Genomic DNA, 57671 nt, shown 5'->3' with positions numbered 1-57671 from the left:
GATATTCTGAGCACGGACCACGTAATATTCAATACATTATTTGCTGCCGGGTTTTTCGTGAATCAACGTAATATGTCAATAATTAATTCCATGCCAGTGCGTGTTATTGCCATTGTGGGATGTGATGGTTCAGGTAAATCGACCCTCACGGCAAGCCTGGTGAATGAACTGGCAGCAATAATGCCAACAGAACACATTTATCTTGGGCAGTCTTCCGGACGAATTGGCGAATGGATTTCACAGTTCCCTATAATTGGCGCCCCTTTTGGGCGTTATCTGCGGGGTAAGGCAGCTCATGTACATGAAAAGCCCTCAACACCGCCTGGCAATATTACCGCGCTGGTTATCTATTTGCTTTCCTGCTGGCGGGCGTACAAGTTTCGCAAAATGTTGAGAAAAAGCCAGCATGGCTTTTTGTTGATTACCGACCGCTACCCGCAGGTTGAAGTTCCTGGCTTTCGTTTTGATGGTCCACAACTGGCTAAAACTAAAGGCGGTAATGGCTGGGTAAAAATGTTAAGGCAGCGCGAGCTGAAGCTGTACCAATGGATGGCGTCTTATTTGCCCGTATTGTTGATTCGTCTTGGCATTGATGAACAAACCGCGTTTTCGCGTAAACCTGACCATCAACTGGCGGCGTTACAGGAAAAAATCGCCGTTACGCCGCAACTGACTTTCAACGGCACCAGGATCCTTGAACTGGATGGTCGGCAACCAGCCGACGAAATCCTGCAAGCGTCACTACGTGCAATTCACGCCGCACTTTCCTGATCACTAAAATGGATAGGGGATGATTTAAAGAATGGATGCACTACAAACGCAAGCTGTTAACAGCACTACCGCGCCGCAGCCCAGCTACATTCCGGGGCTAATTGCGGTGGTCGGGTGCGATGGCACCGGCAAATCCACGCTGACCACCGATCTGGTGAAATCATTGCAACAGCACTGGCAAACCGAGCGGCGCTATCTGGGGCTACTGTCCGGTGAAGACGGCGACAAAATCAAACGATTACCGTTGGTTGGTGTCTGGCTGGAGCGGCGACTGGCGGCAAAATCCTCGAAAACCCAAAGCATGAAAACTCGCTCTCCGGCGCTCTGGGCTGCGGTGATTATGTACTGCTTCTCGCTGCGAAGAATGGCGAACCTTCGTAAGGTTCAGCGACTGGCGCAAAGCGGCGTACTGGTGGTCAGCGATCGCTTTCCGCAGGCGGAAATTTCCGGTTTTTATTATGACGGGCCGGGGATTGGCGTCGAACGCGCGACCGGGAAAATCAACCAATTTCTGGCGCAGCGCGAGCGACAGTTATACCAACAAATGGCGCAGTACCGTCCTGAATTAATCATTCGTTTGGGGATTGATATTGATACTGCCATCTCCCGCAAGCCTGACCATGACTATGCCGAGTTGCAGGACAAAATCGGCGTCATGTCGAAGATTGGCTATAACGGCACAAAAATTTTAGAGATTGATTCCAGAGCGCCCTACAGCGAAGTGCTGGAACAGGCACAGAAAGCGGTTTCTCTGGTTGCCATCGTTTCTGACCGCCGAAGCTTGACTTAAGGCAGACGGGATATTTTTCATTTTTCAACGATAAGGTCTGGCTGAATTGGCAGGTTTTAACATCAAACATTGGTTTGCAGATGGAGCCTTTCGCACCATTATTCGTAACAGCGCCTGGTTAGGTTCCAGCAATGCCGTGAGTGCCTTGCTGGGCTTACTGGCGCTTTCGTGCGCCGGTAAAGGAATGACTCCAGCGATGTTTGGCGTACTTGTCGTCATACAGTCTTATGCCAAGTCGATTAGTGATTTTATTAAGTTTCAGACATGGCAGTTGGTGGTGCAGTACGGAACGCCAGCATTAACCAACAATAATCCTCAGCAATTCCGTAATGTTGTCTCATTTTCCTTCTCGCTGGATATCGTCAGCGGCGCGGTGGCGATTGTCGGCGGCATTGCCTTACTGCCATTCCTTTCCCATTCATTAGGTCTGGATGACCAAAGCTTTTGGCTGACGGCGCTCTATTGCACACTTATTCCTTCAATGGCTTCCTCCACGCCGACCGGCATTTTGCGTGCGGTTGATCGCTTCGACTTAATTGCTGTACAGCAGGCGACGAAACCTTTTCTGCGTGCGGCGGGCAGCGTCATCGCCTGGTATTTTAACTTTGGCTTTGCCGGATTTGTTATCGCCTGGTACGCATCGAATCTGGTTGGCGGCACCATGTACTGGTGGTTTGCCGCGCGCGAATTACGCCGCAGAAATATCCATAACGCGTTCAAATTGAATCTGTTTGAGTCTGCCCGACACATCAAAGGCGCATGGAGTTTTGTCTGGTCAACCAACATTGCCCATTCCATTTGGTCGGCGCGTAATTCATGTAGCACGGTACTGGTGGGGATCGTATTAGGGCCAGCTGCTGCCGGGTTATTTAAAATCGCCATGACATTCTTCGATGCTGCCGGGACGCCCGCCAGTTTGTTGGGTAAGAGTTTTTACCCTGAAGTCATGCGCTTAGATCCACGAACTACCAGACCGTGGCTCCTGGGTGTGAAGTCTGGATTACTGGCTGGTGGGATTGGCATTCTGGTGGCGCTGGCCGTGTTAATCGTTGGCAAGCCACTTATTTCACTGGTGTTTGGTGTTAAGTATCTCGAAGCGTATGACCTGATCCAGGTGATGCTCGGAGCCATTGTTATTTCGATGCTGGGCTTCCCACAGGAGTCATTATTGCTAATGGCAGGGAAACAGCGTGCTTTTCTCGTGGCGCAAACCATCGCCTCTATCGGCTACATCGTGTTGCTGTTCATGTTCTGCCATCTGTTTGGCGTGCTGGGGGCAGCATTTGCTTACTTCGGTGGGCAATGTCTTGATGTGGTGCTCTCGTTAATTCCGACATTAAAGGCGTTCTTTCAACGCCATTTATTGGCCTATAACGCAGTGGGAGAAAAATCCCAATGATGAAAAAATATTTTCCACTTGAGGTCAGTGAGCGTTTATTTATCGCGGTCGAAGAAGATGATGTTGTTGACGCTCAAGTTAGCTTACCACCAACGATCGCACTGCGTTGTTCATCGGAAATTATTCATGATAATTATGCATTATGCCTGAGATTCTGGTTGGACGGAGTCAATCGCAAGGCGTTACTCCACCTGACCCTGAAGCAGGCTAAAGGTGACCCTCTTACCGACGAAGAACGCAAACTGTATAAATACATGCGAGCGCGCTACAAGCATCTGCGTTTTGCGCAACGGCTGTATTTAAAGAAGCATCAGGCTGGTTTTTTATTTGGCAAAACGACCGTTTTTCTGGGGCGTTTTCAGGATGGTTTTCGTAACGGTAAGAAAAATATTGTGTCGTATTACGGCAACCTGTTACGTATTTATTTAAGCTCTCCTGTCTGGTGGCTGGTGAACTATTCATTACGCCATAGCCAGCTAGAAAGCGTTAATGGTTTTATCGCTTATCGGCAGAAGCAAATGCGCATCCTGAAAGAAATTATTGCCAGGCCGCAGCTAACCGGCAGGGAATTTCATGATGTGCGAAAAATCATCAGTCAGCAGGTTTCTTATTACGACACTCTAAGATCGCTTGATCCCGAAAATACAGAGGCGTTGCAGATTTCCCGCTTCCTGGCGGCCATTAATGGCCTGATGGGGGATAAGCACGACGACATGGTGGCGGATGATTTGGACAATCGCCAATCGTATGATGCGCCAGTGGCACTCGACAGCGATATTCGTCAGCGCTTAGAACTGCTGATTTCGCGTTTTCCGCTATAACCGGAGTAATGATGTCCTCTCGTCTGATTACTGCGCTGATATTTTCACTCTTCTCGTTCGGCGCTACTGCGCACAATTTCGTCATCGGAAAACCGGTCACACCTGTTTATATTCAGGACGGTGGCGAATTGCTGCTCAAAAATGACGAAATTTACTATCAAAAGTGGAACAGCACGCAGCTGAAGGGAAAAGTCCGCATTATTCAGTATATCGCCGGACGAAAGTCAGCGAAGAAGAAGAACTCTCTGTTAATCAAAGCAGTAGAAACAGCAAACTTTCCTCAGGATCGTTTTCAGCCCACCACCATTGTGAACACCGATGATGCCATCTTCGGCACCGGCTATTTTGTGACAGGTAAAATTGAAAAAAATAAACGTCGTTATCCGTGGGCGCAATTCGTAATCGACGGCAGCGGTCTGGGGCGCGTTGCCTGGCAACTGCCGGAACAGAGTTCAACCATTCTGGTGCTGAATAAATACGGGCAAATTCAGTGGGCAAAGGACGGCAGCCTGACGCCAGAAGAGGTTGATCAGGTCATTGCGTTGGCGCAGAAGCTGATCAATGAATAAAAAACTCAAAGGATTGAGGGCGTTAGTGAGATGAAGCTGGTTGAACACTACATCATGCGTGGTACGCGCCGTCTGGTGCTGATTATCGTTGGTTTTTTGATCTTTATCTTCGCCAGTTACTCTGCACAGCGTTACCTGACCGAAGCAGCCAATGGGACTTTAGCGCTTGATGTAGTACTTAATGTTGTTTTCTACAAAGTGCTGATAGCGCTTGAAATGTTACTTCCAGTGGGCCTGTATGTGTCGGTTGGTGTGACACTTGGGCAGATGTATACCGACTCGGAAATTACCGCTATCTCTGCGGCGGGCGCCAGTCCCGCACGTTTGTATAAAGCCGTTCTGTATCTGGCAATTCCATTAAGTATTTTTGTCACGCTGTTGTCGATGTATGGTCGGCCCTGGGCTTATGCGCAGATTTATCAACTGGAACAACAGTCGCAGTCGGAGCTGGATGTTCGCCAGTTGCGGGCAAAGAAATTTAACACTAACGATAACGGACGAATGATCATTTCGCAGACGGTTGATCAGGATAATAATCGCCTGACTGACGCGCTGATTTATACTTCTACTGCCAATCGAACCCGTGTTTTCCGCGCCCGTTCGGTTGATGTGGTTGACCCATCACCCGAGAAACCGACCGTTATGTTGCACAACGGGACCGCCTATCTTCTTGATCATCAGGGTCGTGACGACAACGAACAGATCTACCGTAATCTGCAATTACATCTTAATCCACTGGATCAAAGTGCCAACGTCAAACGTAAAGCGAAATCGGTCGCGGAACTGGCGCGCTCTGTATTTCCTGCCGATCATGCCGAACTGCAATGGCGACAAAGCCGTGGCCTGACAGCGTTGTTGATGGCTCTGCTGGCCATCTCTTTAAGTCGGGTAAAACCGCGGCAAGGGCGATTTTCAACGTTACTGCCACTGACGTTGCTGTTTGTTGCCATTTTTTATGGCGGTGACGTCTGCCGTACGCTGGTGGCTAACGGCACGATTCCCCTCATTCCTGGTTTGTGGTTAGTGCCCGGACTCATGCTAATGGGCCTGTTGATGCTGGTCGCACGCGACTTCTCCTTGCTGCAGAAATTTTCCCGATGAATGTTTTCAGTCGCTATTTAATCCGCCATCTCTTCCTCGGTTTTGCTGCCGCTGCCGGGCTACTGCTGCCGCTTTTTACCACCTTCAACTTGATTAACGAACTGGATGATGTCAGTCCGGGTGGTTATCTCTGGACTCAGGCGGTGCTGGTGGTACTGATGACCTTACCGCGCACACTGGTCGAACTTTCGCCGTTTATCGCGTTATTGGGTGGGATTGTTGGTCTCGGGCAGTTATCGAAAAATAGTGAACTTACCGCCATTCGCAGCACGGGGTTTTCTATCTTCCGTATTGCACTGGTGGCGCTGGTCGCCGGGATACTGTGGACTGTTTCGTTAGGCGCGATTGATGAGTGGGTGGCGTCGCCATTGCAGCAACAGGCGCTGCAAATCAAATCTACCGCGATAGCGTTGGGGGATGACGATGACATTACCGGCAATATGCTGTGGGCCAGGCGCGGTAATGAATTTGTGACGGTGAAATCGCTGAACGAACAGGGCCAGCCGGTAGGCATAGAGATATTTCACTATCGCGACGATCTCTCGCTCGAATCTTACATTTATGCACGCAGTGCCACCATTGAAGACGACAAAACGTGGATCCTGCACGGCGTGAATCATAAAAAATGGCTGAATGGCAAAGAAACGCAGGAAACATTAGATAATCTTGCCTGGCAATCGGCCTTCACCAGTATGAATCTTGAAGAGTTATCGATGCCGGGGAATACTTTTTCTGTCCGTCAGCTCAATCATTACATCCATTATTTGCAGGAAACCGGACAACCCAGCAGCGAATACCGCCTTGCACTGTGGGAGAAGCTGGGGCAACCCATTTTAACTCTGGCGATGATTTTACTGGCTGTGCCCTTTACCTTTAGCGCCCCGCGCTCACCAGGGATGGGCAGCCGCCTTGCTGTAGGCGTCATCGTTGGCTTGCTTACCTGGATTAGCTATCAAATCATGGTCAATCTGGGATTGCTATTTGCGTTGAGTGCGCCCGCTACCGCACTCGGTTTACCAGTAGCGTTTGTGCTGGTGGCGTTAATGCTGGTGTATTGGTACGACAGGCAACATTAATAATCCCGCCGTGGGGTAACACCACGGCGGCCAATATTACTGCTTCAGGGTCGCAAATGCCTGAATGATGGCATCGATTTGTTCACAACTGTGGGCAGCGTTTACGCTACAGCGCAACAGCGTAATACCCGCAGGCGCGGCAGGTGGCAGGATAAGATTCACATACACGCCCAGCGAAATAAGCTCACGCCAGATGCGTAAACCTTCCTCTTTCGAACCGATTATTACCGGCACTACCGGACTAATATGTGAGCTTAACTCGTAACCCAGTTTTTGCAGCCCGTCATACAGATGGTTGGCATTATCCATCAGTTTTTGCCGCAGCTCTGGTTGTGTGGCAATAGTTCTTAACGACGAGCGCACGGTTGCAATGCAGGAAGGAGAAGGGGAGGCGGTAAAAATATACGGACGGCTGCCGTAGCGCAGCACTTCCATCGCTTCCGAACCCACGGCAAAACCACCAATAGAAGCCAGGCTTTTACTGAAGGTGCCAACGATAATATCCACATCATCTTCAACGCCAACGGCTTCAACCAGTCCGCGCCCCGTTGCGCCTAACACGCCAAATGAATGCGCTTCATCGACAATCAAATAACCGCCGAGACGACGTTTGATATCAACGATTTCCGCCAGCGGTGCGACGTCACCGAGCATACTGTAGATGCCCTCAACGATGATAATCGCCTCTTTTGCTCGTTCACCGAGGCGCACCATGCGACGTTCCAGATCTTTAGCATCGTTATGGCGGAAACGAATGATCTCCGCGCCGCCGAGAGAACAGGCGTCATAAATACTGGCGTGGCTGTCGGCATCCAACAACACCACGGCGTTATGGTCGGCAAGTGCGCTGATGACACCTAAATTAGCGGTATAACCGGTTGAAAAAACGATAGCGGTAGGGCGATTGAAAAACTCGGCGATCTCTTTCTCTAACGCCAGATGCGGCGCATAACTACCATTAGCCATACGTGAACCGGTGGTGCCGGTGCCTTGCGTCGCTAACGCTGCCTGACCATCGGCGATGGCATCATGATTGAAGGTTAAACCGAGATAATTATTGGTCCCGGCCAGAATCACTTTTTTATCGCCAATGCGCCCTTCGGTGGCGGAGTACACTTCATCAATACAGGTGCCAAACGGCGTTAACCCGTTATCGCTAAATTGCAGTCGCTCGCCCGCAAGACGCGCATATTTATCGTATAGCCCCATTATTTATTCTCCAGCCATGGAAGTAGTGTTTCCATTAATTGCACAGGGGTTTTGACATCCAGCAGAATATTAATAGGAATGGAAATATCAAATCTGTCTTCCAGCATCATTAAGAGATCCATCACTTTAATCGACTCCAGGCCGAGATCGTTGACGAGATCGCTGTCAGGCTTAATTTCCACACCGTTTTCGACCAAATCCTGTAAACAGGAAAGGATGTAATCCATTACTATTTCACGATTTACCATAGAAACGTTAACACACCTTTAAACAAGACAATCAAAATAGCCCGTTGCGTAATGCGTGTTCCAGGCTAATCCCGGGAAACCAATTAATATCTTCAGAAATACGGTTATTACTTGCCGACCAGTCGGCGTGGGTTAATTCACGAATTTTCGAGCGGGTCAGCATAGGTTCTTTACCTGCCAGGCGACTCAACGCGGTACTGACATCTGCAAGGCAGGTGAGCAACGGCAGAGGAATGCCGACCATCCGTACAGCTCCTTGACGGGCGGCGGCGGCCAGTTGTTGCACGCGCTGCCAGTCATAGCCACCGGCGACACCATCACATAATTCATACGTTTGCGCCTGTACGGAATCGGCGCTTAACCACTGACCCACGGCTTGCGCAAAATCGGTGACGTGCAGGAAAGAGAGCTGCGTCTCTGGTGCGCCCAGCCGTGGCAGCAGGCCGCGCAGCATCCAGTCAAACAGTGGTTTTAACTCTTTATCGCCGGGGCCATAGACTGCTGTTGGGCGAAAAATGCCCAGCGTAATTTCGTCCGCCATTGCTGCTAGTCGTTGTTCGGCGACGTGTTTGGATTTCGCGTACCAGGAGAGTTCGGGATGGCGCGCCGCCAGCGAAGAGATAAAAAGAAAACGTTGGCAAAAGCCACTCTCTTTTGCCGCCTGCATCAGGCGCAGACTGCCGTCAACGTTACAGCGAGTAAAGACATCCTCTTTGTGTCCGCGTACTTGCCCGGCGCAATGGACCACAGCACCGGCACCAGCAACCAACTCGCTAAGTGAATGCGTATCTTCCAGCGAACCGCGTACCCAGATGAGATTATCGCTGACGTGAGCGCGGGAAGTACGCGTCAATGCGCGGACGTGAAAGCCGCGGGCGAGCAGGTTATCGACAATATATTTACCGATAAACCCGGTAGCGCCCGTTACCGCGACAGTTTGATTCATGCGAGAGATTCCTGCACATGGAAACTGGCGGCAACGGCCTTCTGATAACGTTTTTTGGCTTCTGCGCGGGCGGGCTTGCCGGAAGATGTGCGAGGAATGCTGTGGGGCGGTAACAGGTCGATAGCCGCGGTTACGCCAAATTCGCTTTGTATCCGCGCCGCCAGCGAGTGGATAAGCTGCGTGCGGCGCTCTGCGTCGCTGATCCGACACTGGATCTGCAAAATGATTTTTTCCTGGGCGGTAACAAACGCAATGGCATCGCCAGAGTGAATTTCTGGCTCCTGTTCCGCAATGTATTCAATATCCTGCGGCCAGATATTACGCCCACGAATAATAATCAGGTCTTTAATGCGCCCGGTGACATACAGATAACCGTCCAGCAGATAGCCGAGATCGCCGGTATCTAACCAGCCCGTCGCGGTAATTTCGTCTTGTGAAGCCTGATCGCCAAAGTAACCGCTCATCAGGCTGGGGCCGGAGATGCAAATATGGCCCACCACACGTTCCGCTACTGGTATACCTGCTTCATTACGGATTTCAATGCCATGTTCCGGCAACGCCTTACCACAGCTGACGAAAGTTGATACGGCACGTGTTTCAACACCTGGCGTCACGGCTTTGCCCTGGTATTCGAGGATATCGCGATCCACTTCGTTGACCACAACTCCGGAGGCTTCATCTGAGAAACTGACAGCCAGCGCGTTTTCTGCCAGTCCGTAGCAGGGCATAAACGTTTTATCGTCAAAGTTAACCTGACGGAAACATTCAGCAAATTGATGGAGTTGTTCTGCGGAGATGGGTTCAGCGCCAATACCCGCGACGCGCCAGCAGGAGAGATCCAGTTCAGCGAGATCTTTTTCATTCACGCGGCGCTGGCACAATTCATAGCCAAACGGCGGCGCAACGGAAACAGTGCCACGATTTTTACTGATCAATTTAAGCCATTGCAGTGGGCGCATGGCGAAATCCTGGGTGCGCAAATAATCCACCGAAAGCTGCGTGGCTACAGGTGTCAGGAGAAAACCGACCAGCCCCATATCATGGTAGAAAGGCAGCCAGGAGACGCAGCGGTCGCCAGGGCGTAATTTAATGCCATCGTGGCTGATGGCGCGTAGATTGGCCATCACTTCGCGGTGAGTGATGATAACGCCACGGGGAAAACGGGTGCTGCCGGAGGTGTACTGCAAATAGGCGATATCGTCCGGAATTGGACGCTGGAGCGCAACATCGGCTTCCGGCAATGCCTTAAACCAGGCGTGGCTTAAAACATGTAATTCGGGGTTGTCATGTGTCGCGGCATTGACCAGCGGCAACCATTCATCGCCAGTGATTATCGCGGCTGGTTGGCAGCTAGCCAGTAAACCTTGCAGTTTGGTGCTCCAGGAATCCCTCTGACCGACGCCCATTGGAATCGCCAATGGTACGGCAACTAATCCAGCATACTGGCAGGCAAAAAATGCCTCGACAAACCCGCTACTGGTTTCGGCAATCAGCGCCACGCGATCGCCTTTTTTCAGGTTCAGCGATAGCAGCCGCCTGGCTCCTGTTTCCGCGCGCACTTTTAAAGTGTGATATTCCAGTTCATCTTCAAGCTGGCTACGCCTGTCATAAAAATTCATTCCGGCGTTACTCAGAGCGGCATAGTCCAAAGCATCAACCAGCGTTGGAAAATCGGCATAGCGCATAGGCAAAGAATGCGTAAAGATTTTATTGGACATATACACCACAAGAAAATTGGATATCAAAAATAAAATGACAATAATGCGGTGGATTATATATGCATAAAAGATAAATGAGATAGTATTTTCATCGTTGTGATATTGAACATTGATTAAGATAATAAGTTCTGCTCTGTTATTTTTTATTGTGAATAATATTTAATTTATGAATGTATTAAGGTGATGCCTTGTCGGGTCGCTTAAGTCTATAAGAGACATTATTGACTGTTTAACGCAGTCACTGGTTTTATCAACATCATTAATAAATATTGTTTTGTCTTCGTTTGTATTCATTGGGTGGATTATTAAGGTGCCGTTCGTTGTGGTTACTGCCTGTTTTTCACCGTTAATTATTTGTTGTCCACGTAAATATGGAATGCGATCTGCTGATGATTAAAATTGAAAAAGTAATAAATAAAAACGACTTAAAAGCATTTATCGCTTTTCCGTCGTCACTTTATCTCGATGATCCAAACTGGATCCCTCCTTTATGCATTGAACGCAGTGAGCATTTGTCACAAAAGAATCCGGGAACGGACCATATCATCTGGCAGGCATGGGTGGTGAAAAAAGAGGGGCAGGTAGTAGGGCGCATTACCGCGCAAATCGATACCTTGCACCGCGAGCGTTACGGCGAGGATACCGGTCATTTCGGCATGATTGACGCCATTGATGATTTGCAGGTTTTTAAAGCTTTATTTGGCGCAGCGGAAGCATGGCTGAAGTCACAAGGTGCACGCAACATCACCGGGCCTTTTAGCCTGAATATCAATCAGGAAAGCGGATTACTGATTGAAGGTTTTGACACACCACCCAGTGCGATGATGCCGCACGGTAAACCGTGGTATGCCGCGCATATTGAACAACTGGGTTATCACAAAGGTATTGATTTACTGGCGTGGTGGATGCAGCGAACCGATCTCACTTTCTCTCCGGCGCTAAAAAAACTGATGGATCAGGTGCGCAAAAAGGTGACCATTCGCTGCATCAATCGTCAGCGGTTTGCCGAAGAGATGCAGATCCTGCGTGAGATTTTCAACTCCGGCTGGCAGCACAACTGGGGATTTGTGCCGTTTACCGAACATGAATTTGCGACCATGGGCGATCAACTTAAGTATCTGGTGCCGGACGATATGATCTACATCGCCGAGATTGATTCTGCACCCTGCGCGTTTATTGTCGGCTTACCGAACATCAACGAGGCGATTGCCGATCTGAACGGATCGCTCTTTCCCTTCGGCTGGGCAAAATTGCTGTGGCGCTTGAAAGTCAGCGGTGTGCGGACCGCGCGAGTGCCGCTAATGGGGGTTCGCGACGAGTATCAGTTCAGCCGCATCGGCCCGGTGATTGCTCTGTTATTGATTGAAGCCTTACATGATCCGTTTGCTCGCCGGAAGATCGATGCGCTGGAAATGTCATGGATCCTCGAAACCAATACAGGCATGAATAACATGCTGGAACGCATTGGGGCGGAGCCGTACAAGCGTTACCGCTTGTATGAAAAGCAGATTTGACTCCAGCTAACTCTGGTTCATTTCCAGCGGCACCGCCGAACGAATCAAATGGTGGCCTTCCAGTTCGATATCGTGGAGATTCTTTTTCACGGTCATAACATGATCGCGGGCGGCGCGCTGGGCGACATGCGGGAGTCGCTGCAACACCGCGTTATAGATCCGCGCATGCTGGCGATCGATCTGCTTTTTTTGCTGTGGTCGATGGTAGAGATTATTCACGCTGGCAAACACCGAATTAAACATTAGATCGGTCAATGATTGCAGCGTAAACACCAGCACCTGATTGTGGGAAGCCTGACAAATGGCGAGATGGAAAGCGTGATCCAGCTGTGCATGTTCGATCAGCGAAAGCTCTTTGTTGTGCTCACTGGCAGCGAGCATTTTTTCATAACAGCGGGTTATCAAAACAAAATCAGCCTGGGTTCCCAGCGTAGCCGCCAACCTTGCCGATTCGCCCTCCAGCAATGCGCGAACGTCAAGCAGATCGTACAGCGTTCGCGGCTGCGTGCTGAACAGATGAATTAGCGGGCTGGTGTCCTGGACCCGATTAAGCCGCGCGACCCGAGAATCGCGACCCTGCGCTGTTTCAATAATCCCGCGCCCGCGCAGCACGGTCAGTCCTTCACGCAGTGCGGAACGCGAGAAGCCGAGCTTTTCGCACAGCCGACGCTCCGAGGGAAGCGGCTGACCGACCTTCAGTACGCCGTCGATAATTAACCGTTCGATACTCTCAGCAACTACTTCGCAAATAGGGCGACGTTCATCTTTCATTCCCGGACCTCGTGCACAGGTAGGACCAATTTTTCTGTTCTTAACTCGCGAAACACGTACATCACGTAAGTGATTATGTTACATCAATTTAACATTGGCTTAACCAACGCGAAGTCACAGAGATGGAAAAAAAATGGTCTGACCGGTAGCTAAAGAGATAGACGAAAACGAAAACCCCGCTTAATAACTGTTCACAGAAGCAGCGCGCAAAAATCAGCTGCCACACAACACAACAAAGCGAACCCTACTCATGAGCATCTTGTACGAAGAGCGTCTTGATGGCGCTTTACCCGATGTCGACCGCACATCGGTACTGATGGCACTGCGTGAGCATGTCCCTGGACTGGAGATCCTGCATACCGATGAGGAGATCACTCCTTACGAATGTGACGGGTTGAGCGCGTATCGCACGCGTCCATTACTGGTTGTTCTGCCTAAGCAGATGGAACAGGTGACGGCGATTCTGGCCGTTTGCCACCGCCTGCGTGTGCCGGTGGTGACCCGTGGCGCAGGCACCGGGCTTTCTGGCGGCGCGCTGCCGCTGGAAAAAGGTGTGTTGTTGGTGATGGCGCGCTTTAAAGAGATCCTCGACATTAACCCCGTCGGGCGCCGTGCGCGCGTGCAGCCGGGCGTGCGTAACCTGGCGATCTCCCAGGCCGTAGCACCGCATAATCTCTATTATGCACCGGACCCTTCCTCGCAAATCGCCTGTTCGATTGGCGGCAACGTGGCGGAAAACGCGGGGGGCGTCCACTGCCTGAAATATGGTCTGACCGTACATAACCTGCTGAAAATTGAAGTGCAAACGCTGGACGGCGAGGCGCTGACGCTGGGATCGGACGCGCTGGATTCGCCTGGTTTTGACCTGCTGGCGCTGTTCACCGGATCGGAAGGTATGCTCGGCGTGACCACCGAAGTGACGGTAAAACTGCTGCCGAAGCCGCCCGTGGCACGGGTTCTGTTAGCAAGCTTTGACTCGGTAGAAAAAGCCGGACTTGCGGTTGGTGACATCATCGCCAATGGCATTATCCCCGGCGGGCTGGAGATGATGGATAACCTGTCGATCCGCGCGGCAGAAGATTTTATTCATGCCGGTTATCCCATCGACGCCGAAGCGATTTTGTTATGCGAGCTGGACGGCGTGGAGTCTGACGTACAGGAAGACTGCGAGCGAGTTAACGACATCTTACTGAAAGCGGGCGCGACTGACGTCCGTCTGGCACAGGATGAAGCAGAGCGCGTACGTTTCTGGGCTGGCCGCAAGAACGCTTTTCCGGCGGTGGGGCGCATCTCTCCCGATTACTACTGCATGGACGGCACCATCCCACGCCGCGCGCTGCCTGGCGTACTGGAAGGCATTGCCCGTTTATCGCAGCAATATGATTTGCGCGTCGCCAACGTCTTTCATGCCGGAGACGGCAACATGCACCCGTTAATCCTTTTCGATGCCAACGAACCCGGTGAATTTGCCCGCGCGGAAGAGCTGGGCGGGAAGATCCTCGAACTCTGCGTTGAAGTGGGCGGCAGCATCAGTGGGGAACATGGCATCGGGCGCGAAAAAATCAATCAAATGTGCGCCCAGTTCAACAGCGATGAAATCACGACCTTCCATGCAGTCAAGGCGGCGTTTGATCCCGATGGTTTGCTGAACCCAGGAAAAAACATCCCCACGCTACACCGCTGTGCTGAATTTGGTGCCATGCACGTGCATCACGGTCATTTACCTTTCCCTGAACTGGAGCGTTTCTGATGCTACGCGAGTGTGATTACAGCCAGGCGCTGCTGGAGCAGGTGAATCAGGCGATTAGTAATAAAACGCCGCTGGTGATTCAGGGAAGCAATAGCAAAGCCTTTTTAGGCCGTCCTGTCACCGGGCAAACGCTGGATGTGCGTTGTCATCGCGGCATTGTTAATTACGACCCGACCGAGCTGGTGATTACCGCGCGTGCCGGAACGCCGCTGGTGGCGATTGAAGCGGCGCTGGAAAGCGCGGGGCAAATGCTCCCCTGCGAGCCGCCGCATTATGGTGAAGAAGCTACCTGGGGCGGGATGGTCGCCTGCGGGCTGGCGGGGCCGCGTCGCCCGTGGAGCGGTTCGGTCCGCGATTTTGTCCTCGGCACGCGCATCATTACCGGCACAGGAAAACATCTGCGTTTTGGCGGCGAAGTGATGAAAAACGTTGCCGGATACGATCTCTCGCGATTAATGGCCGGAGGCTACGGTTGTCTTGGCGTGCTCACTGAAATCTCAATGAAAGTGTTACCGCGACCGCGCGCCACCCTGAGCCTGCGTCGGGAAATCAGCCTGCAAGAAGCCATGAGTGAAATCGCCCAGTGGCAACTTCAGCCGCTACCCATTAGTGGCTTATGTTACTTCGACAACGCGTTGTGGATCCGCCTTGAAGGCGGTGAAGGATCGGTGAAAGCGGCGCGTGAACTGCTGGGGGGCGAAGAGGTTGCGGGTCAGTTCTGGCAGCAATTGCGTGAACAACAACTGCCGTTCTTCTCGTTACCAGGTACCTTATGGCGCATTTCATTACCCAGCGATGCGCCAATGATGGATTTACCCGGCGAACAACTGATCGACTGGGGCGGCGCGTTACGCTGGCTGAAATCGACAGCCGATGACAATCAAATCCATCGCATCGCCCGCAACGCTGGCGGTCATGCGACCCGCTTTAGTGCCGGAGATGGCGGCTTTGCCCCGCTACCGGCTCCTTTATTCCGCTATCACCAGCAGCTTAAACAGCAGCTCGATCCTTGCGGCGTGTTTAACCCCGGTCGCATGTACGCGGAACTTTAAGGAGCAGGCTATGCAAACCCGGTTAACCGAAGAGATGCGGCAGAACGCGCGAGCGCAGGAAGCCGACAGCATCCTGCGCGCCTGTGTTCACTGCGGATTTTGTACCGCAACCTGCCCAACCTATCAGCTTCTGGGCGATGAACTGGACGGGCCGCGCGGGCGCATCTATCTGATTAAACAGGTGCTGGAAGGCAACGAAGTTACGCTTAAAACACAGAAGCATCTCGATCGCTGTCTCACTTGCCGCAATTGTGAAACCACCTGTCCTTCTGGTGTGCGCTATCACAATTTGCTGGACATCGGGCGTGATATTGTCGAGCAGAAAGTGAAACGCCCACTGCCGGAGCGAATGCTGCGCGAAGGGCTGCGTCAGGTGGTGCCGCGTCCGGCGGTCTTTCGCGCATTGACGCAGGTAGGGCTGGTGCTGCGACCGTTTTTGCCAGAACAGATAAGAGCAAAATTACCCGCTGAAACGGTGAAAGCCAAACCGCGTCCACCGCTGCGCCATAAGCGCCGGGTTTTAATGCTGGAAGGTTGCGCCCAGCCTACACTTTCGCCCAACACTAACGCGGCAACCGCGCGGGTGCTGGATCGTCTGGGGATCAGCGTCATGCCAGCTAACGAAGCAGGCTGTTGTGGCGCGGTGGACTATCATCTTAATGCGCAAGAGAAAGGGTTAGCGCGGGCGCGAAATAACATTGATGCCTGGTGGCCCGCGCTTGAAGCAGGTGCCGAGGCAATTTTGCAAACCGCCAGCGGCTGCGGCGCGTTCGTTAAAGAGTATGGGCAGATGCTGAAAAACGATGCGTTGTATGCCGATAAAGCGCGTCAGGTCAGTGAGCTGGCGGTCGATTTAGTCGAACTTCTGCGCGAGGAACCGCTGGAAAAACTGGCAATTCGCGGCGATAAAAAACTGGCCTTCCACTGCCCGTGTACCCTGCAACATGCGCAAAAGCTCAATGGCGAAGTGGAAAAAGTGTTACTTCGTCTTGGATTTACCTTAACCGATGTTCCCGGCAGCCATCTGTGCTGCGGGTCGGCGGGAACATATGCGTTAACGCATCCCGATCTGGCGCGCCAGCTGCGGGATAACAAAATGAATGCGCTGGAAAGCGGCAAACCGGAAATGATCGTCACCGCCAACATTGGTTGCCAGACGCATCTGGCGAGCGCCGGTCGAACCTCTGTGCGTCACTGGATTGAAATTGTAGAACAAGCCCTTGAAAAGGAATAACAAAATGAAAACTAAAGTCATTCTTAGCCAGCAAATGGCGAGTGCAATTATTGCCGCAGGTCAGGAAGAGGCGCAGAAAAATAACTGGTCTGTTTCCATTGCTGTTGCCGATGACGGCGGTCATCTGCTGGCGTTAAGTCGCATGGACGATTGCGCGCCGATTGCGGCTTACATCTCCCAGGAGAAAGCGCGTACTGCCGCGCTGGGGCGTCGCGAAACTAAGGGCTATGAAGAGATGGTGAACAACGGACGTACCGCGTTCGTGACTGCGCCGTTACTGACGTCGCTGGAAGGTGGCGTACCGGTTGTTGTTGATGGACAAATTATTGGTGCCGTGGGCGTTTCTGGTTTAACCGGAGCACAGGATGCGCAGGTCGCGAAAGCGGCAGCAGCGGTGTTGGCGAAATAAGCGAAAACGAGGAGATAAACAATGAGTCAAACCATAACCCAGGGCCGTTTACGCATTGACGCCAATTTTAAACGTTTTGTGGATGAAGAAGTTTTACCGGGAACAGGGCTGGACGCTGCGGTGTTCTGGCGCAATTTTGATGAGATCGTTCACGATCTGGCGCCAGAAAATCGTCAATTACTGGCAGAGCGCGATCGCATTCAGGCGGCGCTGGACGAATGGCATCGCAGCAATCCGGGGCCGGTAAAAGACAAAGCGGCTTATAAATCTTTCCTGCGGGAATTGGGCTATCTCGTGCCGCAGCCTGACCACGTTACGGTGGAAACCACGGGCATCGATAGCGAAATCACCAGTCAGGCGGGGCCACAGCTGGTGGTTCCGGCGATGAACGCCCGCTACGCGCTGAACGCGGCAAACGCTCGCTGGGGCTCACTGTACGATGCGTTATACGGCAGCGACATCATCCCACAGGAAGGGGCGATGGTCAGCGGCTACGATCCGCAGCGCGGTGAGCAGGTTATCGCCTGGGTTCGGCGTTTCCTTGATGAATCTCTACCGCTGGAAAACGGCAGCTATCAGGATGTGGTGGCGTTTAAGGTGGTCGACAAACAATTACGTATCCAGTTGAAAAATGGTAAAGAAACCACGTTACGTACTCCGGCACAGTTTGTCGGTTACCGTGGTAATACCGCTGCGCCGACCTGCATTTTGCTGAAAAATAACGGCCTGCATATTGAGCTGCAAATCGATGCCAACGGGCGAATTGGCAAAGACGATCCGGCGCACATCAACGACGTTATCGTTGAAGCCGCCATCAGTACCATTCTCGACTGTGAAGATTCGGTCGCTGCGGTTGATGCGGAAGATAAAATCCTGCTGTACCGTAACCTGCTGGGCCTGATGCAGGGGACTCTGCAAGAGAAAATGGAGAAAAACGGTCGGCAAATCGTGCGTAAACTGAATGACGATCGTCAGTACACCGCCGCCGATGGCTCTGAAATTTCTCTGCACGGACGCTCGTTGCTGTTTATCCGCAACGTAGGTCATTTGATGACCATTCCCGTAATTTGGGACAGCGAAGGCAATGAAATCCCGGAAGGCATTCTTGATGGCGTCATGACTGGCGCGATTGCCCTCTATGATTTAAAAGTGCAGAAAAACTCGCGCACTGGCAGCGTCTATATTGTGAAGCCGAAAATGCACGGTCCGCAGGAAGTGGCGTTCGCTAACAAACTGTTTACCCGCGTTGAGGCAATGCTCGGTATGGCACCGAATACCCTGAAAATGGGCATTATGGATGAAGAACGCCGGACCTCGCTGAACTTGCGTAGCTGTATCGCTCAGGCGCGCAACCGCGTGGCGTTCATCAATACCGGTTTCCTCGACCGTACTGGCGATGAGATGCATTCGGTGATGGAAGCTGGCCCGATGCTGCGTAAAAACCAGATGAAATCGACGCCGTGGATCAAAGCCTACGAGCGCAATAACGTGCTTTCCGGTCTGTTCTGCGGGCTGCGCGGTAAAGCGCAAATCGGCAAAGGCATGTGGGCAATGCCGGACCTGATGGCAGACATGTACAGCCAGAAGGGCGACCAGTTACGTGCCGGGGCAAACACGGCCTGGGTTCCGTCGCCAACTGCCGCTACGCTCCATGCGCTGCACTACCACCAAACCAACGTGCAGAGCGTGCAAGCCAACATTGCCCAGACCGAGTTCAATGCTGAATTTGAACCGCTGCTGGACGATCTGCTGACCATTCCGGTTGCTGAAAATGCTAACTGGTCGGCGCAAGAGATCCAACAAGAGCTGGATAACAACGTGCAGGGAATTCTGGGCTACGTGGTGCGTTGGGTAGAGCAGGGGATTGGTTGTTCAAAAGTGCCGGATATTCACAACGTGGCGCTGATGGAAGACCGTGCAACGCTGCGCATCTCCAGCCAGCATATTGCCAACTGGTTACGCCACGGCATTCTGACCAAAGAGCAGGTGCAGGCGTCACTGGAGAATATGGCGAAAGTGGTTGATCAGCAAAACGCTGGCGATCCGGCTTATCGTCCGATGGCGGGGAATTTCGCTAACTCGTGTGCCTTTAAAGCTGCCAGCGATTTGATCTTCCTCGGCATGAAACAGCCAAACGGTTATACCGAACCGTTATTACACGCCTGGCGTTTACGCGAAAAAGAAAGTCATTAATAGCGTCAAAAAAAGCCCCGGCAAGTTTTATTGTCGGGGCTATTATAGTAACTGCGGTAGTACATTTATCCCGGAAATAACCGGAGCGATTATCAGGGTTTAACAAAATTAAATACCCGCAGCGCATTACTAGCGGGCCTAAAACAACAATATGGACATCTTAACGATACTCTGCACCTGCGTGTGCGGAACAGAAACCCTTACCCGATATACTTGTTATGCCAGAGGTAGCAATTGCGTTAGCAGCGTACTGTTGCTGTAAAGTATAACGCCTATATTTTACAGTTCAGTCCTCTTTTGCTTATTACAACCTTAATCATATCAAGCATATAAAGATAATAAGAGACTGAACAATATGGTTACCTGGACCCAAATGTATATGCCGATGGGAGGACTGGGGCTATCCGCTCTGGTTGCCCTGATCCCAATAATATTCTTCTTCGTTGCACTTGCGGTATTACGTCTGAAAGGGCATGTCGCTGGAGCAATAACCCTTATATTATCTATCCTGATTGCGATATTCGCCTTTAAAATGCCGATTGATATGGCATTTGCTGCTGCGGGCTATGGCTTTATTTATGGATTATGGCCTATTGCCTGGATTATTGTCGCGGCGGTATTCCTGTATAAATTAACCGTTGCCAGCGGTCAGTTCGATATTATCCGCAGTTCGGTTATCTCCATCACCGACGATCAGCGTTTGCAGGTGTTACTGATTGGTTTCTCCTTTGGCGCGTTGCTGGAAGGGGCGGCAGGCTTTGGCGCACCGGTGGCAATTACAGGGGCATTGCTGGTGGGCCTGGGCTTCAAACCGTTATACGCGGCGGGGCTGTGTCTGATTGCTAACACTGCGCCGGTGGCGTTTGGTGCGTTGGGCGTGCCGATACTGGTCGCCGGTCAGGTGACCGGAATCGATCCGTTCCACATTGGTGCAATGGCGGGACGTCAGTTGCCGTTCCTGTCGGTACTGGTGCCGTTCTGGCTGGTAGCAATGATGGACGGCTGGAAAGGGGTGAAAGAGACGTGGCCCGCGGCGCTGGTTGCAGGGGGAAGCTTCGCTGTCACTCAGTTCTTTACCTCTAACTATATTGGCCCGGAACTGCCGGATATTACTTCGGCGCTGGTGAGTATCGTCTCACTGTCTTTATTCCTTAAAGTCTGGCGACCGAAAAATACCGAAACGGCAATCAGCATGGGGCAATCCGCAGGTGCGATGGTGGTGAATAAACCGTCTTCTGGCGGTCCCGTGCCTTCAGAATATAGTCTGGGGCAAATCATTCGCGCGTGGTCACCGTTTTTAATCTTAACGGTGCTGGTCACCATCTGGACCATGAAGCCGTTTAAAGCGTTATTTGCTCCGGGCGGTGCGTTTTATTCGCTGGTGATTAATTTCCAGATCCCTCATTTGCATCAACAAGTCTTGAAAGCGGCCCCCATTGTCGCCCAGCCGACGCCAATGGACGCGGTGTTTAAATTCGACCCGCTCTCTGCTGGCGGCACCGCTATTTTCATTGCAGCGATTATCTCTATCTTCATCCTCGGCGTGGGGATCAAGAAAGGTATTGGCGTCTTTGCAGAAACGCTAATTAGCCTGAAGTGGCCGATACTGTCGATTGGCATGGTGCTGGCATTTGCCTTCGTGACCAACTATTCCGGTATGTCTACCACGCTGGCGCTGGTACTGGCGGGTACTGGTGTGATGTTTCCGTTCTTTTCGCCATTCCTCGGCTGGCTGGGGGTATTCCTTACCGGCTCGGACACCTCCTCGAACGCTCTGTTTGGTTCACTACAATCAACCACGGCGCAGCAAATCAACGTCTCTGACACTCTGCTGGTGGCAGCAAATACCAGCGGCGGCGTAACTGGCAAGATGATCTCCCCGCAATCTATCGCCGTGGCCTGCGCCGCGACGGGCATGGTGGGCCGAGAATCTGAACTGTTCCGCTACACCGTGAAGCACAGTCTGATTTTTGCCAGCGTTATCGGCATTATCACCCTGCTGCAGGCATATGTGTTTATCGGAATGTTAGTTTCGTAAGTCAATAATGCCGGATGATCGTCAATATCATCCGGCTTCTTTCTACTCACGTTTCATTATCCTGACTAAATAATTGTAAAATCATTTCGTTGTTTATTATCCATGCATAAATAATATTTCGTGTTCAGATAACTCGCTAAATAATTAAGGGAGTGAGAATATCTATTTTTTTGTCACGCAAAACAAGTCTGTATTAATTGTGTTCGCTTGATGAGCAAACACCGTGCTATCTGTTGCTTTTGCAATCGCAATCGTTAAAACTATCAACAACTTGGGATAGTTACATTGTGAATAATTGTTACTTTTTTGTTTGTTGAATCATTTTATAAATACCCCGTCTGACATCGAATAGGGGATATTCTTATAAATTTCACCTGTTTCGTTATCAATAATGCAGTTTTCTTAAGAATGGAGGAAGTTACTAGAGAAGGTAAAACATAAAACTATTTCCCCAGTTACGAATTTTTTAACTATATTTTGTCACTTGCGTTATTAATGAATAAGAAATTTAAATATAAAAAATCGCTTTTAGCGGCTATTTTAAGCGCAACCTTATTAACCGGTTGTGATGGCGGCGGTTCAGGTTCTTCCTCCGATAACCCGCCTGTAGATTCTGGAACCGGGTCTTTGCCGGAAGTGAAACCCGATCCAACGCCAACCCCGGAGCCGACGCCGGAGCCTGAACCTACTCCGGACCCGACACCTGAGCCAGAGCCAACGCCAGAACCGGAGCCAGAACCTGTTCCTACGAAAACAGGTTATCTGACCCTGGGCGGAAGCCAGCGGGTAATCGGTGCTAAATGTAATGGTGAATCCAGCGACGGCTTTACTTTTACACCTGGCGAGAACGTTACTTGCGTGGCGGGTAACACGACAATTGCCACCTTCAACACTCAGTCAGAATCTGCGCGTAGCTTGCGTGCGGTTGAAAAAGTGTCGTTTAGCCTTGAGGATGCGCAAGAACTGGCGGGGTCTGATGACAAGAAAAGCAATGCGCTCTCGCTGGTAACCTCCATGAACAGTTGTCCGGCGGATACAGAACAGGTTTGCCTGACGTTCTCCTCGGTGATCGAGAGTAAACGCTTCGACTCGCTGTATAAGCAAATCGATCTGGCACCGGAAGAGTTCAAAAAGCTGGTCAATGAAGAGGTGGAAAACAATGCCGCGACTGATAAAGCGCCATCCACTCATACTTCACCGGTTGTGCCAGTCACCACACCGGGAACAAAACCGGATCTGAACGCTTCCTTCGTGTCGGCTAACGCGGAACAGTTTTATCAGTATCAACCTACGGAAATCATTCTCTCCGAAGGCCGACTGGTAGATAGCATGGGCAATGGTGTGGTTGGCGTAAATTACTACACCAGCTCAGGCCGTGGCGTGACTGGCGAAAACGGCAAATTCAACTTCAGCTGGGGCGAAACCATCTCCTTTGGTATCGACACCTTTGAACTGGGCTCAGTACGCGGCAATAAGTCGACCATTGCGTTGACTGAGCTGGGCGACGAAGTTCGTGGAGCGAATATTGATCAGCTTATTCATCGTTATTCGACGACCGGGCAAAATAATACCCGTGTTGTTCCGGACGATGTACGCAAGGTCTTTGCCGAATATCCCAACGTGATCAACGAGATTATCAATCTCTCGTTGTCCAATGGCGCGACGCTGGATGAAGGCGATCAAAACGTTGTGCTGCCAAACGAATTTATCGAGCAGTTTAAGACGGGTCAGGCCAAAGAGATCGATACCGCGATTTGTGCGAAAACCGACGGCTGTAACGAGGCTCGCTGGTTCTCGCTGACGACGCGCAATGTTAACGAAGGTCAGATTCAGGGCGTTATCAACAAGCTGTGGGGTGTGGATGAAGATTACAAATCGGTGACGAAATTCCACGTCTTCCATGACTCTACCAACTTCTATGGCAGCACCGGTAATGCGCGCGGTCAGGCGGTGGTAAATATCTCCAACGCGGCATTCCCGATTCTGATGGCGCGTAATGATAAAAACTACTGGCTGGCCTTCGGCGAAAAACGCGCCTGGGATAAAAATGAGCTGGCGTACATTACTGAAGCGCCTTCTCTTGTGGTGCCTGAAAACGTTACGCGCGATACCGCGACCTTCAACCTGCCGTTTATCTCGCTGGGGCAAGTCGGCAAAGGTAAGCTGATGGTTATCGGTAACCCGCACTACAACAGCATTCTGCGCTGTCCGAACGGTTACAGCTGGGAAGGCGGTGTTGATAAAAGCGGTCAGTGTATGCGTAACAGTGATTCAAATGACATGAAGCACTTTATGCAGAACGTGTTGCGCTATTTGTCTAACAATAGCTGGACGCCAGACGCGAAAACCAGCATGACCGTAGGCACCAACCTGGATACCGTCTATTTCAAACGTCATGGTCAGGTTACAGGAAACAGTGCTGAGTTCGGCTTCCATCCGGATTTCGCGGGTATCTCCGTTGAGCATTTAAGTAGCTATGGCGATCTCGATCCGCAGAAAATGCCGCTGCTGATCCTTAACGGCTTTGAGTATGTGACTCAGGTGGGGGGCGATCCCTATGCAGTGCCTCTGCGTGCAGATACCAGCAAACCGAAGCTGAGCCAGCAGGATGTGACCGATCTGATCGCCTATCTGAACAAAGGCGGTTCGGTGCTGATCATGGAAAACGTGATGAGCAATCTTAAGGAAGAGAGCGCGTCTGGCTTTGTGCGTCTGCTGGATGCCGCAGGCCTGTCAATGGCACTGAACAAGTCGGTGGTGAATAACGATCCGCAGGGGTATCCGGATCGCGTTCGTCAGTTGAATGAAAAAGGGATGTGGGTCTATGAACGTTATCCGCTGGTAGAAGGTGAACTGCCGTACACCATTGATGAAAAAACGAAAGAAGTTATCTGGAAATATCAGATTGATAACAAACCAGATAAGAAACCGAAACTGGAAGTTGCCAGCTGGCAAGAAGAGGTTGATGGTGAACAAGTAACTCAATACGCGTTTATTGATGTTGCTAAACATCCAACTGATGAGTCTCTGAAAGCCGCAAAAGATAAGATCTTTGCAGCGTTCCCGGGGCTGAAGGAGTGTAAGGACTCGACATATCACTACGAAATCAACTGCCTGGAATACCGTCCTGGCACGAACGTTCCGGTTACTGGTGGCATGTATGTTCCGCGCTATACGCAACTGAATCTCAGCGCCGACACCGCGAAAGCGATGGTGCAGGCTGCGGATTTAGGCACCAACATTCAGCGCCTGTATCAGCACGAGCTTTACTTCCGTACCAATGGTCGCAAAGGTGAGCGTCTGAGCAGCGTCGATCTGGAACGTCTGTACCAGAACATGTCGGTCTGGCTGTGGAATGAAATTGAATACAGCTATGACAGCGGCAAGGATGACGAGCTGGGCTTTAAAACGTTCACCGAGTTCCTGAACTGCTACGCCAACAATGCCTATACTGGCGGCACGCAGTGCTCCGCAGAGCTGAAACAATCGCTTGTCGATAACAAGATGATCTACGGTGAAAGTAGCGGCAAAGCGGGCATGATGAACCCGAGCTATCCGCTCAACTATATGGAAAAACCGCTGACGCGCCTGATGCTGGGGCGTTCCTGGTGGGATCTGAACATCAAAGTTGATGTCGAGAAGTATCCGGGAGCGGTATCGGCAGAAGGTGAGAAGGTTACTGAAACCATCAGCCTGTACTCGAATCCGACCAAATGGTTTGCAGGTAACATGCAGTCTACTGGCCTGTGGGCTCCGGCTCAGAAAGAGGTCACTATTGAGTCTAAGGCGAACGTTCCTGTGACTGTCACCGTGGCGCTGGCTGACGACCTGACCGGACGTGAGAAGCATGAAGTTGCTCTGAACCGTCCGCCAAAAGTGACGAAAACCTATGAGCTGAAAGCCAATGGTGAGGTGAAGTTTACGGTTCCTTACGGTGGTCTGATTTATATCAAGGGTAACAGCCCAACGAATGAGTCAGCCAACTTCACCTTTACTGGCGTGGTAAAAGCACCGTTCTATAAAGACGGTAAATGGAAAAACGATCTGAAATCCCCTGCGCCGCTGGGCGAGCTGGAGTCTGCGTCGTTCGTGTATACCACGCCGAAGAAGAACCTTGAGGCCAGCAATTTCACGGATGGCGTAGAACAATTCGCTAAGGAACTGGATACCTTTGCCAGCTCGATGAATGACTTCTACGGTCGTGATGGCGAAAGCGGTAACCACCGGATGTTTACCTATGAAGCATTGACGGGGCACAAACATCGTTTCGCCAACGATGTGCAGATCTCCATTGGTGATGCGCACTCTGGTTATCCGGTAATGAACAGCAGCTTCTCGACGAACAGCACCACGCTGCCGACGACGCCGCTGAACGACTGGCTGATCTGGCATGAAGTAGGGCATAACGCCGCAGAAACACCACTGACTGTACCGGGCGCAACTGAAGTGGCGAACAACGTGCTGGCGCTGTACATGCAGGATCGCTATCTCGGCAAGATGAACCGTGTCGCTGAAGATATTACCGTCGCGCCGGAATATCTGGACGAGAGCAACGGTCAGGCATGGGCGCGCGGCGGTGCGGGTGACCGTCTGCTGATGTACGCGCAGCTGAAGGAATGGGCAGAGAAAAACTTTGATATCAAGAAATGGTATCCAGATAGCAAGCTGCCAGAGTTCTACAGCGAGCGTGAAGGGATGAAAGGCTGGAACCTGTTCCAGTTGATGCATCGTAAAGCACGCGGCGATGATGTTGGTGACAAGACCTTTGGTGGCAAGAATTACTGTGCTGAATCCAATGGTAACGCTGCCGACACGCTGATGCTGTGTGCCTCCTGGGTCGCTCAGACGGATCTTTCGGAGTTCTTTAAGAAATGGAATCCGGGCGCGAATGCTTATCAGCTGCCGGGGGCAAGCGATATGAGCTTCGAGGGCGGTGTGAGCCAGTCGGCTTACAACAAGCTCGCTGCGCTTGGTCTGCCGAAACCGCAGCAAGGAGGACCGGAAACCATTAACAAGGTTACCGAGTATTCGATGCCTGCTGAATAAACCGGATAAGGCGCTCGCGCCGCATCCGGCATGAAATAAGGTGCATCGGGTTAACACATATGCCCGATGCGCCAGCTTATCGGGCCTACAGACGGGGAAAGCCGCGATTATTTGCGTTGGCAGACACCCGTAGGCCGGATAAGGCGTTCACGCCGCATCCGGCATGAAATAAGGCGCACCGGGCCTGGAGGGAAAGCCGCGATTATTTACGTTGGCAGACACCTGTAGGCGGATAAGGCGTTCACGCCGCATCCGGCAAGTTACAACAAATAACCTTTAACCATGCTTTTTGATGTTTTTCAGCAATACCCTGCGGCGATGCCCATACTGGTAACCGTCGGAGGATTGATCATCGGCAGTTTTTTGAATGTGGTGATTTGGCGTTACCCTATCATGCTGCGCCAACAAATGGCGGAGTTTCACGGTGAAATGCCGAGTGCGCAGTCAAAAATAAGCCTTGCGCTGCCGCGTTCGCACTGTCCGCATTGTCAGCAGACCATCCGGATACGTGACAACATTCCGCTGCTCTCCTGGCTGATGCTCAAAGGGCGCTGCCGCGACTGTCAGGCGAAAATCAGCAAGCGTTATCCGCTGGTCGAGTTATTGACGGCACTCGCTTTTTTGCTTGCGAGTCAGGTGTGGCCGGAAAGTGGATGGGGGCTGGCGGTGATGATATTATCCGCCTGGCTGATTGCCGCGAGCATCATCGACCTCGATCACCAATGGCTGCCCGATGTTTTTACTCAGGGCGTATTGTGGACCGGGCTGATTGCGGCATGGGCGCAACAGAGTCCGTTAACGCTACAAGACGCAGTTACCGGCGTACTGGTGGGATTTGTCAGTTTTTACTCCCTGCGCTGGATAGCCGGAATAGTTCTGCGTAAAGAAGCATTAGGCATGGGCGATGTATTACTCTTCGCTGCGTTAGGTGGCTGGGTGGGAGCACTGTCGCTGCCCAATGTTGCTTTAATCGCCTCATGCTGCGGCCTGATATATGCCGTTATTACAAAAAGAGGATCAACCACACTGCCTTTTGGACCGTGTTTAAGTCTGGGCGGTATAGCAACACTTTATCTACAGGCATTGTTTTAATGATAACCATGTCATTATCGAAGTGACATTTTAACTCTTATTAATAACCTTAGAGATTATTTACCATGTCGATAAAACAAATGCCAGGGAGGGTATTAATATCGCTATTGTTGAGCGTTACAGGATTATTAAGTGGCTGCGCCAGCCATAATGAAAATGCCAGTTTACTGGCGAAAAAACAGGCGCAAAATATCAGCCAAAACCTGCCGATTAAATCTGCGGGATATACCTTAGTGCTGGCGCAAAGTAGCGGCACGACGGTAAAAATGACCATTATCAGCGAAGCGGGTACTCAGACCACGCAGACGCCTGACGCCTTTTTAACCAGCTACCAACGACAAATGTGCGCTGACCCAACGGTGAAATTAATGATCACCGAGGGAATTAATTACAGCATAACGATTAATGATACACGCACAGGTAACCAGTATCAGCGGAAACTGGATCGTACCACCTGTGGAATAGTCAAAGCATAACGTCGGGTATATAAATTGGCGCGGGTTGTTTTTCGTGACGCACGAATTTATCTCATTCAATGGCTGACAAAAATTCGTCACACACTTAGCCAGAGACAATCTCTTAATACAGACAAAGAGCACCTGCGCAAAATTGCACGCGGGATGTTCTGGCTGATGCTGCTTATTATTTCTGCAAAAATGGCGTATTCACTCTGGCGCTATTTCTCCTTTTCTGCGGAATATACGGCGGTTTCCCCATCGGCGAATAAACCGACCCGTGTGGATGCAAAACCGTTCGATAAAAATGACGTGCAATTAATCAGCCAACAAAACTGGTTTGGCAAATATCAGCCCGTCGCCGCACCGGTAAAACAACCCGAACCTGCGCCTGTGGCAGAAACGCGTCTTAATGTGGTGCTGCGTGGGATCGCCTTTGGTGCCAGACCCGGCGCGGTTATTGAAGAAGGCGGCAAACAACAGGTTTATTTGCAGGGCGAACGGCTTGGCTCTCACAACGCGGTGATTGAGGAAATCAACCGCGACCATGTGATGCTGCGCTATCAGGGAAAAATAGAGCGCCTGAGCCTGGCTGAAGAGGAGCGTTCCACCGTAGCCGTGACCAACAAAAAAGCCGCCAGTGACGAAGCAAAGCAAGCTGTTGCTGAGCCTGCTGTCAGTGCGCCCGTTGAGATCCCGGCTGCCGTGCGTCAGGCGCTGGCGAAAGATCCGCAGAAAATTTTTAACTATATCCAGCTTACGCCTGTGCGTAAGGAGGGGATTGTCGGTTATGCAGTGAAACCGGGGGCAGATCGTTCTCTGTTCGATGCCAGCGGTTTCAAGGAAGGCGATATCGCCATTGCGCTAAATCAGCAGGATTTCACTGATCCACGAGCAATGATTGCTCTGATGCGGCAGTTACCTTCAATGGATTCCATTCAACTTACGGTTTTACGCAAGGGTGCGCGCTACGACATTTCCATCGCGCTGCGCTAACCGCATTTAATCCAGGAGAATCATTCATCGTGTTTTGGCGTGATATTACGTTGTCGGTCTGGCGTAAGAAGACAACTGGCCTCAAAACAAAAAAGCGTTTACTGCCGCTGGTGCTGGCAGCGGCATTATGTAGTTCACCGGTCTGGGCGGAAGAAGCCACTTTCACCGCTAATTTTAAAGATACCGACCTGAAATCGTTCATCGAAACCGTCGGCGCTAACCTTAATAAGACCATCATTATGGGGCCGGGCGTACAGGGGAAAGTGAGTATTCGCACCATGACCCCGCTCAATGAACGTCAGTATTACCAGCTATTCCTTAACCTGCTGGAAGCACAGGGGTATGCCGTCGTACCGATGGAAAACGACGTGCTGAAGGTGGTGAAATCCAGTGCCGCGAAAGTCGAGCCGCTGCCGCTGGTCGGTGAAGGCAGCGACAATTATGCGGGCGATGAAATGGTCACCAAAGTGGTGCCGGTACGTAATGTGTCGGTACGCGAGCTGGCGCCGATTTTGCGCCAGATGATCGACAGCGCAGGCTCAGGCAACGTTGTTAATTACGATCCCTCCAACGTAATTATGCTCACCGGACGTGCCTCCGTCGTGGAGCGCCTGACGGAAGTGATCCAGCGTGTGGATCATGCGGGTAATCGCACTGAAGAGGTGATTCCGCTGGATAACGCCTCGGCTTCGGAAATCGCCCGCGTGCTGGAAAGCCTGACCAAAAATAGCGGCGAGAACCAGCCTGCGACGCTGAAATCTCAAATTGTCGCCGACGAACGCACCAACAGTGTGATTGTCAGCGGTGACCCCGCCACGCGAGACAAAATGCGCCGCCTGATCCGTCGGCTGGATTCAGAAATGGAGCGTAGCGGCAACAGCCAGGTGTTCTATCTCAAATACAGCAAAGCGGAAGATCTGGTCGATGTGCTGAAGCAGGTCAGCGGCACGCTCACGGCGGCTAAAGAAGAGGCGGAAGGCACGGTCGGTAGCGGGCGTGAGGTTGTCTCCATCGCCGCCAGCAAACACAGTAATGCCCTGATTGTTACTGCGCCGCAGGACATCATGCAGTCGCTGCAAAGCGTGATTGAACAACTGGATATTCGCCGTGCTCAGGTGCATGTCGAGGCGTTGATCGTGGAAGTTGCCGAAGGCAGCAATATCAACTTCGGCGTGCAGTGGGCGTCGAAAGATGCCGGATTAATGCAGTTTGCTAACGGTACGCAGATCCCTATCGGTACGCTGGGGGCGGCGATTTCTCAGGCGAAACCGCAGAAAGGCTCCACGGTGATCAGCGAAAACGGTGCCACCACCATTAACCCGGATACCAACGGCGATCTCTCCACGCTCGCCCAGCTTCTTTCTGGCTTTAGCGGTACGGCGGTTGGCGTGGTGAAAGGCGACTGGATGGCGCTGGTACAGGCGGTCAAAAACGACTCCAGCTCGAACGTCCTCTCCACGCCGAGCATCACCACGCTGGACAACCAGGAAGCCTTCTTCATGGTGGGCCAGGACGTTCCGGTATTAACCGGCTCTACCGTTGGCTCCAATAACAGCAATCCTTTCAACACGGTAGAGAGGAAAAAAGTCGGCATCATGCTGAAAGTCACGCCGCAGATTAACGAAGGTAACGCGGTACAGATGGTGATTGAGCAGGAAGTCTCTAAGGTGGAAGGACAGACCAGCCTCGACGTCGTGTTTGGTGAGCGCAAACTGAAAACTACCGTGCTGGCTAACGATGGCGAGCTGATCGTGCTTGGCGGCCTGATGGACGACCAGGCGGGAGAAAGCGTGGCGAAGGTGCCGCTGCTGGGCGATATCCCATTGATTGGTAACCTGTTTAAATCGACGGCGGATAAAAAAGAAAAACGTAACCTGATGGTGTTTATCCGTCCGACCATTCTGCGTGACGGTATGGCGGCAGACGGCGTGTCGCAGCGCAAATATAACTATATGCGCGCCGAGCAGATCTATCGCGATGAACAAGGCTTGAGCCTGATGCCGCACACCGCGCAGCCGGTGCTGCCAGCGCAAAACCAGTCTCTACCGCCGGAAGTTCGCGCGTTCCTCAACGCCGGGAGAGCGCGTTAATGGTGCCTGTAGCACAGGAAACCACCGCTAACACCGTGCGTCTGCCCTACAGTTTCAGCCGTCGGTTTAGCCTGGTGGCATGGTGCGAAGCGTCGCTGGAGATCCTCCATGTTCATCCGTTGTCGCTCTCTGTTTTGCAGGAGCTGCAGCGGGGGCTGAACGCGCCCTTTACGCTGCGGCAAATCGACGAGGCCGAATTTGAACAGCGGCTGAATGCGGTCTGGCAGCGGGACTCTTCCGAGGCCCGCCAGCTGATGGAAGATCTCGGTTCCGCCGAAGACTTCTTTACCCTCGCTGAAGAACTGCCAGAAACGGAAGATCTGCTGGAAAGTGACGACGATGCGCCGATCATCAAACTGATCAACGCCATGCTGGCAGAGGCGATTAAAGAAGGCGCTTCGGATATCCACATCGAGACGTTTGAAAAGAGTCTGGTGATCCGTTTTCGTGTTGACGGCACATTACATGAAATGCTGCGCCCGGGGCGCAAACTGGCCTCGCTGCTGGTATCGCGTATTAAGGTAATGGCGCGGCTGGATATCGCCGAAAAGCGCGTACCGCAGGATGGACGTATTGCACTGCTGCTGGGCGGTCGGGCGATTGACGTGCGTGTCTCCACCATGCCTTCCGCCTGGGGCGAGCGCGTGGTGCTGCGACTGCTGGACAAAAACCAGGCCCGCCTGACGCTGGAGCGTCTGGGTTTAAGTCAGCAACTGACAGTGCAGTTGCGCCAGCTGTTACACAAACCGCACGGCATCTTTCTGGTGACGGGGCCGACGGGTTCCGGCAAAAGCACCACGCTGTACGCCGGATTGCAGGAGCTGAACAACCATTCGCGCAACATTCTGACAGTTGAAGACCCCATCGAATACATGATTGAAGGGATCGGTCAGACGCAGGTTAACACCCGCGTCGGCATGACCTTCGCCCGTGGCCTGCGCGCGATTTTGCGTCAGGACCCGGATGTGGTGATGGTCGGTGAAATCCGCGATACCGAAACCGCAGAAATCGCCGTCCAGGCATCGCTTACAGGGCACCTGGTACTTTCCACGCTGCATACCAACACGGCGGTGGGGGCGATCACGCGTTTGCAGGATATGGGGGTAGAGCCTTTCCTGCTCTCTTCCAGCCTGACGGGCGTGATGGCGCAGCGGCTGGTCCGCACGCTGTGCACCGACTGCCGCCAGGCCCTGCCTGCCACTGACGAAGAAAAACGCCTGCTGGGAATTACCGACGCCCGTACCGTCACGCTGTACCATCCGCAGGGCTGCCCCGCCTGTAATCACAAAGGTTTTCGCGGACGTACTGCCATCCATGAGCTGATCGTGGTGGACGCCACATTGCGTGATTTGATCCACCGTCAGGCCGGGGAACTGGAGCTGGAACGTTATGTCCGGCAACACTCTGCGGGCATCCGCAGCAACGGCATTGAGAAAGTGCTCGCCGGAGAAACCTCACTCGATGAAGTGCTGCGGGTCACGATGGAGGCGTAATGGCACTGTTTTACTATCAGGCGCTGGAGCGTAATGGTCGCAAAACCAAAGGCATGATTGAGGCGGATTCCGCGCGTCATGCCCGCCAGTTGTTGCGCGGTAAAGAGCTTATCCCCGTGCACATTGAAGCCAGGATGAATGCATCGGCAGGGGGATTGTTGCAGCGTCGGCGGCACGCACATCGTCGCGTGGCGGCGGCAGATCTGGCGCTGTTCACGCGCCAACTGGCAACGCTGGTGCAGGCAGCAATGCCGCTGGAAACCTGCTTACAGGCGGTCAGTGAGCAAAGTGAAAAACTGCATGTAAAAAGCCTCGGAATGGCGCTGCGCAGCCGAATTCAGGAAGGTTACACCCTGTCGGACAGCCTGCGCGAACATCCTCGCGTTTTTGATTCCCTGTTTTGTTCGATGGTAGCCGCCGGAGAAAAATCCGGGCATCTCGACGTGGTGCTCAATCGCCTTGCGGATTACACCGAACAGCGGCAGCGCCTGAAATCACGCCTGCTGCAGGCTATGCTCTATCCGTTGGTACTGCTGGTGGTGGCAACGGGCGTGGTCACTATTTTGCTGACGGCGGTGGTGCCGAAAATTATCGAACAGTTTGATCATCTCGGACACGCGCTGCCCGCCTCCACCCGCGCGCTTATCGCCATGAGTGACGCGTTACAGGCCAGCGGTGTTTACTGGCTGGCTGGTCTGCTGGGGCTTCTGGTGTTGGGGCAACGGCTACTTAAAAATCCCGCTATGCGCCTGCGCTGGGATAAAACCCTGCTGCGCCTGCCCGTGACGGGGCGTGTCGCTCGCGGACTGAATACGGCGCGTTTTTCCCGCACGTTAAGCATCCTCACCGCCAGCAGTGTTCCGCTACTGGAAGGTATTCAGACCGCCGCCGCGGTGTCGGCAAATCGCTATGTTGAGCAACAACTGCTGCTGGCGGCAGACCGCGTCCGCGAAGGAAGCAGTCTGCGCGCCGCGCTGGCGGAGTTGCGCCTGTTCCCACCGATGATGCTGTACATGATCGCCTCCGGCGAACAGAGCGGCGAACTGGAAACCATGCTTGAGCAGGCCGCGGTCAACCAGGAACGGGAATTTGATACCCAGGTGGGGCTGGCGTTAGGACTGTTTGAACCGGCGCTGGTGGTGATGATGGCGGGCGTGGTGCTGTTTATCGTCATCGCCATCCTCGAACCGATGCTGCAACTGAACAATATGGTTGGAATGTAATTTACGGAGTTATCACATGAATTCGTTATCCCGCACACAAAAACCACGGGCAGGTTTTACCCTGCTGGAAGTGATGGTGGTGATTGTTATTCTTGGCGTCCTGGCAAGTCTGGTGGTGCCTAACCTGTTGGGCAACAAAGAGAAAGCCGATCGGCAAAAAGCCATCAGCGATATCGTGGCGCTGGAGAATGCGCTGGATATGTACCGACTGGATAACGGGCGTTATCCGACTACCGAGCAGGGGCTTGAGGCACTGATCCAGCAACCAGCCAATATGGCTGACGCCCGCAACTACCGTACCGGTGGATACATTAAACGACTACCAAAGGATCCGTGGGGCAATGATTATCAGTACCTCAGCCCGGGTGAAAAAGGGCTGTTTGATGTTTACACCTTAGGGGCGGATGGTCAGGAAAACGGGGAAGGTGCTGGCGCAGATATCGGTAACTGGAATTTGCAGGAGTTTCAGTAATCAGTGCCTGCACGCGGATTCACTCTTCTGGAAATCATGCTGGTGATTTTCCTTATCGGCCTTGCCAGTGCGGGCGTGGTACAGACGTTTGCGACCGATTCTGAACCGCCTGCGAAAAAAGCGGCGCAGGATTTCCTGGCCCGCTTTGCGCAGTTTAAGGACAGGGCAGTGATCGAAGGGCAAACACTCGGTGTGCTAATCGACCCGCCTGGCTACCAGTTTATGCAGCGTCGTCAGGGGCAGTGGCTGCCCGTTTCTGCGACCCGGTTATCGGCACAGGTTACGGTGCCAAAACAGGTGCAGATGCTGTTACAACCCGGAAGTGATATCTGGCAGAAGGAATATGCGCTGGAGCTGCAACGTCGTCGCCTGACGCTGCACGATATTGAACTGGAGCTGCAAAAAGAGGCGAAAAAGAAGACGCCGCAGATCCGTTTTTCGCCTTTTGAACCCGCCGCGCCGTTTACGCTGCGCTTTTACCAGAAGGCGCAAAACGATTGCTGGGCGGTGAAACTGGCGCACGATGGTGCGTTATCTCTCAATCAATGTGATGAGAGGATGCCATGAAGCGCGGATTTACCTTGCTGGAAGTGATGCTCGCGCTGGCGATTTTTGCGCTGGCTGCCACGGCAGTGTTACAGATTGCCAGCGGCGCGCTGAACAATCAGCAGGTGCTTGAGGAGAAAACGGTAGCGGGCTGGGTAGCTGAAAACCAGACCGCGCTGCTCTACCTGATGACCCGCGAGCAGCGGGCGGTCAGGCACCAGGGCGAGAGCGATATGGCAGGAAGCCGCTGGTACTGGCGAACCATACCGCTGAATACAGGTAATGCGCTACTTCAGGCGGTGGATATTGAAGTCAGCCTTCATGAAGACTTTTCGTCGGTGATTCAGTCACGACGCGCCTGGTTTAGCGCCGTGGGAGGCCAACAGTGAGAAGGACTCGCGCTGGTTTCACGTTACTGGAAATGCTGGTGGCAATCGCCATTTTTGCCTCACTGGCACTGATGGCGCAGCAGGTGACAAACGGCGTCACGCGCGTGAATAGCGCCGTCGCCGGACACGATCAAAAACTAAACCTCATGCAGCAAACGATGAGTTTTTTAAACCACGATCTGACCCAAATGATGCCGCGTCCGGTAAGAGGCGAGCAGGGCCAGCGTGAACCAGCGTTACTGGCTGGCGCTGGCGTGCTGGCGTCTGAGAGTGAAGGGATGCGCTTTGTGCGCGGCGGCGTGGTTAATCCGTTGATGCGCCTGCCGCGCAGTAATCTGCTCACCGTCGGTTACCGCATTCATGATGGTTATCTCGAACGGTTATCCTGGCCGCTGACCGATGCAGCAGGCAGCGTGAAGCCAACAACGCAAAAATTAATCCCGGCGGATTCGCTCCATTTGCAGTTCTACGACGGCACGCGCTGGCAGGAAACCTGGTCATCACTTCAGGCGATCCCAGTGGCAGTGCGCATGACCCTGCATTCGCCGCAATGGGGCGAGATTGAACGCATCTGGTTGTTACGCGGGCCGCAATTATCATGATCATCTCACCACCAAAACGCGGAATGGCACTGGTCGTGGTGCTGGTATTGCTGGCAGTTATGATGCTGGTAACCATCACACTTTCCGGGCGGATGCAGCAACAACTTGGGCGAACGCGCAGCCAGCAGGAGTATCAGCAGGCGCTGTGGTACAGCGCCAGTGCAGAAAGCCTGGCGTTGAGCGCGCTCAGTCTGAGCCTGAAAAATGAAAAACGTGTGCATCTGGCACAGCCGTGGGCTTCCGGCCCTCGTTTTTTCCCACTGCCACAGGGGCAAATCGCCGTCACTCTGCGTGACGCACAGGCCTGCTTTAACCTGAATGCCCTTGCTCAGCCGACGACGGCGTCGCGTCCGCTCGCGGTACAACAACTGATTGCCCTGATCTCGCGCCTGGATGTGCCTGCTTATCGGGCCGAACTGATAGCCGAAAGCCTGTGGGAGTTTATTGACGAGGACCGCAGCGTGCAGACGCGTCTGGGGCGTGAAGACAGCGAGTATCTCGCCCGTTCGGTGCCATTCTACGCCGCGAATCAACCGCTGGCGGATATCAGCGAGATGCGCGTGGTGCAGGGAATGGACGCCGGGCTTTATCAAAAACTGAAACCGCTGGTCTGTGCGCTGCCGATGACCCGCCAGCAAATCAACATCAATACCTTAGACGTCACGCAAAGTGTGATTCTTGAGGCGCTGTTTGACCCGTGGTTAAGTCCTGTTCAGGCGCGGGCGTTATTACAACAACGTCCGGCGAAGGGCTGGGAAGATGTCGATCAGTTTCTTGCACAGCCGCTACTTGCTGACGTCGATGAGCGTACTAAAAAACAGCTAAAAACCGTCCTGAGCGTGGACAGCAATTACTTCTGGCTGCGTTCAGATATCACCGTGAATGAGATTGAACTGACGATGAATTCGTTAATTGTCCGCATGGGCCCACAACACTTTTCTGTTCTCTGGCATCAGACAGGAGAAAGTGAGTGAGTTCCATGCTTGAGATTTTTTTCCCGCTTTGCGCCACTGATCCCATCCGTTGGCAGCGCCATACACCCGACGTGGAGCACGGCATCTGGCCTGACGTTGCTGACGAACGTCTCCAGCAATGGCTGCAAACTGATGCGATTCGACTCTACATTCCTGGCGAATGGATCAGCGTCTGGCAGGTTGAACTGCCTGATGTCCCCCGTAAGCAGATACCGACTATTCTGCCCGCCTTGCTGGAAGAAGAGCTGAACCAGGATATCGATGAACTGCATTTTGCCCCGTTGAAAATCGACCAGCAACTGGCAACCGTGGCAGTGATTCACCAGCAGCATATGCGCAACATTGCCCAGTGGTTGCAGGCAAACGGCATCACCCGCGCTACCGTCGCGCCAGACTGGATGTCCATTCCTTGTGGCTATATGGCTGGCGATGCGCAACGGGTTATCTGCCGCATCGATGAATGCCGTGGATGGAGCGCCGGGCGGGCGCTGGCTCCGGTCATGTTCCGCGCACAGCTCAATGAGCAGGATTTACCGCTTTCGCTAACCGTGGTCGGCATTGCACCGGAAGAACTATCTGCATGGGCTGGTGCGGACGCCGAACGCCTGACCGTTACGCCTCTGCCCGCCATTACCACCTGCGGCGAACCAGAAGGGAACTTGCTGACAGGACCGTGGCAGCCTCGTGTCAGCTACCGAAAACAGTGGGCGCGCTGGCGGGTGATGATTCTGCCGATATTGATTATCCTGGTTGCGCTGGCAGTGGAGCGGGGCGTGACATTATGGAGCGTCAGCGAGCAGGTGGCGCAAAGCCGCGCCCAGGCGGAGAAGCAGTTCTTAACGCTGTTCCCGGAGCAGAAGCGGATTGTGAATTTACGCTCTCAGGTGACGATGGCGCTTAAAAAATATCGCCCGCAGGTCGACGATACCCGGCTGCTCGCAGAATTGTCAGCGATCGCCAGTACTCTGAAATCAGAGTCACTTTCCGACATCGAGATGCGTGGTTTCACCTTTGATCAAAAACGGCAGACGCTTCACCTCCAGCTGCGGGCCGCGAACTTTGCCAGTTTCGACAAACTGCGTAGCGCACTGGCGGCAGATTATGTTGTGCAACAGGACGCGTTACAGAAAGAGGGTGATGCGGTTTCCGGCGGCGTAACGTTGCGGAGGAAATAACATGTTACGCGATAAATTTATTCACTATTTTCAGCAATGGCGTGAACGCCAGTTAAGCCGTGGCGAACACTGGCTGGCACAACACCTGGCAGGGCGTTCGCCGCGTGAAAAAGGCATGTTACTGGCAGCGGCAGTGTTCCTGTTTAGCGCCGGATATTACGTCCTCATCTGGCAGCCTTTGAGCGAACGGATAGAGCAACAGGAGACGATGTTGCAACAGCTGGTGGCGATGAACTCCCGGATGAAGAGCGCCGCGCCGGATATTATTGCGGCGCGAAAATCCGCCACGACAACGCCTGCACAGGTATCGCGGGTCATCAGTGACAGTGCTTCCGTGCACTCCGTGGTCATCAAGCGGATAGCCGAGCGCGGGGAGAATATTCAGGTCTGGATAGAACCGGTGGTGTTTAATGACCTGCTGAACTGGCTCAATACGCTGAACGAAAAATATGCGCTGCGGGTGACACAAATTGATGTCAGTGCAGGTGAAAAGGCTGGAATGGTGAACGTGCAGCGACTGGAGTTTGGGCGGGGGTAGGTATTGCCATTTCCTTAACCCCACCTGATAACCCTTAGCCCAATGGTGAGTGCGGAACTGTCAAACCCGCTCACCGGGCTGAGTTCCGATGTAGCAAGAATTATCTCCCTCCAGACCACCACGGAATGTTCGACAATACTGTAGGAATTCGTTTTTCAACATGTAGTCCTTGTGAATCGACATCTTTCTCAGACTGTAAAGTTGCTTAAGTGTTTTGACACATTATGATTATTAATAGCTGCAATAAATCATTGGGTAACAATTGATAGGCCAAAACATATAGGATAATTCTTGTGTGATCTGTATTTTGTGTAGCCTGGAAATTAGTAAAATTCCTGGAGATAATCAGAAAGGGAATTTTGGGAAAGTAAAATAATTTCAGTGGAAACTATTCGTCGATTTTAAGAAATGTCTGATTTGGTATATCTACCGACGGTTAATGCTGGCTGTAACGCTGGTTAAAGTAAATAATAAAAATAATCAAGCCGTATATCTTAATCGGCAAAAATAATTACCTGCGGAATTATTGATACAACTTAAATAACACCGTTTAAATGTGATGGAGATCACAAATATAACTGTAAAGAGGGTGCTGTAGATATAAATAAGAAGTACATGAGTGAATTTTAAATATGGAAATAGTTTCCTGGTAAACAATTTATTGATAATCAATCACGTGCGTTCTGTTGTGAGACAGAGTGCAGGTATTGTTACGTATGAAAGTCATAGGTGGTATTATAATCAAGTAGTTAACAGTAATAGTAAAAAATAATTTCTTGCGAAATTAGCGGCCCATTTTGAATAAGTGTGTTCCGGAGTAATCCAGAACGCATGCTGCGTTACGTCTTTTTCAAGCCATATTGGTTAAGCAAAAAGAGGTAGAAATAATTTCCTGAGAAATTAACTCTACATTCTAAAACGGCCAGTTTTCTGAAATTACCAGAAGACCGAATACATTCATGCCTGAAGAATGGATTAGAAGAAACGAGACGGAAATAGATCTATTTGTCCTTGCGGAAATAATTTCAGATGAAATTGTTTGCGGTTATTAAAAAGGTCAAACCGTCTGAGTGAATTTTATCCAGTTACAAACAAGTATTACCTCCAGTGTATTGGTAGCTGTTAAGCCAGGGGCGGTAGCATACCTGAAGAGAATAGGATCACATCACCAAATGGCAAGAAGTGGATTTGAAGTCCAGAAAGTCACCGTAGAGGCATTATTTCTACGAGAAATACGAACACGCTTTGGTAAGTTCCGTCTGGGATATCTGTGGGCGATTCTCGAACCCTCTGCGCATTTGCTGATACTGTTGGGCATTTTTGGTTACATTATGCACCGCACGATGCCAGACATCTCATTCCCGGTGTTTTTACTTAATGGCCTGATTCCCTTTTTTATCTTTAGCAGTATCAGCAATCGTTCTGTAGGTGCTATTGAAGCGAACCAGGGATTGTTTAATTATCGACCAGTAAAACCCATCGATACGATCATTGCGCGCGCACTGCTTGAGACACTGATTTACGTTGCTGTTTATATATTGCTTATGCTCATTGTCTGGATGGCCGGCGAATATTTCGAAATAACAAACTTTTTACAACTTGTGCTTACCTGGAGTCTGCTGATCATTCTTTCATGTGGCGTCGGCTTAATATTCATGGTCGTTGGCAAAACCTTCCCTGAAATGCAAAAGGTCCTGCCGATACTACTTAAGCCGCTGTATTTCATCTCCTGCATCATGTTCCCTTTACACTCGATTCCAAAGCAATACTGGTCGTATCTACTCTGGAACCCATTAGTGCATGTCGTGGAGTTAAGCCGCGAGGCAGTTATGCCTGGCTATATCAGCGAAGGCGTGAGTCTGAACTACCTGGCAATGTTCACTCTGGTCACCCTGTTCATCGGTCTGGCGTTATACCGAACGCGTGAAGAGGCAATGCTGACATCATGATTAAGATTGAGAATTTGACGAAGTCATATCGCACACCAACGGGGCGGCATTATGTCTTTAAGGATTTAAACATCGAAATCCCTTCAGGAAAAAGTGTCGCCTTTATTGGTCGCAACGGAGCGGGTAAATCAACGTTACTGAGAATGATTGGCGGCATTGACCGCCCCGACAGTGGAAAGATCATCACCAATAAAACCATATCATGGCCAGTCGGCCTTGCAGGTGGATTTCAGGGAAGTTTAACCGGACGAGAAAACGTAAAATTTGTTGCGCGGTTATACGCGAAGCAAGAAGAGCTGAAAGAGAAAATTGAGTTTGTTGAAGAATTTGCCGAACTCGGTAAGTACTTCGATATGCCGATTAAAACTTACTCATCTGGTATGCGATCGCGTTTAGGCTTTGGTTTAAGCATGGCATTTAAGTTTGATTATTATATCGTCGATGAAGTAACCGCAGTCGGTGATGCCAGGTTTAAAGAAAAGTGCGCTCAATTGTTTAAAGAAAGGCATAAAGAATCTAGTTTTTTAATGGTTTCACATAGTTTGAATTCATTGAAAGAGTTTTGTGATGTAGCCATTGTGTTTAAGGATGATAATGTGGTTAGTTTTCATGAGGATGTTCAGGAAGGGATAGAGGAGTATAGGTGTGATGGTATATTAAATCCATTACCATAAGTCATATATTGATGATGTAAAAAGAGTTATTACAAAATCGATCTAAAGCATTTATCTTATATATTATAAAAATACACTTTAATTGTGTATGGTAAAATAAGATGAGTATGCCTTTGCTGAGCTAAAAAATATAAAATGTAATGGTGTTTTTATTAGATGTCACATCTTAAGATAAAAATATTTTATGCATTCATATTTTAAAGCATTAATTGTTTTTGAAAAGGAGTTGGAGCTTGTCAAAGTTAAGCAAGTTAGTAACAAAGCCTGATATGTTCTTCAGAGATATGATTAAGAAAAGACGTGGAGATACAATAAAAGACTCAAATAATAAAAAACAACCTGATAAATCAGAAAAAGTCAATATTGTTTCAAAAACACCTAAGTTGGCTGAAAAGGATAAGAAAAAAAACATTACTAATAACTTAGCTAAAAATGAACCTAAAATGATTACAACAAATATTAGGCTGTTTACAAAAATAAACCACTTGATACATACGGGAGAAGGTATAAATTGTTCATTTCATATTGAACAATGGATCGGTGAATTTATAGCCTCAAATGAAAGGTTTGCATTATTAATTAGAGACATCAATCTTTATAATTGGGCTATTACAAAATATCCAAATGTGGATATTGTGTATGCAAAGTCAGCCATCGCAGTGGAACAGGTTCTGAATCAGTTACCATATCTTAAAGCAATTTACTATCTTTCTAATACTGGTAATTTGATTCATACTCTAAGATACAATATTTACCAACATATATTTTTAGGACATGGTGATAGTGATAAAGCAGCAAGTGCGCATAAGTTTTTTAGGGTGTATGATGAAATTTGGGTAGCAGGGCAGGCACATATTGATAGATTTAAAAATGCAGGATTCAATGTAGAACATATAAAGTTTGTTAAAGTAGGGCGTCCTTCCTTAAAGCAAATTGTAAAACAATCTGTTAGTAATAATAATGTGACAGAACATATTATTAAGACACTAACTTACTTTCCAACATGGGAAGGTGCTTTTGAGGAGAATAATTATTCATCGGCTAGATTGTCACCTATATTTCTCTCTGAATTACAACAAAAACTTAATTGTAAAATAGTAGCTAAATACCATCCACTTACAGGCTCACGAGATAAAACATTAGAAACGATCCAAGATGCATTACAAAATAGTTTCATAGATCGTTCTTGTATGCTTTCAATTGCTAACAAGTCAGAACCGATACCCAACTTGGTTGTTAACAGTGATTTGTTTATTTGTGATATTTCAGCTGTAGTAAGTGAATGTATATCTTCATTATCTCCAATTTTTATTTATATTCCTGAAGATCGTAATGTGATTACTTCTGGAAGTGATATGCATTATTCTGATTATGCATACACCTTTTCAAATATAGAGCAGTTGATGCAACTAATAGAAAACATAATTATTAATGGTAATGATCATCTAGCTGAAGCCAGATATAAAGCATTAGATTATCTTTTGAGTGTAAATGAAACAGTAAACGATGCATTTTTAAATGAGCTTAAGAGAATAAGTTCAACTGTTTCAGAAAAAGAAAATAAACGTGAATTTGTTATTCAATAAAAATAAGGTGGTTTAATATGAAAAATATTGCTGTTATTCTTTCTGGTGGTTCAGGTGCGAGATTTGGAGGAACCTTACCAAAGCAGTTTACAAAGTTAGCAGGAAGAGCAGTTATAGAATATACTATCGATGCTTTCGAAAGAACAGAGTTAATTGATGAGATTATTATAGTTTCACAACCAAATTACACTGAACTGACATGGGATTATGTGAAGAAAAACCAATGGAATAAAGTTACAAAAATTTTTAATGGAGGGAAGGAGCGATTTGATTCAACATATTCAGCGTTACAAGGATTGGAAGGCGAAGACGATAATTGCAATATCCTTTTCCATGATGCTGTAAGACCATTAATCGATGAGACAATAATTAGTAATTGTATCGAATCTCTGAAAATTTTTGAAGCTGTAGATGTTGTTATTCCATCGGCAGATACCTTAGTCGAGGTCTATGATGACGGATGTATTTCTAATATACCAAATCGCGCACTAATGCGGCGGGGCCAAACACCACAAGCATTTAAGTTAGGAACAATAAAATTGGCATATCAACGAGCAATTGCTGAAAAGCGGTTTAGTTTTACGTGTGATTGTGGTGTTGTTCGATCAATGGTACCTGGTGTCCGGGTCGCTACAGTCATGGGGACTGAAGCAAATATGAAAGTAACACAACCTATTGATCTTTTTATCGCAGAAAAATTACTTCAGGAAGCGAATAAAATATCTTTTTCTACAGGTGATGATTTAAGTTTTATTAAAGGGAAAAATATTGTCATATTTGGTGGAAACAGTGGTATTGGATTGGAAATACAAAAGGAGGCAATTTTATTAGGCGCAAATGTTGAAGTTGCAAGTCGTTCTTTCAATAATGTTGATATTGCTAATATCGAGAATATAGAACACTTCCTTAATAATGTTAATGAAAAGTTGGGTTCAATAGATTATATAATAAATACAGCTGGTGTTTTGATAAAGAAACCAATTGATGCACTTACATTTAATGAAGTGAATTCTCTAATAGGCATTAATTATGTTGGGGCTGTTAATATAGCTATCGCTGCAAAAAAATATTTAAAAAAATCTTCAGGGATGCTATTGAATTTTACATCAAGTTCGTATACTCGTGGGCGTTCTTATTATGCTCTTTATTCATCTTCGAAGGCTGCAATTGTAAACTTTACCCAAGCAATTGCAGAAGAATGGACCTCAGACAACATAAAAGTTAATTGTATTAATCCAGAAAGAACTGCAACACCGATGAGAACATCGAATTTTGGCGTTGAACCTAGCGACTTGCTTCTTGACCCCAAAGATGTTGCCCTTACAAGCCTTAAAGTGTTAGGCTCAAACAGGACAGGGCTTATTGTTGATATCCGTAAAGATGGAAGATGATTTGTAATTGATAGAGAATTATACGGGTGTTAATTAACCGGTGGACAATTAACAAACGCTATATCATAGGTAGTGGCTAATAATCATTTTATAGATAGCAATCATAAATGATTAATCATTAAAGTTAATAATTAAACAAAAATGATGAGTACTATAAATTTCATTATGCTACTACCTTATTTAAATTATGTTTATTTATCATGGTCTATTATAATGTGTAATTATCAATGTTTTAGTTATAACATGACTGTTTTTGATTTTTAGTTATTGTAATAAACGATCCGTAATTTAATATTTTTAACAAAAAATGGATGAATGTATATTTCATTTGTGTTTTCCATAAAGCATTATAAATTTATTTTTTTTTACAAGATTTTACTACATTTTTTATTAAGAATGCTATTTTAAATAGCATTGCTCCAGATAAATTGCACCAATAGTTATTGGTTTTTGTTTTTATAATTGTTAAAGATAAACCTAAAGGTCTTTTTAATAACATTTATAAAATATTAAATCCTGTGAGATATCATAAATAAATAGATGTTAATATGACAATAAATACAAGGGGCATACATTATGTCCAATAATAGCCTATATTATATATATATAGATACAAAGATAAAAGGTGCATTTGAACAGCTTATTCGTTACTTTCAATCACAAGTATTTAATAACAAGGATTGTATTAGTGTTTTTTGTAAATATTATAAGGAAATAGAACATTTAGCTGTCGAGAGATTTAATAAACATAATATAACGTTTAAGTTTATTAAAAAAAATTCAGATCTATCCTTTATCAAGGGAAAAATTGTATTTTATTTGTTTAATGCACAGTCCAATTGTCGTGTCGTAGCCAATAGAGATCTTATCCATGTTTTTGTAACTCACGGCGAGAGTCATAAGCTAGCCTCTGTTAAACCAATTATTAGAATCTACGACTATGTAATTACATCAGGTGATGTTGGAGTTGATAGATATTTGAAATCAGGTATATTCACTCAGTACGATATCAACAATGGGAAAGTGCTAAAATTAGGCGATACTTTTATCGGTAGCAATATTTTTAAATACGAATCAAATTCGCATAGTCTTGTCTATGCCCCTACATGGGAGGGGGGAGTTCCGGAAGAAAATTATTGCTCGATTAGTATGTCTACCGCAAAAAACATAGATAAATTTTGTAAAAAAAATAACATTACAAAAATTTTTATACAACCTCATCCTAATTTAGGACATAGAGATGCAAAGTATCGATATTATTTGAATGAATGCATTGATTTTTTTTTGAGATCAAATTTAACTGTTTTCTTGGTAGAGGATAGATTTGTACGACAATATTGTTATTTTGTTTTTTGGAAAGGCAGAAAAAAAAAGGTAGAAAATATCGGTGTTTCATTTGCAATTACTGATATTTCTGCTATGGAGGTACAGTTTCACTCTCGAAGAATTCCATGTAGCGTAGTGCTAAAAGAAAACAAGGCGGAAAGAATACATATCCCCAAAAGAATGCTGCCGTTTTATAAGAATATTTTATTTGATAAGGTGGTATGTAATTCAAGTATTCCATCATGCCCTAATGATATAATTGATTACATGATATCTTATTCCCTGCCTATGTTAAAACATAAAACATATTCTGAGAGAATACAATGGCTATGTAGTTATGTGCATGAAGATAAGAAAATAAAGACAAAACTCCTAGAGTCAACATATTAAAATATGATTGTTATCAGAGTGGTAATTATTTTTTATGAATGCGATTAAGAATTTAAATCTCTTGTTGTTGTTATTGTTGTGTTTTAATGTCAAGGCAAGTATCACTTCTGATAAAGATGTTATTATAGATGATAATTATATATTTAAAAAAATAAAGCTACATCGGTTGGGGAAAGGTAAGAATAACGTTACTCAAGGTTTTGTGATTGATGATAAAACTGATGGTCTATATACACTACATGTAACAGGGAAACCAGAAAAAGGAGTTGTAAATCATTTTTTGCTTGTTGACGAATCTAATACAATTACGGCTTGTTCTTTTCAGAACCCTACGGATTTTATAGGTCATCAAGGTTTAACTTTTGATTATAGCAATGGGTATTTAGTTTCTTCGGCTGGTGATGCATTTAGTTACAAGGGATGGTTTATCACTCACTTTAAATATCAGCAGCAAGCGTTTCCGTATGATATGAAATTTACAAAAGTATTCGATAGACCATATAATACCCGTGTTAGTACAATGCCTGTTTTAACCTTAGATGCTAAATATTTAATAGTAAGAAGTAAGTTGAATGGTAGGGACTTATTAAGAGTCTATAATAGTGAAGAAGTTAACTTTCGAATCGAGAGTGATATTTCATCAGAACAAAATATAGAATGGTTTATCGATGCGGGCTTAACCAATGATAATTATGTATTGCAAGCCATTACCGCTGATAATAAATATATATATTTGTTGAGTGGGGGAGGGAATAGAGAAAATAAAAGAATCTATATTTACACGTTAAAAGGAGAGCTTGTAAGAAAGTTTAATAATGTAACAGTAGGGAAAAAAGATTCTCTTAACAGTGGCAAAGAAAATCATTGGGAACCTGAAGGTTTAGCGATTGATAGCAAATCAAAATCATTGGTTATCATGTATGCTCTGGGGGATCATAAAAAAAGATTTGCTCAATTATATTACATTCCTTTAGATAAACTTATTGAGGAGTGATGATAGTAACAATATTTTCATATTTGATGATTATAAATGTGTAATGCGAATAACTTCGTCATATTTTCGTGTGAGTACAAATAAAATAAATTTTCTACAAAAATAATTGATTAGTGTATGGATTATACTTATATCATTTATAGATAATAACAAAATCATATCTTGGATTTTTAACTTGGTTTGTGAATGGGTGTTGTTTATATTTTTTTTGTGACATTAAATGGCATCATTTTAATAATTGTTTTGTGTTGTTTATTATTATATTTCATACTTGACGCGGCAAGCTTCGAAAATATTTATCCTGTTTTATCTTGTTAAATATCATCTCCCCATAATAAACCGCATTAACCTGCGTCTTCACCAATAAATACCCACGAAACTTCTTAAACAGTTTCATATCCGGTTTAAAATCATCTTGCCAGAACTGGTGCAAATGCCCTTGATACGTCAATCCTTTGATGTCGTACAGGGCATTGCCCATCACTTTGAGTGGTTTGTTATGAATCAGCGCAGAAATCCCCGCCGTACTGTTAATTGTCACCACCGCTTTTGCGTGGCGTAATAATTCCGGCATAGGGAGATCGTGCACGTATATGACTCGTTCACCTAAGCCATATTCCTTACTCAACCGCTTAATTAATGGTCGATAGAGTCTGTGACCACGATCCATCGGATGATGTTTGATCACCAAATAACTCTCTTTCGGCGCTTTACGCGAAAATGAGTACATGACTTCATTAATATAGTCACGCACATCGTTATAATTGCTGTGATTACGAATCTGGCTATCGTTATATACCTGCAAAACGGCAAGATAATAACGCTGGTCCAGCTCATTCATTAACCTCGGCAATATCTTACGCTGTGTTACTTTGTAAAGTTGCTTGCGCCAGTACGCACGAACCCAGCAGCGTGCCTCATACCAGGGGGAAAACGATTTGTGGTGGCGGTAGCGAGGGAACTCATGACGGTAATGCCAACCCATCAGGTAATACCACATCGCATGACCAATACGTTTCATCGTTGAAGGTTTTAAATTCTCAACGTGCGGCGTAGGCATATCTGGCAACTTACGATAAAAATCTGGATCGCGCGGTAGAGATGAATATGCGTTCACACCGCCTTCTTCAACGGTTATAAATTGCGGGCGTAAATATCCTTCTTCAAATGCCAGAAAGCGGATCCCTTTCGACTTTGCCCACCGTTTTGCTTCTTTGTGCAATGGGCGGCAGTCACCAAAGCAGAGGATGGTATCAAAGTCATATTGTCGGTGGAGATCTCGCAACCAACCGGGAAACTCTTTCGGCGTCTGGTAGTAAGCCAGGTATTGTCGATTGCGGCAGTAAAAACGATCCCCGCCGTTGAAGACAACATTCACAGCGTTACGGCCTAATGACTCTAACCATTCCGCGACGTCATTGAAAAAAGGTCCCATCGGTCCCTGCAATAGCAGATATTTTTTACCCGATAATAAAACGGTTAGTGCGTTGTCTTGCATAAATAATCTGTGTAATAGTCAATGGTGAAATTATTTAGCCAAATCTAACTTTGCAGAACATAATTAATTTGCGGTAATAGCGTATGACTCGCCCCGCTTTTTTTCGGGTAATAAACATCGGCTTGCGCGGCGTCTGGATTAAATATTCCGCAGCTTCTTCAACCGTAATAGGTTGTAACCGTGTTGGGTGAATGTATGTTGGATAAACAATCAACGCCTGATAGATCAAGTCTGCTATCGTTAATCTGTGCTCGCGGCGCGGGCAATGATGTTCATCAACGGTTAACCCCCAACCGGCATAGAAGGGCAGGCCGTAACAATGAACTTGTTTGCCATGTAATAACGCTTCAAACCCGGATAATGATGTCATGGTGTGCACTTCATCTACGCGCTGAATGCATTGAATAATATCTGCGTCCAGTGCCTGATAATCAGCAAGTTCAGCAATCAGTTCTGCCGGAATATCGCCCTTGCGATTTCCCACCAGTACATCCGGGTGCGGTTTATAAATAATGTAGGCGCGCGGATTACGCTCGCGTACTGTGCGCAATAACTCAAGGTTGCTCTTAATCGAGACAGTGCCTGTTTTAATAGATGCATCGTCCTCTACCTGACCCGGTACCAGGATGATTTTTTTACCTTTGGACTCGGCAGGCAGAGAGAAATCGGCCCCCAGGTTGTACTTGCTCAGTTTGCTTTCAACCAGGCGTTGCTGCAACTTCTCAGCTCGCATCTGCTGCGCCAGCGTTAGCTGGCTGTGATTAAGCAGCTCTTCCAGGTCGCTGGGGCGCGTGGCGTCATAGTAGATCCCGCGTTTATCCAGCACCAGCGATAGCGGCGGCAACAGGTCAGAGCCAAGCCCGGATGAACGCAGAAAACCATCTTCCATTCGCCATAACGGCAGTGATTTCCGCTGCGCTTCGGCTTGCCATTGCTGTTCTCCCTTTACACCCCATACCACGCAAGCGGTGGCCGCAGTACAGCGACGTGAATAACTCAGTCGGTTTGTCGCGGTACGCAAGAAAGGTTTCAGGATCGCCGACTTCCACAACGTTAAGCCTGGCGCCCATAAATAGCCATTACGCTGCTGCTGATGGCTGCGCTGTAATTGCAGCCATTGCAGTACGGTAAACAGATCGCTTGCGGCCCCCGTAAGCGGGTCGATATAGCGACAGTAACGCAGGTATGCTGCGGCAAAAAGTTCTTCCAGCGTGGCAGAACCGCGTCGGGCGGATAACAAAGCGGACTGCGGATGGCGATCGTCGGTTAAGCCCCAACCTGCATACCAGGGCTGGCCGAAACATGTTACTGGTTTTCCTGCCAGTAAGGCTTCAAAGCCGTATTGGGAGGTCACGACGTAAACCCGGGAAACGTGTCGCAACAGCGACTGCGGGCTGACATTCTCGGCAATCAAACGTACTCGTTGCGTGATGCGCAGATCAGCGAAATAACCTGTTTTCTTTCCTTCCAGGACATCCGGATGCACCTTCACCCAAATTTCGGCTTGAGGATTTTCCGCCATCGCGGCTTCCAGCATGGCGGCAAACTCATGCGGGCCAGCACTGCCATACGTCACTGACATATCATTAAATGTCTGATCGACAACCAGAACGATGTCTGCACGTTCTGACTCATCAGCCACAAACGCAGGCGCCAGGTTATATTTCGACAAATCCCCGGTCACGATGGTGTGCATCGCTTCTCTGGCCTGGCTTATCAGAGCTGTATTTCCAGCTTTATCCTGTACCAGTCTCTCCAGTGCCGAAGGCTTGCTGGCATCGTAGTAAATGCCGCAATCATCCACCACCAGAGAAAGCGGCGGTGCGCCATTGACGCCAAGATCCAGCGAGCGCACAAATCCATCTTCCAGACGGATGACAGGTTTTCCCGCTGCTTTGGCGATGGCGACTGGTTTCGCCGCGCTGGGGCGATGCCCCCACACGGCGATAGCATCGATGTTTTGCGGAACAGGGCGCAGCAGAGAAAGTTTCTGGCACGGTTGCGCCAGAAATTTCTCCAGATGCGGAATACGCCAGATGCCAGGCGAGTAAATGCCAATCATGTGTTTTCGGCCAGTTCCTGCGCCATCAGAGCGCGCACCTTTTCAAGGCATGCCGGGGTGTCGACGCCCGGACCGGTTGCGGCAACCTCAAATGTGCGAATGTTGATCCCCGCGTTCATCAACCGTAGCTGCTCCAGTGATTCCGCCTGTTCCGGCATGGACTCAGGTAACTGGCTGTAGTTTTGCAGCACATCGCGACGATAAGCGTAAATACCGACGTGTTTCAGGTAGCGCGCTTTTTCAGCATTACGCGGATACGGAATCGGCGAACGGCTGAAATAAAGTGCATCCTGGCGGGTATTTACCACCACTTTTACCGTGCTTGGCTCGGTTGCTTCTTCGGCAGAAATCGCGTGGCATAGCGTTGCCACTGGCAACGCGGGGTCATCACGCATTCCTTGTAGTAGCGTTTCTACATCCTGCGGACGAATCATGGGTTCATCGCCCTGCAGGTTAATGTAGATATCTGCTTCCACCATATGCATCACCTCGACCAGCCGATCGGTGCCGGATTCATGATCGTTGCGCGTCATGATGGCTTTCCCGCCAAACGCCTGCACGGCCTGTTCAACGCGCGGGTCGTCTGTTGCCACCCAAACTTCTGCGACGCCCGCCACCTGTAACGCACGCTCGTAAACGTGCTGGATCATCGGTTTGCCAACAATATCGAGCAGTGGCTTACCCGGCAGGCGCGAGGAGCCGTAGCGGGCCGGAATGACAATAACTGCTTTGCTCATCTCAATTCCTTACAAAGACAGAATCACTTTTGCCCCCACCGCCAGCTGATAGAGGATGGTGGAAATACCACGGGTAACTTCAATGTTTTTCGATTCATATTTCGGCAGAACCATAATTTCATCGCCAGGCTTGAGTGAATCCACATCTTCCGCGTTGACTGCCGCACCGTTCTGACGAATGACGATAATTCTGGCGTTACCCGATTTTTGCGTCAGGCCACCACATTTCTCGATGTAATCCTCGGTGGTCATTCCCTTCTGCCAGCTCACCGCGTTCGGGAACAGCACCTCGCCATGAACCATAACCAGCGATGTTTTCTCCGGAATATTGATGACGTCGCCATCTTCAAGCAGAACAGAATCAATATTGGACTCGTTGAGGATCACTTCACCTTTCGGAACCACGGTGCGCGCTTTCGCCACAAAGCGGCTGATCAGTTGCGCTTCCTGCATTCGCAGGCTGGCTTCTTCTTTGGTGGAGGACTGGGCGGAAAGTGATGCTTCCTCCAGCTTTTGCAGCGAGAGATTCAGCATCTCTTTCTGACGCTGGGCCACTGATGGGCGATAAAGCTGAACCGCGTTCATCTGCGACATACTGTTCGGACGGACTTTTTCCAGAACCGCACGCATGGTGGAGCCATATGGCAGCACCATGGCATGTTCGCCAGAGTGCGCGCCTTCAACCCGCACCTGAATGGTGCCGGCATAGCGGTCAGTGCTGACGATTAAGGTATCGCCATTTTGCAACATACGGCCTGGCGCTGAGCTTATCGGATAGTATTCGCTACGTTTTTGCAGTCCCTGTTTACGCATAATCGTAATGTGAGTCGCGCCAGGCTTAGGGCGCGCCCAGCTCAACGCTTCCGTTACGGGAATGCTGCTTTCGCGGAACTCAAAGTCGTAGCTGTTAAAGACATCGCCCTGAACGCTGAACGTATGTTGACGAGGCCCGACGATGATGGTGTCACCATCGGCGAACTGCGAAAGCCCCAGTTTGCCGTTCAGCAGGAAGTCGTACAGGTTGACGTTGGAGCGCACGCGGTTACCGCGCTTAACCACAATATCAACGTAACTTCCGCGCTCTGGATCAACGCCGCCAGCCTTGATCAGATAATTGAGTAACGAATCAGACGTCACACCGCCATACAGACCAGGATTACGCACAAATCCGGTCACGTACACTTTTACTGGCTGCGCCTGTAATAAGGAGGCGTAGACGTTGACGTTGGACTGGTACACTTCCTTCACTTTGGATGTGACCAGGGTATTTAACTGACTATTACTAACGCCTGCAACTTTCACCGGACCAACGTTCGGCAGGAAAATATTACCTTTGGGATCAACCTGTAACGCACCATCAAAGGTGAACGCACCCCACAAGCGAACCTGAATGCTATCGCCCGGATTCAGAATATAGTCAGGGTTGAATCCTACCGTCGCACCGCTATCCGCGCTGGTGCCGTTGAAAAGTTGAGCACCAAACATACGGCTCATTACCACCGGCGGTGCGGGCGGCGGGGTATTGTCGAAGCCGCTCATGTTTTGCGTATCCGACTTTTGTCCGCTCAGAATACCGGGCAGTGGTGCGGCTCCTGTCAGGTTTGGGTCAGCGTTAATATCAATGGCCGCGCTGGCCTGCGCCGCGTGACAGGCGGCAATCAGTAAAATTGATTTAAATAATTTCATCACAAACTCATTCAGCGACAGCGTTAATCTCGGTGATCTTCAATAACAGCCAGCAACAGTTTCAGGGTGCCGAACAGCAGGCAGCACACCAGTAACCAACAGGCGATCAAATAAGGGATGTTTGGAAAAGAGGATTCCTGCGGCAACTGTGGCGAACTGATCACAGACAGCACCTTGAGCTTACGAGCCGCTTCTACACGGGTCTTTTCAATGGAGGTCAGCGTCAGTTTGTAGAGCTCAGTGTTGAACTCTACTTTTGATTTGATTTCCTCAAAATCCACCGCCATACGGTTTAGCTTGTCACCCTGTGGCGCTGTGATTTTGCTTTTTTCTTCATCGATTTGTGCCTGCAATGACTGAATCGCATTACGCGCACTCACAACTTGCGGGGCGTCCTCACGCAGATACGTCAGCAAGTTACGCAGGTCCGCTTCCATCTGGATCTTCTGGCCCATCAGCGTATTCACTAACGTGCTCGCAGCCTGTGCTTGTGCCTGTGGATCCAGAACGTTGTTGTTGTCCTGATAAGAGAGCAGTTCCGCTTTGCTGGCGTCCAGACGCTGGCGTGCCTTTTCCATTTCCGTTTCCGCAAAGGCAAGCTGGTCACGCGCAATGCGATGTGACATCTCATTGATAAAGCGCTCTGACTCTTTCAGCACGGTCTGGTTAAACTTAAGCGCAAACTCCGGGCTAAAGCCCTGCGTCTGAATATTGAGCAATCCGGTTTTATCGTCATACGAGACGTTGATACGGTCCTTGTAGTACTTCAGGAAGCCTTCTGCGGTTTCATCCTTGCTAAGATGATTAAGAAAATCGAGCCCGCTGTGGCTAAACGCTTCGCGAAAATTCAGTTGCTTATCTAACGCTGCCAGCATATCTGGAGAGTTGATGTACTCTTTCAGATATAACGCATCCTCTGCGGAACTCGGGCTAGAGGCACCCAATAGCAGACCAAAATTTAAGCTGCCACTGTTTAAATCATCTGAGCGTTTAATGGCAACTTTCGATTCGCTCATATAGCGAGGCTGGCTGAAGATAGCCAGATAGATCAGCAGCACTGCCATCGGTGCCAGAATGATGATTTTCGCCAGGTGTTTTTGGATATCAGCCAGTGAGATGGCAGACAAACGAGCACGCATCCAGGATACGGCAGACTTCACTTTTATCAACATGTAACGATTATCAGAGTTTCAGTGGGGCGCAAATTCAATGAGAGACTTAACTCTCGCGCCCTGTTGCTTAATTAGTCGAAAATGCGCACAAGACCAGTGACTTTGTTCGCCTTGTTGGTCACCAATAACGTCGAGACGCGGTGTTTTTGCATCTTTTCTTCCGCTTCGATGATCATGGTTTCTTCTGGCAACGTCAGCGGTTCACGCGTCATCATCTGCGCCGCCGTGGCGGATGTCAGAGAATCTTCTTTTTCCATAAAGCGACGCAGGTCACCGTCGGTGATAATGCCCGCCAGCTCGCCTTCTGCGTCTTCTACCATCACCATTCCCTGGCAACCGCTGGTGATACGTTGAATCACCGTTTTAAAGGGCGCATCCAGATGAACCGAAGGGACATCATGCTGCATGACATCCGCAACGCGGGTCAGCAGGCGACGGCCTAATGAACCGCCCGGGTGATAGCGTGCAAAATCATTCGGCATAAATTTGCGTTGGTGGATCATGGCAATCGCCAACGCATCGCCGATCGCCATGGTCAGCGTGGTAGACGTTGTTGGTGCAAGATTATTCGGGCAGGTTTCATTCGCCATGTGGAGTTCCAGCACGGCATCGGCATTTTTCGCCAGCGTGGAATTTCCATTATTGGTAATGGCGATAATTCGGTTGCCGAAATTCTTCAGTGACGGGACGAGCTTCAGGATTTCGTCTGTTTCACCGCTGGCAGAAATAAGGATCAGAAGATCGTAAGGCGTAATCATGCCCAGATCGCCATGGAAAGCTTCTGCGGGATGAATAAAGAAACTCGGCGTACCCGTAGAGGCCAGAGTCGCAGACATTTTTCGACCAACATGCCCTGATTTACCCATTCCCGAAAGAATAACGTGTCCTTTACAATTAATTATCAATTCAAGAGCACGCTGGTACTGAGTGGAATCCAACTGTTTGGACAAGTTTTGTAATGCAGCACCTTGTTCTGCCAGAGTCTGGCAAACCGAGGTAATTAAATATGGATCGATAGTACTGCTCTGGTCATCAGGGAAATGTCTTTCAGACATATCAACTCCTTTGCTCGGAAATAATGCCATAGTCACAACAAACCCGAACCAACAATAAATTATTGATATTAAATCAATTGGTTATAACAAAGTGTTTTAATGAATATAAAACTATGGTCAGCCCATGTGCTTATGTAGGGCTTATCACCTTCTTATTAAGTCGCAATGTCTCGTGGAAGTGCGAAGATGCTGCAATATTACAGGCGAGAAGGGGGAACCAAATTTTGCCCACCTATTTAACACACCCCTACATTATGAACAAGGAATTTAGGATTTTTATCAATCATTAAAATGTTTCGCGATTAACTATTAAGGCTAAAAACAATTTAGCGATTGATTGTTTGCTTATAAAAAAAGAACGTATGTCACTGTTATCAATAAATAAAACACGTCAGTAATGGCGATGATATTTTGTGATTAACTATTTAAGTTGAATATAGTAAACAGGTTGACAATCCCCCTGTAAAGCAGAAGAGAATAACAAATTTTTTTGCGGTGAATATTGACCAGTATGATAGTTTTGCGCTTGATTATTTATGGCGATAAATATGTTTTTAAATCAAACAGGGGCGCATTTATCACCGTATATATTTTCCGTGGAAACTATTATTAAATTAAAAAATAATGATGGGGATTATCATTCGCTAACCAATAACTGTGCACACTGATAAGGAAGTGCCTCGCATGAAGGCACTTCCAACAACCAACGAGCCCACTCTGGATTCAGAGTGGTTTGTTAATCGCGTCATAAAGATGGTTCAACGTTGTTAAGCGCTTTCTGTATATTTCTCTCAGGCAGGGTTTGTCACTGCCACAACGGCGTCGTTCTGTCAGCCACTGTGCCTGTGATTCTTTTAGTTCCCCGGCGGCACCCATTGCGTAAAGCCCATGGAGAAATTTGTATTTAACGCTCATCTCCACATCCATGTCATTGAGGGTACGCGATGCACAAATCGCTTTTTCATCCGCACTGCGGGCCAGTCGACAGTCAAAACTGGCTGCCGTGACAGAGAAAGCAGGCAACATAATGATGAGAAATGCCGTAAGTATATTTTTCACTGGTTGGCTCCTTCAGATCGAATAACTGGCCCTGGAGCCATGGTCAGGGCTCTGTTTCTCGTCAGCCTGAATCCTGTTGCTTCCCCGGTTTTTACTGACAGTTGACATTCGAAGTGAAACGGCGTCCAGCTAATCCCCCTACGGTACTGGCCATTGCCTGTCAGTAGTGCAGGTGAGAGCAGTCGCTGCATATTATGTTTTCCCTGATCGAAAATAACCTTATCTACGTCGGGGTACTGCTTCTGCAGCTCTTTTAGTGCGAGCGGTCGGCAAATAAATTCGGCTACGCGCTGAGCTTCAGTCCAGTTGTTATTAACAAAATTACGGTCATTCGTCCCTTTTACCTCACGATTGATGACACTATTCAGATGTTTTACCTGGACAGAGTTCAATGTGACGTTCGTTGCAAATGCAAATCCGGTATACATACAGGATATCGCAGTAATAACAACCAAATACTTACTAATCCGAAATACTCCATTACGCATAAGTACCTACTTTTACTGTGCAATTACAATGTCTATGTGAATATACGTGGTGAAAATAAATAATTTGCTGCGCTGCATCAATATTTATGCTTAATCAGAGTATTCCTGAAGAGGCCTCTGGATGCAAAAATGCAAAATTCCGATTGCCTGAAATAAAAATATTAATAAGTAAACCTTCCTTCTACGGTATTTAACCTAATAGAAACTGGTTTGACTTTAAGCTGGAGCGTGCAAAGAGGAAATGCCAGTGCACGGTGAATATTCAGGGTTTACTTTAGCGATGGGTTTTATATACAAACGAATTACTTCGATATTACATCGCAAAAACACTCAGGGCTGCCGCCTGAGGAACATGAAGAATGTTGTTATATAATAAGTCAGCATTTCGCACTTTGTACAATCTGGGTTAGGGTATAAAAAATAATGTAGTTACGTAATGAAAATATAATTAAGAACATGTATAAAGTTGTTTTTTAATTGCTTGATATGTCTAAAATTATTCTTGTTTTTTGGCAGATCTCTTATTGTTTTTTATATTCAATTTATTGATCTATATTGTTTTTTTGAAATTGATATTGCCCTAGTATCTGGTTAAGGAAATATTGTTGTTAATTTGACTTTAACTGAATTACGTGAGGGAACTATGAGTGACAGCTTCCAGCGGGAGATCCCGAAGGCCCGTATTAATCTAAAATTAGAACTGCATACAGGTGGCGCAAGCAAAAAAATGGAATTACCCCTTAAGTTACTTATTGCGGGTGATTTTAGTAATGGTCAGGAATCAGCGCCATTATCAGAACGTAAAAAAGTTAATCTTAACAAAAATAACTTTGATGCAGTCCTTTTTGATTATTCCCCAAAAGTAAATCTTATCGTTAAAAATACGCTTGCTGATGACGATAGC

The 57671-nt window shown here is 48.9% G+C and carries 48 protein-coding genes (1 of these 48 cut by a window edge); 35 read left to right on the top strand and 13 right to left on the bottom strand.

What is annotated here, in order from left to right; all coding sequences use genetic code 11:
* The first annotated feature begins 57 nt into the window (after positions 1-57).
* Genes FEK66_RS14735 through lptG form a run of 7 tightly spaced genes read left to right on the top strand, consistent with a single transcriptional unit; the run spans position 58 to position 6527 of the window.
* Entirely contained in the window at positions 58-771 is a 714-nt protein-coding gene (locus tag FEK66_RS14735) for a dTMP kinase (protein WP_135495070.1), read from the top strand.
* A 31-nt stretch (positions 772-802) separates the two neighbouring features.
* Positions 803-1561, top strand: a complete 759-nt coding sequence (locus tag FEK66_RS14730) for a hypothetical protein (protein WP_064529665.1) — start codon at positions 803-805, stop codon at positions 1559-1561.
* A 46-nt stretch (positions 1562-1607) separates the two neighbouring features.
* Positions 1608-2960, top strand: coding sequence for a lipopolysaccharide biosynthesis protein (locus tag FEK66_RS14725; RefSeq protein ID WP_135495069.1), 1353 nt, complete (start codon positions 1608-1610; stop codon positions 2958-2960).
* Positions 2957-3781: a hypothetical protein gene (locus tag FEK66_RS14720; protein WP_135495068.1), complete on the top strand. Its 825-nt coding sequence runs from the start codon at positions 2957-2959 to the stop codon at positions 3779-3781. The genes FEK66_RS14725 and FEK66_RS14720 overlap by 4 nt, the downstream gene beginning before the upstream one ends.
* An 11-nt stretch (positions 3782-3792) precedes the next feature.
* The gene (locus FEK66_RS14715; RefSeq protein ID WP_130259458.1) at positions 3793-4350 is read left to right on the top strand and encodes a YtfJ family protein; all 558 of its coding nucleotides are present in this window, start codon (positions 3793-3795) and stop codon (positions 4348-4350) included.
* Positions 4351-4380: 30 nt separating this feature from the next.
* Positions 4381-5451, top strand: coding sequence for an LPS export ABC transporter permease LptF (gene lptF / locus FEK66_RS14710; RefSeq protein WP_135495067.1), 1071 nt, complete (start codon positions 4381-4383; stop codon positions 5449-5451).
* Positions 5448-6527: an LPS export ABC transporter permease LptG gene (gene lptG, locus FEK66_RS14705; RefSeq protein WP_135495066.1), complete on the top strand. Its 1080-nt coding sequence runs from the start codon at positions 5448-5450 to the stop codon at positions 6525-6527. The genes lptF and lptG overlap by 4 nt, the downstream gene beginning before the upstream one ends.
* A gap of 36 nt (positions 6528-6563) precedes the next feature.
* Here the strand turns inward: lptG and FEK66_RS14700 are convergent, their stop codons facing one another.
* Genes FEK66_RS14700 through FEK66_RS14685 form a run of 4 tightly spaced genes read right to left on the bottom strand, consistent with a single transcriptional unit; the run spans position 6564 to position 10648 of the window.
* Positions 6564-7736 carry an aminotransferase class I/II-fold pyridoxal phosphate-dependent enzyme gene (locus tag FEK66_RS14700; RefSeq protein ID WP_130208009.1) on the bottom strand — a complete coding sequence of 391 codons (1173 nt, stop codon included), beginning with the start codon at positions 7734-7736 and terminating at the stop codon, positions 6564-6566.
* The gene (locus tag FEK66_RS14695) at positions 7736-7984 is read right to left on the bottom strand and encodes an acyl carrier protein (RefSeq protein ID WP_001697422.1); all 249 of its coding nucleotides are present in this window, start codon (positions 7982-7984) and stop codon (positions 7736-7738) included. Before FEK66_RS14695 ends, FEK66_RS14700 begins: the two co-directional genes overlap by 1 nt.
* Positions 7985-8015: 31 nt before the next feature.
* Entirely contained in the window at positions 8016-8930 is a 915-nt protein-coding gene (locus FEK66_RS14690) for an NAD-dependent epimerase/dehydratase family protein (protein WP_138211489.1), read from the bottom strand.
* Complete coding sequence (locus tag FEK66_RS14685; protein WP_240783242.1) at positions 8927-10648, bottom strand: fatty acyl-AMP ligase; 1722 nt, start codon at positions 10646-10648, stop codon at positions 8927-8929. The genes FEK66_RS14690 and FEK66_RS14685 overlap by 4 nt, the downstream gene beginning before the upstream one ends.
* Before the next feature lie 371 nt (positions 10649-11019).
* Between FEK66_RS14685 and yghO the strand changes: the two genes are divergently transcribed.
* Positions 11020-12162, top strand: coding sequence for a protein YghO (gene yghO, locus FEK66_RS14680; RefSeq protein ID WP_171023570.1), 1143 nt, complete (start codon positions 11020-11022; stop codon positions 12160-12162).
* 6 nt (positions 12163-12168) lie between these two features.
* On the opposite strand, the gene glcC is transcribed toward yghO, so the two are convergent.
* Positions 12169-12933, bottom strand: coding sequence for a transcriptional regulator GlcC (glcC, locus tag FEK66_RS14675; RefSeq protein ID WP_130208005.1), 765 nt, complete (start codon positions 12931-12933; stop codon positions 12169-12171).
* Between the two features lie 250 nt (positions 12934-13183).
* Between glcC and glcD the strand changes: the two genes are divergently transcribed.
* The 26 genes from glcD (at position 13184) to FEK66_RS14535 (ending at position 47010) form a co-directional block, all read left to right on the top strand.
* Complete coding sequence (glcD, locus tag FEK66_RS14670) at positions 13184-14683, top strand: glycolate oxidase subunit GlcD (RefSeq protein ID WP_135495065.1); 1500 nt, start codon at positions 13184-13186, stop codon at positions 14681-14683.
* Positions 14683-15735 carry a glycolate oxidase subunit GlcE gene (gene glcE, locus FEK66_RS14665; protein WP_135495064.1) on the top strand — a complete coding sequence of 351 codons (1053 nt, stop codon included), beginning with the start codon at positions 14683-14685 and terminating at the stop codon, positions 15733-15735. The genes glcD and glcE overlap by 1 nt, the downstream gene beginning before the upstream one ends.
* A gap of 10 nt (positions 15736-15745) precedes the next feature.
* Positions 15746-16969, top strand: coding sequence for a glycolate oxidase subunit GlcF (glcF, locus tag FEK66_RS14660; protein ID WP_135495063.1), 1224 nt, complete (start codon positions 15746-15748; stop codon positions 16967-16969).
* A 4-nt stretch (positions 16970-16973) separates the two neighbouring features.
* Positions 16974-17378 (top strand): GlcG family protein, encoded by a 405-nt coding sequence (locus FEK66_RS14655; protein ID WP_000853256.1) that lies wholly within the window; start codon positions 16974-16976, stop codon positions 17376-17378.
* A gap of 21 nt (positions 17379-17399) precedes the next feature.
* Positions 17400-19571 (top strand): malate synthase G, encoded by a 2172-nt coding sequence (gene glcB / locus FEK66_RS14650; protein ID WP_138211488.1) that lies wholly within the window; start codon positions 17400-17402, stop codon positions 19569-19571.
* A 355-nt stretch (positions 19572-19926) separates the two neighbouring features.
* Positions 19927-21609 (top strand): glycolate permease GlcA, encoded by a 1683-nt coding sequence (gene glcA / locus FEK66_RS14645; RefSeq protein ID WP_135492291.1) that lies wholly within the window; start codon positions 19927-19929, stop codon positions 21607-21609.
* 495 nt (positions 21610-22104) lie between these two features.
* Positions 22105-26655, top strand: coding sequence for a lipoprotein metalloprotease SslE (gene sslE / locus FEK66_RS14640; RefSeq protein WP_135495062.1), 4551 nt, complete (start codon positions 22105-22107; stop codon positions 26653-26655).
* A gap of 282 nt (positions 26656-26937) precedes the next feature.
* Positions 26938-27747, top strand: coding sequence for a prepilin peptidase PppA (gene pppA, locus FEK66_RS14625; protein ID WP_135495055.1), 810 nt, complete (start codon positions 26938-26940; stop codon positions 27745-27747).
* Between the two features lie 65 nt (positions 27748-27812).
* On the top strand, positions 27813-28223 hold the full coding sequence (gene gspS2 / locus FEK66_RS14620) for a type II secretion system pilot lipoprotein GspS-beta (RefSeq protein WP_001324279.1): 411 nt from the start codon (positions 27813-27815) through the stop codon (positions 28221-28223).
* Between the two features lie 15 nt (positions 28224-28238).
* On the top strand, positions 28239-29198 hold the full coding sequence (gspC, locus tag FEK66_RS14615) for a type II secretion system protein GspC (RefSeq protein ID WP_135495054.1): 960 nt from the start codon (positions 28239-28241) through the stop codon (positions 29196-29198).
* A 29-nt stretch (positions 29199-29227) separates the two neighbouring features.
* A complete protein-coding gene (gene gspD, locus FEK66_RS14610; protein ID WP_130207989.1) occupies positions 29228-31288 on the top strand; it encodes a type II secretion system secretin GspD in 2061 nt (686 codons plus the stop codon).
* On the top strand, positions 31288-32781 hold the full coding sequence (gene gspE / locus FEK66_RS14605; RefSeq protein ID WP_001600479.1) for a type II secretion system ATPase GspE: 1494 nt from the start codon (positions 31288-31290) through the stop codon (positions 32779-32781). The genes gspD and gspE overlap by 1 nt, the downstream gene beginning before the upstream one ends.
* Positions 32781-34004, top strand: coding sequence for a type II secretion system inner membrane protein GspF (gspF, locus tag FEK66_RS14600; RefSeq protein ID WP_135495053.1), 1224 nt, complete (start codon positions 32781-32783; stop codon positions 34002-34004). The genes gspE and gspF overlap by 1 nt, the downstream gene beginning before the upstream one ends.
* Positions 34005-34020: 16 nt before the next feature.
* Positions 34021-34476, top strand: a complete 456-nt coding sequence (gene gspG, locus FEK66_RS14595; protein ID WP_001087289.1) for a type II secretion system major pseudopilin GspG — start codon at positions 34021-34023, stop codon at positions 34474-34476.
* Between the two features lie 3 nt (positions 34477-34479).
* A complete protein-coding gene (gene gspH / locus FEK66_RS14590; protein ID WP_135495052.1) occupies positions 34480-35043 on the top strand; it encodes a type II secretion system minor pseudopilin GspH in 564 nt (187 codons plus the stop codon).
* On the top strand, positions 35040-35411 hold the full coding sequence (gspI, locus tag FEK66_RS14585) for a type II secretion system minor pseudopilin GspI (RefSeq protein WP_130207981.1): 372 nt from the start codon (positions 35040-35042) through the stop codon (positions 35409-35411). The genes gspH and gspI overlap by 4 nt, the downstream gene beginning before the upstream one ends.
* Entirely contained in the window at positions 35408-36013 is a 606-nt protein-coding gene (gspJ, locus tag FEK66_RS14580; protein ID WP_135495051.1) for a type II secretion system minor pseudopilin GspJ, read from the top strand. Before gspI ends, gspJ begins: the two co-directional genes overlap by 4 nt.
* A complete protein-coding gene (gene gspK / locus FEK66_RS14575; protein ID WP_135495050.1) occupies positions 36010-36987 on the top strand; it encodes a type II secretion system minor pseudopilin GspK in 978 nt (325 codons plus the stop codon). The genes gspJ and gspK overlap by 4 nt, the downstream gene beginning before the upstream one ends.
* Positions 36984-38162, top strand: coding sequence for a type II secretion system protein GspL (gene gspL / locus FEK66_RS14570; RefSeq protein ID WP_135495049.1), 1179 nt, complete (start codon positions 36984-36986; stop codon positions 38160-38162). The genes gspK and gspL overlap by 4 nt, the downstream gene beginning before the upstream one ends.
* A gap of 1 nt (position 38163) precedes the next feature.
* Positions 38164-38700, top strand: coding sequence for a GspM family type II secretion system protein YghD (gene yghD / locus FEK66_RS14565; protein ID WP_135495048.1), 537 nt, complete (start codon positions 38164-38166; stop codon positions 38698-38700).
* A 1172-nt stretch (positions 38701-39872) separates the two neighbouring features.
* On the top strand, positions 39873-40649 hold the full coding sequence (locus FEK66_RS14560; RefSeq protein WP_000124294.1) for an ABC transporter permease: 777 nt from the start codon (positions 39873-39875) through the stop codon (positions 40647-40649).
* Positions 40646-41323 (top strand): ABC transporter ATP-binding protein, encoded by a 678-nt coding sequence (locus FEK66_RS14555; RefSeq protein WP_135495046.1) that lies wholly within the window; start codon positions 40646-40648, stop codon positions 41321-41323. The genes FEK66_RS14560 and FEK66_RS14555 overlap by 4 nt, the downstream gene beginning before the upstream one ends.
* A gap of 233 nt (positions 41324-41556) precedes the next feature.
* Positions 41557-42909 (top strand): CDP-glycerol glycerophosphotransferase family protein, encoded by a 1353-nt coding sequence (locus tag FEK66_RS14550; RefSeq protein WP_240783241.1) that lies wholly within the window; start codon positions 41557-41559, stop codon positions 42907-42909.
* A 17-nt stretch (positions 42910-42926) separates the two neighbouring features.
* Positions 42927-44300 carry a bifunctional cytidylyltransferase/SDR family oxidoreductase gene (locus tag FEK66_RS14545; protein ID WP_000789018.1) on the top strand — a complete coding sequence of 458 codons (1374 nt, stop codon included), beginning with the start codon at positions 42927-42929 and terminating at the stop codon, positions 44298-44300.
* Positions 44301-44876: 576 nt separating this feature from the next.
* Positions 44877-46016 carry a hypothetical protein gene (locus FEK66_RS14540; RefSeq protein ID WP_138211487.1) on the top strand — a complete coding sequence of 380 codons (1140 nt, stop codon included), beginning with the start codon at positions 44877-44879 and terminating at the stop codon, positions 46014-46016.
* A 34-nt stretch (positions 46017-46050) separates the two neighbouring features.
* Positions 46051-47010 carry a hypothetical protein gene (locus tag FEK66_RS14535; RefSeq protein WP_135495045.1) on the top strand — a complete coding sequence of 320 codons (960 nt, stop codon included), beginning with the start codon at positions 46051-46053 and terminating at the stop codon, positions 47008-47010.
* Between the two features lie 265 nt (positions 47011-47275).
* Here the strand turns inward: FEK66_RS14535 and FEK66_RS14530 are convergent, their stop codons facing one another.
* The 8 genes from FEK66_RS14530 to FEK66_RS25825 form a co-directional block, all read right to left on the bottom strand.
* A complete protein-coding gene (locus FEK66_RS14530; protein WP_135495044.1) occupies positions 47276-48508 on the bottom strand; it encodes a capsular biosynthesis protein in 1233 nt (410 codons plus the stop codon).
* 34 nt (positions 48509-48542) lie between these two features.
* Entirely contained in the window at positions 48543-50570 is a 2028-nt protein-coding gene (locus FEK66_RS14525; protein WP_135495043.1) for a capsular polysaccharide biosynthesis protein, read from the bottom strand.
* Complete coding sequence (gene kdsB / locus FEK66_RS14520; protein WP_135495042.1) at positions 50567-51307, bottom strand: 3-deoxy-manno-octulosonate cytidylyltransferase; 741 nt, start codon at positions 51305-51307, stop codon at positions 50567-50569. The genes FEK66_RS14525 and kdsB overlap by 4 nt, the downstream gene beginning before the upstream one ends.
* 9 nt (positions 51308-51316) lie before the next feature.
* A complete protein-coding gene (locus FEK66_RS14515) occupies positions 51317-52993 on the bottom strand; it encodes a polysaccharide biosynthesis/export family protein (RefSeq protein ID WP_032226219.1) in 1677 nt (558 codons plus the stop codon).
* Positions 52994-53016: 23 nt separating this feature from the next.
* Positions 53017-54165 (bottom strand): capsule biosynthesis protein, encoded by a 1149-nt coding sequence (locus tag FEK66_RS14510; protein WP_138211486.1) that lies wholly within the window; start codon positions 54163-54165, stop codon positions 53017-53019.
* 71 nt (positions 54166-54236) lie between these two features.
* The gene (locus FEK66_RS14505; RefSeq protein WP_135410438.1) at positions 54237-55220 is read right to left on the bottom strand and encodes a KpsF/GutQ family sugar-phosphate isomerase; all 984 of its coding nucleotides are present in this window, start codon (positions 55218-55220) and stop codon (positions 54237-54239) included.
* 723 nt (positions 55221-55943) lie between these two features.
* Entirely contained in the window at positions 55944-56246 is a 303-nt protein-coding gene (locus FEK66_RS14500; protein ID WP_240782951.1) for a lysozyme inhibitor LprI family protein, read from the bottom strand.
* Positions 56247-56275: 29 nt separating this feature from the next.
* Positions 56276-56767, bottom strand: a complete 492-nt coding sequence (locus FEK66_RS25825; RefSeq protein WP_130207943.1) for a hypothetical protein — start codon at positions 56765-56767, stop codon at positions 56276-56278.
* A 643-nt stretch (positions 56768-57410) separates the two neighbouring features.
* Between FEK66_RS25825 and tssB the strand changes: the two genes are divergently transcribed.
* A protein-coding gene (gene tssB, locus FEK66_RS14490; RefSeq protein WP_130207941.1) for a type VI secretion system contractile sheath small subunit crosses the window boundary here: on the top strand, positions 57411-57671 show its 5' portion. It continues 237 nt past the right edge of the window; the window shows 261 of its 498 coding nt (coding positions 1-261); it begins with the start codon at positions 57411-57413; its stop codon lies off the right edge, out of view.

This window comes from Escherichia sp. E1130 (genome assembly GCF_005781065.1).
Taxonomy (GTDB): Bacteria; Pseudomonadota; Gammaproteobacteria; order Enterobacterales; family Enterobacteriaceae; genus Escherichia.
Note: the sequence above shows the minus strand (reverse complement) of the source record. Positions and strands in the feature narration are given on the sequence as shown.

What these genes read in the sequence shown, in the direction of transcription:
- yghO (WP_171023570.1), top strand. Translation starts at nt 11,020, where the DNA reads ATGGAATGCGATCTGCTGATGATTAAAATTGAAAAAGTAATAAATAAA.
- gspS2 (WP_001324279.1), top strand. Translation starts at nt 27,813, where the DNA reads ATGTCGATAAAACAAATGCCAGGGAGGGTATTAATATCGCTATTGTTG.
- glcA (WP_135492291.1), top strand. Translation starts at nt 19,927, where the DNA reads ATGGTTACCTGGACCCAAATGTATATGCCGATGGGAGGACTGGGGCTA.
- gspG (WP_001087289.1), top strand. Translation starts at nt 34,021, where the DNA reads ATGAATTCGTTATCCCGCACACAAAAACCACGGGCAGGTTTTACCCTG.
- FEK66_RS14655 (WP_000853256.1), top strand. Translation starts at nt 16,974, where the DNA reads ATGAAAACTAAAGTCATTCTTAGCCAGCAAATGGCGAGTGCAATTATT.
- FEK66_RS14525 (WP_135495043.1), bottom strand. Translation starts at nt 50,570, where the DNA reads ATGATTGGCATTTACTCGCCTGGCATCTGGCGTATTCCGCATCTGGAG.
- FEK66_RS14515 (WP_032226219.1), bottom strand. Translation starts at nt 52,993, where the DNA reads ATGAAATTATTTAAATCAATTTTACTGATTGCCGCCTGTCACGCGGCG.
- FEK66_RS14505 (WP_135410438.1), bottom strand. Translation starts at nt 55,220, where the DNA reads ATGTCTGAAAGACATTTCCCTGATGACCAGAGCAGTACTATCGATCCA.
- FEK66_RS14700 (WP_130208009.1), bottom strand. Translation starts at nt 7,736, where the DNA reads ATGGGGCTATACGATAAATATGCGCGTCTTGCGGGCGAGCGACTGCAA.
- sslE (WP_135495062.1), top strand. Translation starts at nt 22,105, where the DNA reads ATGAATAAGAAATTTAAATATAAAAAATCGCTTTTAGCGGCTATTTTA.
- glcB (WP_138211488.1), top strand. Translation starts at nt 17,400, where the DNA reads ATGAGTCAAACCATAACCCAGGGCCGTTTACGCATTGACGCCAATTTT.
- yghD (WP_135495048.1), top strand. Translation starts at nt 38,164, where the DNA reads ATGTTACGCGATAAATTTATTCACTATTTTCAGCAATGGCGTGAACGC.
- kdsB (WP_135495042.1), bottom strand. Translation starts at nt 51,307, where the DNA reads ATGAGCAAAGCAGTTATTGTCATTCCGGCCCGCTACGGCTCCTCGCGC.
- FEK66_RS14545 (WP_000789018.1), top strand. Translation starts at nt 42,927, where the DNA reads ATGAAAAATATTGCTGTTATTCTTTCTGGTGGTTCAGGTGCGAGATTT.
- lptF (WP_135495067.1), top strand. Translation starts at nt 4,381, where the DNA reads ATGAAGCTGGTTGAACACTACATCATGCGTGGTACGCGCCGTCTGGTG.
- glcC (WP_130208005.1), bottom strand. Translation starts at nt 12,933, where the DNA reads ATGAAAGATGAACGTCGCCCTATTTGCGAAGTAGTTGCTGAGAGTATC.
- pppA (WP_135495055.1), top strand. Translation starts at nt 26,938, where the DNA reads ATGCTTTTTGATGTTTTTCAGCAATACCCTGCGGCGATGCCCATACTG.
- gspI (WP_130207981.1), top strand. Translation starts at nt 35,040, where the DNA reads ATGAAGCGCGGATTTACCTTGCTGGAAGTGATGCTCGCGCTGGCGATT.
- gspF (WP_135495053.1), top strand. Translation starts at nt 32,781, where the DNA reads ATGGCACTGTTTTACTATCAGGCGCTGGAGCGTAATGGTCGCAAAACC.
- FEK66_RS14690 (WP_138211489.1), bottom strand. Translation starts at nt 8,930, where the DNA reads ATGAATCAAACTGTCGCGGTAACGGGCGCTACCGGGTTTATCGGTAAA.
- glcD (WP_135495065.1), top strand. Translation starts at nt 13,184, where the DNA reads ATGAGCATCTTGTACGAAGAGCGTCTTGATGGCGCTTTACCCGATGTC.
- FEK66_RS14715 (WP_130259458.1), top strand. Translation starts at nt 3,793, where the DNA reads ATGTCCTCTCGTCTGATTACTGCGCTGATATTTTCACTCTTCTCGTTC.
- FEK66_RS14510 (WP_138211486.1), bottom strand. Translation starts at nt 54,165, where the DNA reads ATGTTGATAAAAGTGAAGTCTGCCGTATCCTGGATGCGTGCTCGTTTG.
- FEK66_RS25825 (WP_130207943.1), bottom strand. Translation starts at nt 56,767, where the DNA reads ATGCGTAATGGAGTATTTCGGATTAGTAAGTATTTGGTTGTTATTACT.
- FEK66_RS14530 (WP_135495044.1), bottom strand. Translation starts at nt 48,508, where the DNA reads ATGCAAGACAACGCACTAACCGTTTTATTATCGGGTAAAAAATATCTG.
- glcF (WP_135495063.1), top strand. Translation starts at nt 15,746, where the DNA reads ATGCAAACCCGGTTAACCGAAGAGATGCGGCAGAACGCGCGAGCGCAG.
- FEK66_RS14720 (WP_135495068.1), top strand. Translation starts at nt 2,957, where the DNA reads ATGATGAAAAAATATTTTCCACTTGAGGTCAGTGAGCGTTTATTTATC.
- FEK66_RS14540 (WP_138211487.1), top strand. Translation starts at nt 44,877, where the DNA reads ATGTCCAATAATAGCCTATATTATATATATATAGATACAAAGATAAAA.
- FEK66_RS14560 (WP_000124294.1), top strand. Translation starts at nt 39,873, where the DNA reads ATGGCAAGAAGTGGATTTGAAGTCCAGAAAGTCACCGTAGAGGCATTA.
- FEK66_RS14535 (WP_135495045.1), top strand. Translation starts at nt 46,051, where the DNA reads ATGAATGCGATTAAGAATTTAAATCTCTTGTTGTTGTTATTGTTGTGT.
- FEK66_RS14695 (WP_001697422.1), bottom strand. Translation starts at nt 7,984, where the DNA reads ATGGTAAATCGTGAAATAGTAATGGATTACATCCTTTCCTGTTTACAG.
- FEK66_RS14555 (WP_135495046.1), top strand. Translation starts at nt 40,646, where the DNA reads ATGATTAAGATTGAGAATTTGACGAAGTCATATCGCACACCAACGGGG.
- gspK (WP_135495050.1), top strand. Translation starts at nt 36,010, where the DNA reads ATGATCATCTCACCACCAAAACGCGGAATGGCACTGGTCGTGGTGCTG.
- gspE (WP_001600479.1), top strand. Translation starts at nt 31,288, where the DNA reads ATGGTGCCTGTAGCACAGGAAACCACCGCTAACACCGTGCGTCTGCCC.
- FEK66_RS14730 (WP_064529665.1), top strand. Translation starts at nt 803, where the DNA reads ATGGATGCACTACAAACGCAAGCTGTTAACAGCACTACCGCGCCGCAG.
- lptG (WP_135495066.1), top strand. Translation starts at nt 5,448, where the DNA reads ATGAATGTTTTCAGTCGCTATTTAATCCGCCATCTCTTCCTCGGTTTT.
- FEK66_RS14685 (WP_240783242.1), bottom strand. Translation starts at nt 10,648, where the DNA reads ATGTCCAATAAAATCTTTACGCATTCTTTGCCTATGCGCTATGCCGAT.
- glcE (WP_135495064.1), top strand. Translation starts at nt 14,683, where the DNA reads ATGCTACGCGAGTGTGATTACAGCCAGGCGCTGCTGGAGCAGGTGAAT.
- FEK66_RS14500 (WP_240782951.1), bottom strand. Translation starts at nt 56,246, where the DNA reads ATGTTGCCTGCTTTCTCTGTCACGGCAGCCAGTTTTGACTGTCGACTG.